Annotated in this window: 49 protein-coding genes, 2 tRNA genes and 5 pseudogenes; 18 read left to right on the top strand and 38 right to left on the bottom strand. The window is 61.1% G+C overall.

The genetic code is table 11. From position 1 onward, the window contains the following. Window positions 1–239: 239 nt before the first annotated feature. The 9 genes and pseudogenes from tatC to AC0L3L_RS14765 form a co-directional block, all read right to left on the bottom strand. Window positions 240–1,049, bottom strand: a complete 810-nt coding sequence (gene tatC, locus AC0L3L_RS14805) for a twin-arginine translocase subunit TatC (RefSeq protein ID WP_473638157.1) — start codon at window positions 1,047–1,049, stop codon at window positions 240–242. A 44-nt stretch (window positions 1,050–1,093) separates the two neighbouring features. Further along, on the bottom strand, window positions 1,094–1,774 hold the full coding sequence (tatB, locus tag AC0L3L_RS14800; RefSeq protein WP_473638120.1) for a Sec-independent protein translocase protein TatB: 681 nt from the start codon (window positions 1,772–1,774) through the stop codon (window positions 1,094–1,096). A 29-nt stretch (window positions 1,775–1,803) separates the two neighbouring features. Then, the gene (locus tag AC0L3L_RS14795) at window positions 1,804–2,025 is read right to left on the bottom strand and encodes a twin-arginine translocase TatA/TatE family subunit (RefSeq protein WP_095493766.1); all 222 of its coding nucleotides are present in this window, start codon (window positions 2,023–2,025) and stop codon (window positions 1,804–1,806) included. A 178-nt stretch (window positions 2,026–2,203) separates the two neighbouring features. After that, window positions 2,204–2,983, bottom strand: coding sequence for an SMC-Scp complex subunit ScpB (gene scpB, locus AC0L3L_RS14790; protein WP_292185833.1), 780 nt, complete (start codon window positions 2,981–2,983; stop codon window positions 2,204–2,206). Further along, entirely contained in the window at window positions 2,980–3,780 is an 801-nt protein-coding gene (locus AC0L3L_RS14785; RefSeq protein ID WP_473638156.1) for a segregation and condensation protein A, read from the bottom strand. Before AC0L3L_RS14785 ends, scpB begins: the two co-directional genes overlap by 4 nt. Window positions 3,781–3,910: 130 nt before the next feature. Continuing rightward, window positions 3,911–4,927, bottom strand: a pseudogene (nagZ, locus tag AC0L3L_RS14780) (beta-N-acetylhexosaminidase); the annotation flags it as partial. A 160-nt stretch (window positions 4,928–5,087) separates the two neighbouring features. Beyond that, on the bottom strand, window positions 5,088–9,047 hold the full coding sequence (locus AC0L3L_RS14775) for an SPOR domain-containing protein (protein ID WP_473638119.1): 3,960 nt from the start codon (window positions 9,045–9,047) through the stop codon (window positions 5,088–5,090). Window positions 9,048–9,150: 103 nt separating this feature from the next. Continuing rightward, window positions 9,151–10,908 carry an arginine--tRNA ligase gene (gene argS, locus AC0L3L_RS14770; protein ID WP_473489515.1) on the bottom strand — a complete coding sequence of 586 codons (1,758 nt, stop codon included), beginning with the start codon at window positions 10,906–10,908 and terminating at the stop codon, window positions 9,151–9,153. Window positions 10,909–10,982: 74 nt separating this feature from the next. Beyond that, window positions 10,983–12,197 (bottom strand): deoxyguanosinetriphosphate triphosphohydrolase, encoded by a 1,215-nt coding sequence (locus AC0L3L_RS14765; protein ID WP_473638118.1) that lies wholly within the window; start codon window positions 12,195–12,197, stop codon window positions 10,983–10,985. 73 nt (window positions 12,198–12,270) lie between these two features. On the opposite strand from AC0L3L_RS14765, the gene erpA reads away from it, so the two are divergent. From erpA to AC0L3L_RS14745, 4 genes are all read left to right on the top strand, one after another. Beyond that, a complete protein-coding gene (gene erpA / locus AC0L3L_RS14760) occupies window positions 12,271–12,618 on the top strand; it encodes an iron-sulfur cluster insertion protein ErpA (RefSeq protein WP_095493771.1) in 348 nt (115 codons plus the stop codon). A gap of 3 nt (window positions 12,619–12,621) precedes the next feature. Continuing rightward, window positions 12,622–13,014, top strand: a complete 393-nt coding sequence (locus AC0L3L_RS14755) for a VOC family protein (protein ID WP_473638117.1) — start codon at window positions 12,622–12,624, stop codon at window positions 13,012–13,014. 7 nt (window positions 13,015–13,021) lie between these two features. After that, on the top strand, window positions 13,022–13,816 hold the full coding sequence (gene xth, locus AC0L3L_RS14750) for an exodeoxyribonuclease III (protein WP_123150642.1): 795 nt from the start codon (window positions 13,022–13,024) through the stop codon (window positions 13,814–13,816). A 98-nt stretch (window positions 13,817–13,914) separates the two neighbouring features. Then, the gene (locus AC0L3L_RS14745) at window positions 13,915–14,205 is read left to right on the top strand and encodes a hypothetical protein (RefSeq protein ID WP_473527567.1); all 291 of its coding nucleotides are present in this window, start codon (window positions 13,915–13,917) and stop codon (window positions 14,203–14,205) included. Window positions 14,206–14,270: 65 nt separating this feature from the next. Here the strand turns inward: AC0L3L_RS14745 and AC0L3L_RS14740 are convergent, their stop codons facing one another. The 9 genes from AC0L3L_RS14740 to AC0L3L_RS14700 all read right to left on the bottom strand — a co-directional run bounded on the left by AC0L3L_RS14740 (window position 14,271) and on the right by AC0L3L_RS14700 (window position 25,889). Next, window positions 14,271–15,107 (bottom strand): tetratricopeptide repeat protein, encoded by an 837-nt coding sequence (locus AC0L3L_RS14740; RefSeq protein ID WP_123150641.1) that lies wholly within the window; start codon window positions 15,105–15,107, stop codon window positions 14,271–14,273. After that, window positions 15,094–16,818 (bottom strand): dihydroxy-acid dehydratase, encoded by a 1,725-nt coding sequence (gene ilvD / locus AC0L3L_RS14735; RefSeq protein ID WP_473638116.1) that lies wholly within the window; start codon window positions 16,816–16,818, stop codon window positions 15,094–15,096. The genes AC0L3L_RS14740 and ilvD overlap by 14 nt, the downstream gene beginning before the upstream one ends. 281 nt (window positions 16,819–17,099) lie before the next feature. Beyond that, complete coding sequence (locus AC0L3L_RS14730; RefSeq protein ID WP_473489508.1) at window positions 17,100–18,308, bottom strand: OmpP1/FadL family transporter; 1,209 nt, start codon at window positions 18,306–18,308, stop codon at window positions 17,100–17,102. A 433-nt stretch (window positions 18,309–18,741) separates the two neighbouring features. After that, on the bottom strand, window positions 18,742–21,525 hold the full coding sequence (locus AC0L3L_RS14725) for a valine--tRNA ligase (RefSeq protein ID WP_473638115.1): 2,784 nt from the start codon (window positions 21,523–21,525) through the stop codon (window positions 18,742–18,744). Window positions 21,526–21,746: 221 nt separating this feature from the next. Next, the gene (locus AC0L3L_RS14720) at window positions 21,747–22,640 is read right to left on the bottom strand and encodes a PopZ family protein (RefSeq protein WP_473638114.1); all 894 of its coding nucleotides are present in this window, start codon (window positions 22,638–22,640) and stop codon (window positions 21,747–21,749) included. Between the two features lie 213 nt (window positions 22,641–22,853). Beyond that, complete coding sequence (locus AC0L3L_RS14715; protein ID WP_473638113.1) at window positions 22,854–24,266, bottom strand: TolC family outer membrane protein; 1,413 nt, start codon at window positions 24,264–24,266, stop codon at window positions 22,854–22,856. A 187-nt stretch (window positions 24,267–24,453) separates the two neighbouring features. Continuing rightward, window positions 24,454–25,122, bottom strand: a complete 669-nt coding sequence (locus AC0L3L_RS14710) for a protein-L-isoaspartate O-methyltransferase family protein (protein WP_473638112.1) — start codon at window positions 25,120–25,122, stop codon at window positions 24,454–24,456. 101 nt (window positions 25,123–25,223) lie between these two features. Then, window positions 25,224–25,297: transfer RNA gene (locus AC0L3L_RS14705), tRNA-Cys, on the bottom strand. 331 nt (window positions 25,298–25,628) lie between these two features. Further along, window positions 25,629–25,889 carry a hypothetical protein gene (locus AC0L3L_RS14700; protein ID WP_287240641.1) on the bottom strand — a complete coding sequence of 87 codons (261 nt, stop codon included), beginning with the start codon at window positions 25,887–25,889 and terminating at the stop codon, window positions 25,629–25,631. Between the two features lie 221 nt (window positions 25,890–26,110). Between AC0L3L_RS14700 and AC0L3L_RS14695 the strand changes: the two genes are divergently transcribed. Together AC0L3L_RS14695 and AC0L3L_RS14690 are read left to right on the top strand one after the other, a co-directional pair. After that, window positions 26,111–26,185: transfer RNA gene (locus tag AC0L3L_RS14695), tRNA-Asn, on the top strand. Between the two features lie 421 nt (window positions 26,186–26,606). Further along, on the top strand, window positions 26,607–28,592 hold the full coding sequence (locus AC0L3L_RS14690; RefSeq protein ID WP_473638111.1) for an MASE1 domain-containing protein: 1,986 nt from the start codon (window positions 26,607–26,609) through the stop codon (window positions 28,590–28,592). Here the strand turns inward: AC0L3L_RS14690 and AC0L3L_RS14685 are convergent. The 4 genes from AC0L3L_RS14685 to AC0L3L_RS14670 all read right to left on the bottom strand — a co-directional run bounded on the left by AC0L3L_RS14685 (window position 28,558) and on the right by AC0L3L_RS14670 (window position 31,698). Beyond that, complete coding sequence (locus tag AC0L3L_RS14685) at window positions 28,558–28,857, bottom strand: hypothetical protein (protein ID WP_473625173.1); 300 nt, start codon at window positions 28,855–28,857, stop codon at window positions 28,558–28,560. The genes AC0L3L_RS14690 and AC0L3L_RS14685 overlap by 35 nt on opposite strands. Window positions 28,858–29,265: 408 nt before the next feature. Continuing rightward, the gene (locus AC0L3L_RS14680; RefSeq protein WP_473638110.1) at window positions 29,266–29,475 is read right to left on the bottom strand and encodes a hypothetical protein; all 210 of its coding nucleotides are present in this window, start codon (window positions 29,473–29,475) and stop codon (window positions 29,266–29,268) included. Window positions 29,476–29,686: 211 nt separating this feature from the next. Next, the gene (locus tag AC0L3L_RS14675; RefSeq protein ID WP_473638109.1) at window positions 29,687–30,766 is read right to left on the bottom strand and encodes an AI-2E family transporter; all 1,080 of its coding nucleotides are present in this window, start codon (window positions 30,764–30,766) and stop codon (window positions 29,687–29,689) included. A gap of 107 nt (window positions 30,767–30,873) precedes the next feature. After that, window positions 30,874–31,698, bottom strand: coding sequence for an LssY C-terminal domain-containing protein (locus AC0L3L_RS14670; protein WP_473638108.1), 825 nt, complete (start codon window positions 31,696–31,698; stop codon window positions 30,874–30,876). An 840-nt stretch (window positions 31,699–32,538) separates the two neighbouring features. Here AC0L3L_RS14670 and AC0L3L_RS14665 point away from each other — a divergent pair. Continuing rightward, window positions 32,539–33,739, top strand: a pseudogene (locus tag AC0L3L_RS14665) (IS256 family transposase). A 196-nt stretch (window positions 33,740–33,935) separates the two neighbouring features. Here the strand turns inward: AC0L3L_RS14665 and AC0L3L_RS14660 are convergent. After that, window positions 33,936–34,187, bottom strand: coding sequence for a type IV toxin-antitoxin system AbiEi family antitoxin domain-containing protein (locus AC0L3L_RS14660; RefSeq protein ID WP_473638107.1), 252 nt, complete (start codon window positions 34,185–34,187; stop codon window positions 33,936–33,938). 151 nt (window positions 34,188–34,338) lie between these two features. Between AC0L3L_RS14660 and AC0L3L_RS14655 the strand changes: the two genes are divergently transcribed. Beyond that, window positions 34,339–34,593, top strand: a complete 255-nt coding sequence (locus tag AC0L3L_RS14655; protein WP_473638106.1) for a hypothetical protein — start codon at window positions 34,339–34,341, stop codon at window positions 34,591–34,593. Window positions 34,594–34,679: 86 nt separating this feature from the next. Here the strand turns inward: AC0L3L_RS14655 and AC0L3L_RS14650 are convergent, their stop codons facing one another. After that, on the bottom strand, window positions 34,680–35,030 hold the full coding sequence (locus tag AC0L3L_RS14650) for a hypothetical protein (protein WP_473638105.1): 351 nt from the start codon (window positions 35,028–35,030) through the stop codon (window positions 34,680–34,682). 65 nt (window positions 35,031–35,095) lie between these two features. Next, window positions 35,096–35,419, bottom strand: a pseudogene (locus AC0L3L_RS14645) (VOC family protein); the annotation flags it as partial. Between the two features lie 234 nt (window positions 35,420–35,653). Between AC0L3L_RS14645 and AC0L3L_RS14640 the strand changes: the two are divergent. From AC0L3L_RS14640 to AC0L3L_RS14630, 3 genes and pseudogenes are all read left to right on the top strand, one after another. Further along, window positions 35,654–35,957: pseudogene (locus AC0L3L_RS14640) on the top strand (ribbon-helix-helix domain-containing protein). 185 nt (window positions 35,958–36,142) lie between these two features. Further along, entirely contained in the window at window positions 36,143–36,616 is a 474-nt protein-coding gene (locus AC0L3L_RS14635; protein ID WP_473489256.1) for a hypothetical protein, read from the top strand. 103 nt (window positions 36,617–36,719) lie between these two features. Further along, window positions 36,720–38,801 carry a sigma-54-dependent Fis family transcriptional regulator gene (locus tag AC0L3L_RS14630; protein WP_473638104.1) on the top strand — a complete coding sequence of 694 codons (2,082 nt, stop codon included), beginning with the start codon at window positions 36,720–36,722 and terminating at the stop codon, window positions 38,799–38,801. Window positions 38,802–38,996: 195 nt separating this feature from the next. Here AC0L3L_RS14630 and AC0L3L_RS14625 read toward each other — a convergent pair whose 3' ends face one another. The 8 genes from AC0L3L_RS14625 to AC0L3L_RS14590 form a co-directional block, all read right to left on the bottom strand. Continuing rightward, window positions 38,997–40,040 (bottom strand): NAD(P)-dependent alcohol dehydrogenase, encoded by a 1,044-nt coding sequence (locus AC0L3L_RS14625; RefSeq protein WP_473638103.1) that lies wholly within the window; start codon window positions 40,038–40,040, stop codon window positions 38,997–38,999. Between the two features lie 49 nt (window positions 40,041–40,089). Further along, entirely contained in the window at window positions 40,090–41,721 is a 1,632-nt protein-coding gene (gene groEL / locus AC0L3L_RS14620; RefSeq protein ID WP_473638102.1) for a chaperonin GroEL, read from the bottom strand. A 76-nt stretch (window positions 41,722–41,797) separates the two neighbouring features. Continuing rightward, window positions 41,798–42,595, bottom strand: a complete 798-nt coding sequence (locus AC0L3L_RS14615) for an iron-sulfur cluster assembly protein (RefSeq protein ID WP_473638101.1) — start codon at window positions 42,593–42,595, stop codon at window positions 41,798–41,800. Window positions 42,596–42,600: 5 nt separating this feature from the next. Continuing rightward, window positions 42,601–43,623, bottom strand: coding sequence for an amidohydrolase family protein (locus AC0L3L_RS14610; RefSeq protein ID WP_473638100.1), 1,023 nt, complete (start codon window positions 43,621–43,623; stop codon window positions 42,601–42,603). A 76-nt stretch (window positions 43,624–43,699) separates the two neighbouring features. Then, window positions 43,700–44,071: an MmoB/DmpM family protein gene (locus AC0L3L_RS14605; RefSeq protein WP_006206781.1), complete on the bottom strand. Its 372-nt coding sequence runs from the start codon at window positions 44,069–44,071 to the stop codon at window positions 43,700–43,702. Between the two features lie 16 nt (window positions 44,072–44,087). Continuing rightward, window positions 44,088–45,146, bottom strand: coding sequence for an aromatic/alkene monooxygenase hydroxylase subunit beta (locus tag AC0L3L_RS14600; protein WP_473638099.1), 1,059 nt, complete (start codon window positions 45,144–45,146; stop codon window positions 44,088–44,090). Between the two features lie 50 nt (window positions 45,147–45,196). After that, entirely contained in the window at window positions 45,197–46,258 is a 1,062-nt protein-coding gene (locus tag AC0L3L_RS14595) for a 2Fe-2S iron-sulfur cluster-binding protein (protein WP_473638098.1), read from the bottom strand. Window positions 46,259–46,310: 52 nt separating this feature from the next. Beyond that, window positions 46,311–47,984 carry an aromatic/alkene/methane monooxygenase hydroxylase/oxygenase subunit alpha gene (locus tag AC0L3L_RS14590; RefSeq protein WP_376703428.1) on the bottom strand — a complete coding sequence of 558 codons (1,674 nt, stop codon included), beginning with the start codon at window positions 47,982–47,984 and terminating at the stop codon, window positions 46,311–46,313. A 572-nt stretch (window positions 47,985–48,556) separates the two neighbouring features. On the opposite strand from AC0L3L_RS14590, the gene AC0L3L_RS14585 reads away from it, so the two are divergent. The 4 genes from AC0L3L_RS14585 to AC0L3L_RS14570 are packed head-to-tail and all read left to right on the top strand — an operon-like array spanning window position 48,557 to window position 50,696. Further along, window positions 48,557–49,033 (top strand): hypothetical protein, encoded by a 477-nt coding sequence (locus AC0L3L_RS14585; RefSeq protein ID WP_473638097.1) that lies wholly within the window; start codon window positions 48,557–48,559, stop codon window positions 49,031–49,033. Next, window positions 49,030–49,356, top strand: coding sequence for a hypothetical protein (locus tag AC0L3L_RS14580; RefSeq protein ID WP_473638096.1), 327 nt, complete (start codon window positions 49,030–49,032; stop codon window positions 49,354–49,356). The genes AC0L3L_RS14585 and AC0L3L_RS14580 overlap by 4 nt, the downstream gene beginning before the upstream one ends. A gap of 13 nt (window positions 49,357–49,369) precedes the next feature. After that, window positions 49,370–50,497 (top strand): WD40 repeat domain-containing protein, encoded by a 1,128-nt coding sequence (locus AC0L3L_RS14575; RefSeq protein WP_473638095.1) that lies wholly within the window; start codon window positions 49,370–49,372, stop codon window positions 50,495–50,497. Window positions 50,498–50,522: 25 nt separating this feature from the next. Beyond that, on the top strand, window positions 50,523–50,696 hold the full coding sequence (locus AC0L3L_RS14570; RefSeq protein WP_473638094.1) for a hypothetical protein: 174 nt from the start codon (window positions 50,523–50,525) through the stop codon (window positions 50,694–50,696). Between the two features lie 479 nt (window positions 50,697–51,175). Here the strand turns inward: AC0L3L_RS14570 and AC0L3L_RS14565 are convergent, their stop codons facing one another. Then, a complete protein-coding gene (locus tag AC0L3L_RS14565) occupies window positions 51,176–51,418 on the bottom strand; it encodes a hypothetical protein (protein ID WP_258116479.1) in 243 nt (80 codons plus the stop codon). Window positions 51,419–51,871: 453 nt separating this feature from the next. Here AC0L3L_RS14565 and AC0L3L_RS14560 point away from each other — a divergent pair, with 453 nt between their 5' ends. Beyond that, window positions 51,872–52,219, top strand: coding sequence for a low affinity iron permease family protein (locus AC0L3L_RS14560; protein ID WP_473638093.1), 348 nt, complete (start codon window positions 51,872–51,874; stop codon window positions 52,217–52,219). 15 nt (window positions 52,220–52,234) lie between these two features. Here AC0L3L_RS14560 and AC0L3L_RS14555 read toward each other — a convergent pair whose 3' ends face one another. Next, window positions 52,235–52,393, bottom strand: a complete 159-nt coding sequence (locus AC0L3L_RS14555; protein WP_473527610.1) for a hypothetical protein — start codon at window positions 52,391–52,393, stop codon at window positions 52,235–52,237. A gap of 616 nt (window positions 52,394–53,009) precedes the next feature. Next, window positions 53,010–53,315 (bottom strand): hypothetical protein, encoded by a 306-nt coding sequence (locus AC0L3L_RS14550; protein ID WP_473638092.1) that lies wholly within the window; start codon window positions 53,313–53,315, stop codon window positions 53,010–53,012. A 254-nt stretch (window positions 53,316–53,569) separates the two neighbouring features. Between AC0L3L_RS14550 and AC0L3L_RS14545 the strand changes: the two genes are divergently transcribed. Next, entirely contained in the window at window positions 53,570–53,806 is a 237-nt protein-coding gene (locus tag AC0L3L_RS14545) for a hypothetical protein (protein WP_192357035.1), read from the top strand. Window positions 53,807–54,336: 530 nt separating this feature from the next. Here AC0L3L_RS14545 and AC0L3L_RS14540 read toward each other — a convergent pair. Both AC0L3L_RS14540 and AC0L3L_RS14535 read right to left on the bottom strand, forming a co-directional pair. Continuing rightward, window positions 54,337–54,639 carry a DUF982 domain-containing protein gene (locus tag AC0L3L_RS14540; RefSeq protein ID WP_473638091.1) on the bottom strand — a complete coding sequence of 101 codons (303 nt, stop codon included), beginning with the start codon at window positions 54,637–54,639 and terminating at the stop codon, window positions 54,337–54,339. A gap of 441 nt (window positions 54,640–55,080) precedes the next feature. Further along, on the bottom strand, window positions 55,081–55,377 hold the full coding sequence (locus tag AC0L3L_RS14535; protein ID WP_473638090.1) for a hypothetical protein: 297 nt from the start codon (window positions 55,375–55,377) through the stop codon (window positions 55,081–55,083). An 810-nt stretch (window positions 55,378–56,187) separates the two neighbouring features. Between AC0L3L_RS14535 and AC0L3L_RS14530 the strand changes: the two are divergent. After that, window positions 56,188–56,445 (top strand): annotated as a pseudogene (locus AC0L3L_RS14530) (DUF1236 domain-containing protein); the annotation flags it as partial.

Here is a 56,445-nt window from a genome sequence, read left to right as displayed (position 1 = left end):
ATGTCAAGATCGAGTTCCTTCGCGCCCCCACTGTCCTGCCGGACATCTCCCCCACGGGTGGGGAGATTGGCTGTCATCACGGGCTTTCGCCAATTTTCCGGCGTTGAAGAAGCGGGCCGTCGACGAAGCTGCCAATCTTCCTCCTTGTGGGGGAGATGCCAAGTTTTGGCAAAGAGGGCAGGACAGAGGGGGTCGCTGTCCCGCAGATTTCGAAGATAGTGCTACCCGCCTGATGCAGCCTACGTCGACGACGCGTCCGCTGCCTTTTCGGCCGCCGCTTCCGCAGCTTCCCGCTTCTCGCGCGCCAGACGTTCCCGTTCTTTGCTGCGCTCGATCAGCCGGGCCGACCAGATCGAGACCTCGTAGAGAAGGATCGTGGGAACGGCCAGGCCGATCTGGCTTATCGGGTCGGGCGGTGTCAGCACAGCCGCCACGACGAAGGCGATGACGATAGCCCATTTGCGCTTTTCGACCAGCGCTTCGGACGACAGCATGCCCACCCGCGTCATCAGGCTGGTCACCACCGGCAACTGGAACACCAGGCCGAAGGAGAAGATCAGCGTCATGATCAGACTGAGATATTCCGACACTTTCGGCAGCAGCGAAATCTGCACCTGGTCGTCATTGCCGGCCTGCTGCATGGCGAGGAAGAACCACATCACCATCGGCGTGAAGAAGAAATAGACCAGCGACGCGCCCATCAGGAACAGGATCGGCGAAGCGATCAGGAACGGCAGGAAAGCGTTGCGTTCGTTCTTGTATAGGCCGGGCGCGATGAATTTATAGATCTGCGTGGCGATCAGCGGAAAGGCAATCACCATGCCGCCGAACATCGCCAGCTTGACCTGGGTGAAGAAGAATTCCTGCGGCGCCGTGTAGATAAGCTCGACCTTGTGCGGGTCGAGCCCTGCCCATTGAGTCGCCCATTTGAACGGGACCACCAATAGGTTGAACAGTTGCTTGGCGAAGAAGAAGCAGAACAGGAAGGCAACGAAGAACCCGCCGATCGACCACATCAGCCGTCGGCGCAATTCGATCAGATGCTCCATCAGCGGAGCCGCCGATTTATCGATCTCATCCTTTTCCGAAATGCTCACTTGGCGGCTCCCGCCGTCTTTTTGGCGGCTGCAGTCGGCTTCTTCACCGCTGCCGGTGCAGGCTTCGGCTCGGCCTTTTTAGCCGAGGTCTTCGTCGCAGCAGGTTTTGCCGCTGGCTTCGCTGCGGCCTTGGAGGCCGGGATCGCTTTCGCTGGCGCACCCTTCGTCTTCGCCGCCGAGGCCTTTTGCGGTGCAGCCGGCGTCGCCGCCGCGACAGGCGGTGTCACCACCGACTCATCGGTCATCGCCGGAAAGGTCGGCGCCGCCGGCGCCGCTTCCGGGCCATTGACGCCCGGCAGCACTGTCGCGCCATTCTTCAGCTCGGTATCCTGCGGCGTCGAAGCTGGCGTGACCGGGTCGACGGCCGGCTTCGGCTTCATCACCGCGTCGACGCCTGAACGGACGTCGGCTGCCGCCTGCTCGAACGGGTTGAGCTGTTTCCTGATCTCGGCGGCCGGGTTGAGGCTTCTGAGTGAATCGACCGACTTCTTGACGTCGTCAAGCTCGGCCTCCTTCAGCGCGTCGTTGAACTGTTTCTGGAAGTCGGCTGCCATGCCGCGCATCTTCGCCGTCGTGCGGCCGAAAGTGCGCAGCATCTTGGGCAAATCCTTAGGTCCGACGACCACGATCATGACAATCGCGATCACCAGCATCTCGGTCCAGCCGATGTCGAACATGGCGATACGTTCCGACTAAAGTTTTGGGCTCAGCTCTTGCTGGCCTTTTCCTTCACTGCCGAAACGGTTTCGTCGGCACGGTGTTCAACGGTGCGCTTGTCCTCGGCGACCTCGTCGTCGGCTATGCCCTTCTTGAAGCTCTTGATACCCTTGGCCATGTCACCCATCAGCTCGGGAATCTTGCCGCGGCCGAACACCAGCAACACAATCACCAGAACGATCAGCCAGTGCCAAATCGAAAATGAACCCATAACAATCTCTCTCGAAAGTTTTCTCTGACGATGATCTATGCGCTTTCACGTCGGGATTCAAACACAACCGCGACAGAGTTTATAAATGAGTGGCCGAAGTCACGCACTTTCGGCGCCATAGCCCGCTACCAATCGGCGCAGCCGCGAAATACCAACGGCTTTCGGCATGTCGTTTGGGTCAATCTTCCTCGACGCGCGGCGTCAACAGGCCGAGTTCCTCGAGGTCGATGTCGGTCAGCGGATCCTCGTCGTCGGTCAGCGCATCCGGATCCGCCGGCGGCAGCGGAATGGAAAAATTCGACGGCATGCGGCCTGAAAGCAGCCCGGCGCCCTTCAATTCGTCCATGCCGGGAAGATCGCGGATCTCCTCCAGCGCGAAATGGTCGAGGAAGATGTCGGTGGTGCCGTAGGTGACGGGACGGCCGGGCGTGCGGCGCCGGCCGCGCATCTTCACCCATTCGGTCTCCATCAGCGTGTCCAGCGTGCCCTTCGAGGTCTCGACGCCGCGAATATCCTCGATCTCGGCGCGCGTCACCGGCTGGTGGTAAGCGATGATCGCCAGCACTTCGAGCGCCGCGCGGGAAAGCTTCCTCTGCTGTACCGTGTCGCGGCTCATCAGGAAAGCGAGATCGCCGGCGGTGCGGAACGCCCAGGCGTCGCCGACGCGCACCAGATTGACGCCGCGCCGCGCATAAATCTGCTGCAGTTCGGCCATCGCCGCGGCAATGCTGATGCCGTCAGGCAGGCGTGCGGCAAGCTGCTTTTCGCTGACCGGTTCGGCGCTGGCGAAAACAATCGCCTCGGCCATTCGCACGGCTTCCGCCATATGCAGCCGCTCGCCAGGATTCTGGGACAAGTTCTGGGCTTGATTTTCTGCCGGTACCCCGGCGAGCACGCCCTCTTCGGTCTCGTCGTCGACGTTGAACGGAATGACCGAAGCGTTGGCGCGTTCACTCATGATGCCACCTCGACTGCCCTGATGCCTTGCGCACGGCCGCGCAGATAGAGCGGCGCGAACACCTCGTCCTGCCGCATTTCCATTTTGCCTTCGCGCACCAGTTCCAGCGTGGCCGCGAACGAACTGGCAATCGCGGTACGCCGCTCGTCCGGGCCGGTCAGATATTCGACCAGGAAACTGTCCAGCGCCGTCCAGTCGGCAAGCGTGCCGATCAGCCTGTTGAGGATGTCGCGTGCATCCTTGAGCGACCACACACCGCGCCTGGCGATCGTCACATTGGTGATCGCCTGCTTCTGGCGTTGCGCCGCATAGGCGGTCAGCAGATCGTAGAGCGAGGCCGAATAGGCGTTGCGTTTCTCGACCATGACCATTTCCGGCATGCCGCGGGCGAACACGTCTCGTCCGAGCCGGTTACGGTTGACCAGGCGTGCCGCCGCGTCGCGCATCGCTTCCAGCCGCTTCAACCGGAATTGCAGCACCGCGGCCAACTCCTCGCCGCTTTCGCCGTCGTCACCGGGTTGCTTGGGGATCAAAAGCTTCGACTTGAGAAACGCCAGCCACGCTGCCATCACCAGATAGTCGGCGGCAACCTCCAGCCTGAGCGCCCTCACCTTCTCGACGAAGGCCAGATATTGCTCGGCCAGCGCCAGGATCGAGATGCGCGACAGATCGACCTTCTGGTTGCGGGCAAGATGCAGCAGAAGATCGAGCGGGCCCTCGAAACCGTCGACATCGACGACCAGCGCGGGATCGCCAGTCAGCCGCGAATCGTCGTTCTCGGCCCACAGACGGTCCATCGGTGCGGCCTTGCCGGCCTTGCTGTCCAATGTTTCCGCCACTTCCTGTCGCTTTCCTTTGCTTCTAGCTTCTTGTTTGACCATGATCTGTTCCGAAAAACCGGCTCCCATTTTTCGGGATCATGGTCCAGGCCACCGCATCGAAATAGGTGGCGAATTCGGCGCGTATCTCGGCTTCATCAGCCCGATCGCGCTTCTTGATATAGGTCAGCGCCCGTTGCGCGCGTTGCAGCGACGTGCCTTCAAGCCCTGTTGTGCGCGACGCAATGCCGGCCATCTCCTCGAAAACGCCGTTGCAGTGAAGGACCAGATCGCAGCCCGCCGCAAGGATCGCGGCCGCCTTTGTCGGGAAATCCCCAGAAAGTGCCTTCATCGAGGTGTCGTCGCTCATCAACAGCCCGTCGAAGCCGATTTCGCCGCGGATGATCTCGTCGATGACCTTGCCGGAGGTGGTGGCCGGGTTCTTCGGGTCGATCGCGCTGTAGACGACATGCGCCGTCATCGCCATCGGCAAATGATTGAGCTCCCTGAACGGGGCGAAATCATGCCGCTGCAAGTCGCTCATTGAGGCATCGACCGTCGGCAGTTCGAAATGCGTGTCGGCAAAGGCCCGTCCATGCCCGGGGATATGCTTCATCACCGGCAGCACGCCGCCCGACATCAGGCCCTCCGCCGCGGCGCGACCCAGTTCGATGACGGCACGAGGCTCCTTGCCATAGGCGCGCGCGCCGATGACGTCGCTGGCGCCCTCGATCGGAACGTCGAGCACCGGCAGGCAATCCGCCGTGATGCCGTAGCGCAGCAGGTCGAAGGCGTGCAACCGCGCCATCAGCCAGGCGGCGCGGTTGCCGGCATCGTGATCGTTGCGCCACAAGGCCCCGAGCGCACCACCGGCCGGATAATTCGGCGCCAACGGCGGCCGCAGGCGCTGCACCCGGCCGCCTTCCTGGTCGATGAACACCGGGGCGTCCGGGCGCTCGATACAGTCGCGCATCGCCGCGACCAGATCGCGGATCTGCTCGGTCTCGCCGATGTTGCGCGCAAACAGGATGAAGCCCCACGGGCATTCATTGCGATAGAAATTGATTTCGTCGCGTGTGAGCGATTTCCCGGCGCAGCCGAGGATCATGGATTTTGATTCGGTCATGAGCAGGAGTTTAGAGCTTCACGCGGACAAAGGGAATCGCATCGAACCACATGCGGTTGAGCCACAACCCCTTCCACACAAAGAACTCCCTTCCACCAAAAAACGGCGCGGTTCGTGACCGCGCCGGTTCTTTCCGCCCAAGGGCGGGTATTCGAAATGGCTAGCGCGACACGAAGCAGTTGCCGCCGGCAGCCTTGTAGTTGGTGCACAGGTTGATCGCATCGTTGCGTGACTTCGCCGGGACGCGGACGCGATAGAACGTTCCCTTGCCGGCGATCTCGGCCTTGACGATGTTGGCGGTGTGGCCGGAAAGCACGCTGCCGTAGCGGCGCTGCAGATCCTGATAGGTCGACTGGGCGCTTTCGACAGTCGGTTGCGAAGCGATCTGCATCGACCACGAGCCACCGCCGGTCGAGGCGGCCGCCGGACTGATGGACGCAACCTGGTCGGGCTTGACCTCGCCGACGACGTCGACCGGCTGGTCGGACGGACGCTGCGGCGCCACCGGAACCATGGCCGGCGTATTGGCAGGCTGGGCGGTTTGGGCCTCAGCCTCAGGCGCGGCTGCCGGCGCGGTTATCGGATCGACTGTTTCCGGCTTGGCTGTTTCCGGCTTGGCGATTTCGGTCTGATCGCCGCCCACCGGGTCGCCACCCAACAGATCGCCACTTGCCTGGTCGGCAACAGGCGGTACCGTACCGGTCTGTTCTGCTGCGTCGTCGGCCTGTCCCGCTGGGGCCACATGCTGCGGCGCCGGATCGACAGGTTCGACGGCAGCCATCTGCGGTGCAGGCGCCGGATCGACAGGTTCAACGGCAGCCGTCTGCGGTGCCGCAGGCGCCGGATCCTCCCGCGCAACCAGCGAGCCATCTGATTTGACGACCATGGTTCTCACCTTGCGCGGTGCAACGGCGACGACGTCGGGCTCGATGCCCTGGTCGGCCTCTTGCAGAACCTGGGCGATACGATCCTCGGACTTGGGTGCCGGCGCGGCGGCGACGTCGGCATTTCCGGCCGCTTGCGTGCCGCGGATCGCATTGGCGCCTTCAGCGGCGGCGGATTCGGCATTGCGGATTGCATCGGGGGCTTCAGCCGTGTCGATATCGTCGGGCGAAAGATCGACCACACGGCTCTGCGGCGGCTCCTTGGCCGCCACGTCCACCGGCTCTTCGGTGTTGGTGACCAGTTTTTCCTGGACCGGTTCGGCAGGCTTTGCGCCACCCTTGGCCACTGCGTCATAGACCTTATTGTCCTGGTTCGGCACGACGGTGCCGCCCGGATTTTCAGGCCTGACCTTGATCGGTGCGTTGTCCGCCTTGACGATGACCGGCGCATCGGTGCCGCCGGCGCCGCCGAAAGACAGCGCGAAGGCGCCGAGACCGCCGGCGAGCGCCACGGCGCCGACGACTGCGGCGACCAGCAGGCCGCGGCTCCGCGGCCTCGCGGCATCGTGCCCAGCCAAGCCGGGAACCGACATGGCCTCATCCAGTTCGGGGTCGTAGTCGAGTTCGTCAAATCCAAAGTCGTCGGCCTGCGAGGCCGGCCGGCCGTTGGGCAAGTCGCCCCAATCGAAGCCGCTGGCGGCATCGGCATAAGACGCACTGACAGACGCTTGTGCGGGTCTCGCCGCATAGGTCCGCGTTTCAACGCGTTCGGGCTCATAGCCTGACTGGAACCCGGCCGCTGACTGGATTCCGGCCCCTGACGGGAAACCTGCATTGTAGGATTCGTCGTCATACGACGCGCTGCGCGCCGGGGTGGCAGCGACGTCTACGGTGTTCATTTCGGTGAGAAGGCTAGCGAACTCGGTGTCGAGATCGTCATAGGCAGGCGCCGCCGGTTCGTCGTCATTGAAGTCGAGTTCCGGAATATCGAGGTCGTCCGCCAGCGCCACGACGCGCTCGGGCACATCGACCGTCTCGACATCAGGCATCTCGTCATACGCCGAAGACTGTTCGCTTTGCGCCGGCGCAGATGCAGCATTGGCGGCATCGTCTTGCGCCGGCTCATCCTGATAGGATGGTACCGCAGCCATCGGCGGCGGCGCTTCCGTGGTCCTCGCCGAAGCCGTCGGCTGGGCTGCAAAGGCAGGTTGCGACTGCGCGACCGGCGTTACGCGGCTCCACGAATGGGCCGGCGCCGGCGGGGCGGAGCGTGCGGCCATCCAGTTGAGCGCGTCGTCCTGGGAAGCGGCGGCCGCAACGTTCTCGCCGTCGCCATGGTCCAGACCGATGTCCTTGGCGAAGGCGGTATGCAATGCATCATCGTCGAAATCGACATCGGCCGGCCCGGCGGCATCTTCAGCGCCGAAATCCTGACCCTCGAGGTCATCGAGGAGAACGGAGTCGAGATCGGCCTCGGCCGCCTGAACCGCGCCATCCGATGGCTCCGAAAGGTCTTGCTCGTCGAGGCTCCAGTCCAGTTCGTCGATGGTATCCACTGGTTTGTCGGCGGCTTTTCCAGCCGCGGCCACAGGCTGCTGAACCAAGGCGGGTTCATTGGCCGCGGACGCAACCACCGGAGCGGCCCGTGTGCGCATGATGCCCAACAGCGCGTTCAATTCGTCTTCGAGGCTCCGCTCGTCAGCGACGGGGGCAAGCGCCGCCGGCTGGACTACGGCGGCCGGCGCCGTCGGTTGGGCTGCAACGCCGGGGGCCGGCGCAACCGGCTCTTCGGCTTCCTCGGCAAGCGCGTCGTCGAAGCTCAAGTCAAAATCGTCGTCGAACGCATCTTCCGGGGTCGCGGCGGAAGGGCCATCCTTGGCCGCGATAGCCTCCGGTTCGTCAATTTCTGGCTCGTCAATTTCGACCGGTTCAGCCGTGCGAACCTCGAAATCCATGTCGACATCGGCCATGGCGTCGTAATGGCCGGCAAAATCCTCACCGGACTCTTCCGAAACGGCCCGATCAGGCGCAGCAGGAGCTTCAACAGCGGGCTGCTCCATCGGCACGTGTTCGTCGAGTATCAACTCGTCTTCGAGCGAGCTTGCGACGGCATTGTCGAATTCGTCGTCGAAGACGGGTTCGGCGGCCGGCGCGGCGATTTCAGCGGGTTCGGCAGCGACGGCGTGCGCCATCGGCACGTGTTCGCCGAGCATCAGCTCGTCTTCGAGCGAGCCTGCGACCGCGTTGTCGAAGGCGGGTTCGGCGGCCGGTGCGGAGATTTCGGCTTCGGCAGCCTGCGCCATCGGCACGTGTTCGTCGAGCATCAAATCGTCTTCGAGCGAGCTTGCGACTGCGTTGTCGAATTCATCGTCGAAGGCGGGTTCGGCGGCCAGAGCGGACACGGCGGCGGCAGTATTCTGTTCGGCCTCGTCCGTCGCATCGTCGTCGAGCAGTAAATCCTGTTCGAGCGAAGCGGCAAGCTCGTCGTTCCCAAGCTTGTCGTTCACCGGTAAATCGTCTTCGAATGGCGACACGTCTTCGAGCGAACTGGCGAGCCCATCGTTGAAATCGTCATCGAAGGCAGCTTCAGCAGCCGATGCGGATGCTTCGGCAACGTCAGAACGAACGTCATCGGCAGCAACGGCATAGGCGGTCTCGTCCGTCGCATCGTCGTCCAGCAGGAAATCCTGTTCGAGCGACGCGGCAAGCTCGTCGTTCCCAAGCTTATCAGTCACTGGCAAATCGTCTTCGAAAGGCGACACGTCTTCGAGCGAACTGGCAAGCGCATCGTCGAAATCGTCATCGAACGCAGCTTCAACAGCCGGCGCGGATCTTTCGGCAACACCAGCGCGCGCGTCGTCGGCAGCAACGGCATGGCCAGCTTCGTCCGCCGCATCGGCGTCGAGCAGGAAATCCCGTTCGAGCGACGCGGCAAGCTCGCCGTCCCCAAGCCCGTCGTCAATTGGGTCAATGGCAGCCGCTTCGAAAGCCGGCTCGCGAACCTCGGTTGCGCGGTCATTGTCGTCGGCGCCGAATTCGCCCATCAACTCCTTCTCGAGGTCGATGTCGAAGTCGCCGTCGTCCACCGGCTGGCTGGCGGGAGCCGCCTTCGGCTGGGCCTGCGGCTTGACCGGCTGGCGCGGGTCGAACCCCATGATCCTGGTCAGTTCCGCGAACGGATCATCGTCGGCGATATCGTTTTGGGCGGCTGCTCTCAGCTGGGTTCTGTCTGCCATTATTGTTCCCGAACTCGCACTCATTCGGACGCCATGGACGTCGCGTAGGGTTGGCCCTTACCAGCGCAATGTGGGCAAAAGGTGACAGGTTTTTTAGTCAAACCTAACGCATTTCGGTGGGCGCATCGGCTCCGATCAGCGTCAGGCCGGACGTCAAAACGTCCGAAACAGCCTGCACCAGCCCTAGTCTGGCATGCGTCAATTGTCGGTCGTTAACCTTAACAAAACGTAAGTCCGGATTCTCGGTGCCGCGGTTCCAATGTCCGTGGAAGCTGGAGGCGAGATCGTAGAGGTAGAATGCCAGCCGATGCGGCTCGAGCGCAAGGGCCGCGGATTCAATCAGCCGCGGATATTCGGCAAGCTTCCTGATCAGGCCGATCTCGCCTTCGTCGGTCAGCGAAGCGGTGGCGGCGGCCAGCCGACTGCGGTCAAAATTGGCCTCGCCCAACTGTTCGCTCGCCTGCCGGAACACCGAATGGCAGCGCGCCGAGGCGTACTGCACGTAGAACACCGGATTGTCCTTCGACTGCTCCGTCACCTTGGCGAAGTCGAAATCGAGCGGCGCATCGTTCTTGCGGTACAGCATCATGAAGCGGATCGGATCGCGGCCGACCTCCTCCACCACTTCGCGCAGCGTCACGAAATCGCCCGACCGCTTCGACATGCGCACCGGTTCGCCCTCGCGAAAAAGCCTCACCAACTGGCAAAGCAGCACGGTAAGCTTCACCTCGTCGCCGGAAATCGCCCGGGCAAGCGCTTCCAGGCGCTTCACATAGCCGCCATGATCGGCGCCAAGCACATAGATCAGCTCGACGAAACCGCGATCGACCTTGTCCTTCAAATAGGCGACGTCCGCGGCGAAATAGGTGAAGGTGCCGTCCGACTTGACCAGCGCCCGGTCCATGTCGTCGCCGACCGCCGTCGAGCGGAACAGCGTCTGCTCGCGATCCTCCCAGTCGTCCGGCTTCTCGCCCTTGGGCGGCGGCAGCTTGCCCTTGTAAATGTGGCCCTTGAGCGTCAGGTCGTTGATCGCCGAGCGGATTTTCCGGGCGTTGTCGGCGTGCAGGGTACGCTCCGAGAAAAAGACGTCGTGATGCACATTGAGCAGCGCCAGATCCTCGCGGATCATCGCCATCATCGCATCGATCGTCCTGTCCTTGACGATGGCAAGCGCTTCCTCGTCGGCCATCTGCAGCAAGGAGCGGCCGAATTCGCTGGCCAACCCCTGGCCGACCGGGATCAGATAATCGCCAGGATAAAGCCCGGCAGGAATCTCGCCGATATCATCGCCGAGCGCCTCGCGGTAACGCAGCATGGCAGAGCGGCCGAGCACGTCGATCTGCGAACCAGCGTCGTTGATGACATATTCCTTGGTCACGTCATAACCGGCGAAGGCCATCAGATTGGCGAGCGCATCACCCACCACGGCGCCACGGCAATGGCCGACATGCATCGGCCCGGTCGGGTTGGCCGAGACATATTCGACGTTTGCCTTCTTGCCGCCGCCGACGGCCGAGCGGCCGTAATTGCGGCCTTCGCCGAGCAGCGCAGTCAGGTGCACCTGCCAGAATGCGTCCCTGAGCCTGAGATTGACGAAGCCCGGACCGGCGACGTCTGCGGCGGCGATGTCGATGTCGGCACGGAGCGCCTGCGCCAGCTTTTCAGCCAGTGCGCGTGGGGACTGGCCGGTCGGCTTGGCCAGCACCATCGCGGCATTGGTCGCCAGGTCGCCATGGCTGGGGTCGCGCGGCGGCTCGACGGCGATGCGCGACAGGTCCAGCGAACCGCCGTCCTTGTCTTTCAAATCAAGCGCTTCGACAGCTCTGGTGATTCGCGCGTTGAAATCGGCGAAGATGTTCATTGGTGTGGCTCTGGGGTGTGGCTCTGGCGGCTTTGCAGGGATCCGGCTCATTGGCCGGCAAAATCGAGCTCGGCCTAGCTTAATTCCGGCGTATGGTCAAACAAACGGCGGTGTTCTTTCAATGCGTAGGTATCCGTCATGCCCGCCAGGAAATCGGCGACGCTGCGCGCCTTGATGCGATCGTCGGCCCGGTCGAGCCCTTCGCGCCAGCCATCGGGCATGGCGCGCGGATCGGCGAAATAGACCTCGAACAGGTCGTTGACGATCTGCTCGGCCTCGTTGCGCACGCGCATGACCTCGCTGTGCCGGTAGAGATGCTTGTAGAGAAAGGCCTTCAATTCCTTTTCGAACGCGGCCATTTCGGCTGAAAAGGTCACCATCGTCTCGCCTGCCGCCCTTACCGCGTCGGCGCTGTCCGGCTTGATGCGGGCCAGATTGGCGGTGGTGGAAACGATGACATCCTCGACCATCATCGTGATCTGCCGGCGCATCAGTTCGTGCCCTGTCCTCACATCGTCGAGCGCCGGATGGCGCCGGCGCACGCCTTCAAGGATCGAGCCGGGCAGCGAGATCTTTTCCAGCATGTCCAGCTTCAGGATGCCTGACCTCAGGCCGTCGTCGATGTCATGGGTGTTGTAGGCGATGTCATCGGCGATTGCCGCGCACTGCGCCTCGATGCCGGCGAAGCGGTCGAGCTCGAGATCGTACAGCCCCGAATAGTCTCGGATCGCTTGCGGCACCGGCCCCTTCAGGCCGTTTCCCCTGGCGTCGGTCAGCGGGCCGTTGTGCTTGACCAGCCCCTCCAGCGTTTCCCAGGTGAGGTTCAGCCCGTCGAATTCGGCATAGCGGCTCTCCAGCCGCGTCACCACGCGCAGCGATTGCGCGTTGTGGTCGAAACCGCCCCAGACAGCCATCTTGTTGTTCAGCGCATCCTCGCCGGTATGGCCGAAGGGCGTGTGACCGAAATCGTGCACCAGCGCCACCGCCTCGGCCAGATCCTCGTCGCCGCGCAGCGCCCGCGCCAGGGCGCGCGCTATCTGCGCCACCTCGATCGAATGCGTCAGCCGGGTGCGGTAATGGTCGCCCTCGTGCGCGACGAACACCTGCGTCTTGTGCTTCAGCCGGCGGAATGCCGTCGAATGGATGATGCGGTCGCGGTCGCGCTGGAACGGCGTGCGGGTCGGGCTCTCCACCTCGTCGAACAGGCGCCCGCGCGACTTTGCCGGATCGCAAGCATAGGCTGCGCGCGGCCGATAGCCGAATCCGATGTCGCCCAACTCATTTGTCATCGCCGCTGCCGCAGTTGACTTGCCCTCTCGCGCTTCATACCTATCATGTGAAACCGAAAGCAAGGTGACGCCCATGGGCGCTGATGCCAAGACTGCCATGAAAGTCGAGATGACCGACGCCGCCGCTAGGCGGATCGCCAAGATTATATCTGGCGAAGCCGGCAAGAAGGCGCTGCGCGTTTCGGTCGAGGGCGGCGGCTGCTCCGGTTTTTCCTACAAGTTCGACCTTGTCGACACCCGCAACGATGACGACGTCGCCATCGAGAAGGACGGCGCCACCGTGCTGATCGACGACCTCTCGCTGGTCTATATGGGTGGCTCGGTGATCGATTTTGTCGACGACTTGATGGGCCAGTCGTTCCAGATCAGGAACCCGAATGCGGTCGCCTCGTGCGGCTGCGGCACCAGCTTCAGTATTTAGAAAATGCCTGCCATTAGCGCGGTCCGTCAGGTCGCGCTTTCAGCCGGGCGCGATCTCGATGCAACGCTGGTGTTTTGGCATGACGTGCTCGGCATGACGGTGCACGCACGCTTTGATCCGCCCGGCATCGCCTTCATCATGGCCGGCGACGTGCGGCTGCTGTTCACCGATGGCCTGCCGGCCGGCACCGTCTATCTCGACATATCGGGCCTCGACGATTTCCACGCCTCGGCAAAAGCCGCCGGTGTCCCCTTCACTGCGCCGCCGATGCTCGTCCATCGCGATACCGAAGGCCTGTTCGGGCCGGCGGGGGAAAGCGAATGGATGGCCTTCCTAAAGGACCCGGCAGGCAATACGATCGGCCTCGTCGAACGTCTTCCGCCGGAACAGCAATGAGGCCATCATGAAAATCGTCACTTGGAACATCAACGGCGTTCGGGCCCGCATTGGCAATTTGACCCATTGGCTGACGGAAAGCGCGCCTGATATCGCCTGCCTGCAGGAGATCAAGACAGTCGACGAGCAGTTTCCGCGCGCCGAGATCGAGGCGCTTGGCTACAACGTCGAAATCTATGGCCAAAAGGGTTTTAATGGCGTCGCCATCCTGTCGAAACTGCGCTTCGACGAGGTTATCAGAGGCCTGCCGGGCGACGATGCCGACGATCAGGCGCGTTTCATCGAGGGCGTGTTCTCGACCGACAAGGGCGCGTTGCGCGTTGCCTCGCTCTACTTGCCGAACGGCAACCCGATCGATGACGAGAAGAAGTTCTCCTACAAGCTGTCCTGGATGGCGCGGCTGGAGCGCTGGGCCGAGGAAAGGCTCTCGCTCGAAGAGGCCCTGGTGTTGGCCGGCGACTACAATGTCATCCCCGAATACATCGATGCGAAATTCCCGGAGAACTGGCTCAGCGATGCGCTGTTCCAGCCGCAGACCAGGCAGGCGTTTCGCCGGCTGAAGAACCTCGGCTTCACCGAAGCCGTGCGCGCGGTCACCGACTCGCCGGACATTTTTACTTTCTGGGACTACCAGGCCGGCGCCTGGCAGAAGAACAACGGCATCCGCATCGATCACTTGCTGCTCTCGCCCGAGGCCGCCAACCGCTTTTCCTCGGTCTCGATCGAAAAGCACGTGCGCGCCTGGGAAAAACCCTCCGACCATGTGCCGGTGGCCGTCGAACTGGCTTTTGCGCCGATCTGATCATTTCGAGGTCCGGACCGCCGGATTCCCGGTTGATGGACCGTCATATCGCCACAATCGGGGGCTCCGCTGCAGTCCGGGTTCGGCCGGGGTTCAGAATGACGATCAGGTTTGCGATTTGCCTATGTGCCGCCGCGCTCGCCCTCGCGGCGACGCCGGCTTTTGCCGATCCTGAATGCCTGGCCAACGGAAAGTCATTCCAGATCGGCCAGGTCGCCTGCCTGACGCTTTCCGGCCGGAGCCACCTCGCCCGCTGCGACATGGTGCTCAACAACACGTCATGGACAAAGATTCGGGACGATTGTCCGGGAACCACGCTGGCGCCGTCGGCCACGCCGATTTCAACGCCGGAGTCCGGCCTCGTTCCGACGAAACCGACCGAGAATTGATCTCGGCTGTCCGACTTCGAGATACCCATTCTTCCTGACTATTGGCTTTGTGACTGGCTTCGCGACTACCGGTCGCCGCCGCCCTTTGTGAGGATGTCGTCGGCCAGCGAAATCGCGGTGCGGCGGTCGGCCTCGCCCGCGGCGGCAAACGCCTCTTCCTGCATGCCGCGTATCCATGGCTGGTCGGAAGGCGAGGCCCGCTCGAGTGCCGCGGTCATCATCGCCAGCCCCCGAACGATCTTGCCGCTCTGGAAAAGCAGGTGGCCGAGCGTCGCCTGCGCGCCGGCATGCCCTTTTTCCGCAGCGAGTTGGAACCACCGCCCGGCCTGCTTGAGGCTAGCCTTGACGCCGCCCTTGCCATTCAGAAAGATCTGGCCCATCTCGAACTGGGCATTCGGGTTGCGGTAATTGGCGGCGGCGCGCATGTAATATTCCTGGGCCGCCACCTCGTTCTCTGTGATGGGGCTGCCGGGGATGCCCTTCCTCAGATAATCGCCGAGCGCCACGAGCGCGTCCGACACATAGCTCTCTTCCGGCGAACCGGGCTCGACGTCCTGGTCGACGATCTCGCTGAAGAACTTGAACGCCGCATAATCGTCGCGCTCCACGCCGTCACCCTCGGCATACATACGCGCAAGCTTCCAGGTGGCGCCGATCTGGCCGTTTTCGGCCGCGTACTTATAAGCCTCCGCGGCCTGCTCCTTGCGGCCGTTCTTATAGGCGGAGAAGCCGAACTGAAACACCGCCCACGGGCTGGACTGCGGCTTCACGCCGGTCTTGTCGTCGAACACCTTGTCGTCGAAGGCCATGGCCTGGCCCGCGGCGCCCAAGGTCGCGCCAAAAGTGGCGATCGCGACCAGTGCCGAAAAGACAGACAACCTCAGCAACTCAGATATCCGCATAACAATGTGTTTCTTTCGCACCACCGGGATGGGTGACCGCGCCGTCGCGGGCAGGCCCTACCGTTTGCGCATACTTCCAGATCGCGCCCGACTGATAGTCGGTCGCGCGCGCCTTCCATGCCTTCGCCCTGGCCGCCAGTTCGGCGTCGGACAGCGCCACCTCGATCGTGCCGCTCACCGCATCGATCGAGATCAAATCGCCATCCCTGAGCAGCCCGATCGGACCACCCACGGCGGCTTCCGGCCCGACATGGCCGATGCAGAAGCCGCGTGTCGCGCCCGAAAAACGTCCGTCGGTGATGAGAGCCACCTTGCCGCCCATGCCCTGGCCGTAGAGAGCAGCCGTCGTTGACAGCATTTCGCGCATGCCCGGACCGCCGCGCGGTCCCTCGTAGCGGATGACGAGGACCTCGCCTTCGCTGTAGCTGCGATCCGTAACCGCCTGGAAACATTCCTCTTCCGAATCGAAGCAGCGTGCCGGACCAGAGAATTTCAGCTCCGACATGCCCGCGACCTTCACGATCGCGCCTTCGGGGGCAAGGTTTCCCTTCAAGCCCACGACGCCACCCGTTTGGGTGATTGGTCGGTTGGCGGGACGGACCACATCCTGGCTATCATTCCACGCAACGTGCTCCATATTTTCGGCTAAAGTGCGGCCGGTCACCGTCAGGCAGTCGCCATGCAGATAGCCGTGGTCGAGCAACGTCTTCATCAAGAGCGGAATGCCGCCGGCTTCGAACATGTCCTTGGCGACATATTTGCCGCCCGGCTTCAGGTCGGCGATGTAGGGCGTCTTCTCGAAGATTCTGGCGACGTCGAAGAGGTCGAACTTTATCCCCGCCTCATGCGCGATCGCCGGCAAATGCAGCGCTGCGTTGGTCGAGCCGCCGGTGGCCGAAACCACGGTCGCCGCATTCTCCAGCGCCTTCAGCGTGACGATGTCGCGCGGGCGGATATTGTTTGCGATCAGCTCCATGATCTTTTCGCCGGAGGCGAAATTGAAGCGGTCGCGCATTTCATAGGGCGCCGGCGCCCCGCAGGAATAGGGCAGCGCCAGACCGATGGCCTCGGCGACGGTGGCCATGGTGTTGGCGGTGAACTGGGCGCCGCAAGAGCCGGCCGACGGACAAGCCGCTTGTTCGATTTCGAGGAGTTCGGCGTCGCCGATCGTGCCGACCGAGTGCTGGCCGACGGCCTCGAACACATCCTGCACGGTGATCTGGCGGCCCTTGTAGGAACCGGGCAGGATCGAGCCGCCATAGATGAAGATCGACGGCACGTTGAGCCGCACCATGGCCATCATCATGCCGGGCAGCGACTTGTCGCAACCGGCAAGGCCGACCAGCGCATCGTAGCAATGGCCGCGCATGGTGAGTTCGACCGAATCGGCGATGACCTCGCGCGACACCAGTGACGATTTCATGCCCTGGTGGCCCATGGCGATGCCGTCCGTGACGGTGATGGTGCAGAATTCGCGTGGCGTGCCGTTAGCCGCCGCGACCCCCTTCTTGACCACCTGCGCCTGGCGCATCAGCGAGATGTTGCACGGGGCCGCCTCGTTCCAGCAACTCGCGACACCGACCAGCGGCTGCGCGATCTCGGCCGCCGACAATCCCATCGCATAGAGATAGGAGCGGTGCGGCGCGCGCGCCGGACCGACGGTCACGTACCGGCTGGGCAGCTTGGTCTTGGAGATGACTCTGGCGTTCATACTCTTCCCTTGCCGCGGGCGGTGCGACCTGCCCCATTGCCGAGCCTTTTGGCACATGCCCTGAGACGAATTCGAGGTGCGCCGGGTTTATGGCGGGAAGTAGGCAATGTCGGCGGGCGCCCTTGTGGCGCGAGGGTTGTTCAGAAACTGTTGCCAAAACATCACGATCGCGTGAGGCAGAGGGAAGCGGCGTCGTTGCAACGCCGCTTGGTTGCCGGGAAGCCCCCCCTCAAGCAAAAAAGTCGGGCATGACCCGGCTTTTTACTATTGAAAACATGTATTTAGAACTTGACCTTAACCGAAGCTGAGCCGGCAAGGAGCAGATCGTCGTCGTACGTGTAGGTGATGGCATTTGCCGTGTCGCCAACACCGGTGAAGGTCGACGACCCACTGGTCAGAACACCGATCGAACCACCAAGTCTGACCTCGATCTTGTCGTTCGGCGAATAAGAAATGCCGCTGGCCACGGACCAGGTGTCCGACTGATAGCCGGAGGTCGTCGAGGTTCCACGGTCCCAGGTCAGCGAAACCGCGCCAGACAATTGGTCGGTGAACTTGTGAGCTATGCCGCCCGAAACCGTCCAGCCATCGCGATAAAGCAGATCGAAAGAAACGGGCGAGGGTGTACCGAAAACCGGGTTAATCACGCCGTTAATTGGAATAATGCCAAGCTTGCTCCACTCCTGCCAGCGAACCGAGCCAAAGGCCAACCAGCCAGGCGCTATACCGCTCTGCAGCTTGAATTCCACGGCCTGGGGTATCTCGGCCGAGGCGGAGACAGGGAACACTCCGGTAACATTTCCTAGCGGCCCACCTGCAAATCCGGTCGTGTCGACGGTTCCCGACAGTCCGTCATATTTGTAGCTCGAAGAGTACATCAAGCTTGCGCGCAAGGCGATTTCGGGAATTTCATAAGCGGCGCCCACGCGCCAACCCCATGCCTCGTCGGAAAGCTTGAATTTTCCGAGGCCGGTATTGCCGAAGGCCAGCAAGGTCTGGCGCGACAGAAACGCATCGACCTCCTGGTAGGAGACGCCGCCGATGAACCGCAGGGAGCCCTTGCCGACGTTTATCTTGTAGGAGCAGGTAAGGCCGAAATCATTTGTTTTGACGTAGTATTCGACCGCGGTTGGCGAATAGGCGTTGTTCATTCCGAAGTCTGCCTCCGCACCATACGGTTCCGTATAGCTCGCAAGGCAATCCACTGGTTCAAAAATGTTGGCCTTGATACCGATGCGCGGCACCGCATAGTCGCCGTCGACATCCACTGACGAAGACGACATTCCCGAGCCATCCAGGCGCTGCACATTCTTCAGTGTGCGCTGTGGCGAAACATAGGTGACGCCGGCATCGAACGAATATGGCGCGGCATCAAACAACTGATCGATGTTGACACCGCCCCGGTCGAAACCGCCTGCGTTCGCAACGCCCGAAATCAACAGCGAAAAGCACCCCGCCCCCAGCAGCGCTTTCAGACGCAAATTGTTCATGACTCTCCTCCCCGAATACGAATGGACGAAGCTAGAACCAATTCAGGTTAACGTCGCAACAACGAATTCTCGACGCGTACATGTACGCCTTCGCCGACCGCATTTTAGACAAAGTGGCAGCTTCACCGCAGAGCAGGAAAACGGCTCATTTGGCTGCAAATTGAGAAAAAAACTCGGAAAACTCGCATGGAACGGCGCAAAAACGGCCCGTTTTGCGAGAACGAACCCCATTGTTACATTATGGCAACAATGGGGCTAAAACATTCCGTTTACGTCAAGATTTACGCTGCGGAATGCCTATTTTCGTGGCAGGCACCCCGTCCGAAAAGCAGGTTCGGAGACTCGCGAACCTAGAGCATCGGACCCAAAGCGGCGCCCGGTTTTGGGACAATCCGATGCTCAGAAAATCTGATTCTCAAACACCAGAGATAGGTCAACCGGCTTCACGCACCCGCGTCAGCGCCACCGAAAGCTTTTCTTGCGCCTTGCGATATTCGGCGAGTTTTTCGCGCTCGGCTTCCACGACATCTTCCGGCGCGTTGGCGACGAATTTCTCGTTGGACAGCTTCTTGTGCAGGCGGGCGATCTCTTCGGTCACCTTGACCAGTTCCTTCTGCAGCCGCGCCGCCTCGGCGGTAAGGTCGATCAGGCTGCCGAGCGGCAAGCAGATGGTCGCCTCGTTGAGCACGATCTGGGCGGAGCCTTTGGGCGCCGCATCGACCAGCGAGATGTCGCCGACCCGCGCCAGCCGCTTGATGGCCGACGCCTGGCGCTCAAGCCTTTCGTGGGTTGCGGTATTGGCGCCGATCACCATCAGCGGCGCAATCGCAGCCGGCGGCACGTTCATTTCCGAGCGTACGGAGCGGATGCCGGAGACGAGATCGACCAGCCAGTTGATGTCGGCGGCCGCTGCCTCATCCTCGAAGTCTGGCGACGGCCACGCGGCATGGCAAAGCAGCGACGGCCGTTCCTTGCCCTCGCCTGATGTCTCGGCCCACAGCTCTTCGGTCATGAATGGCATCATCGGATGCAGCAGCTTATAGATCTCGTCGAGCACGAAGGCGACACAAGCCCGGCTTTCGGCCTTGGCAGCCTCGTCCGTGCCTGTGAACACCGGCTTCAGCAGTTCCAGGTACCAGTCGCAGAACAGGTTCCAGACGAAGCGGTAGGCCGCACCTGCCGCCTCGTTGAACCGGTATGAGGTGATGCCATCGGTGATTTCGCGCGCGGCGCGCGTCAGTTCGGTCAGGATCCAGCGGTTGACCGCCAGCTTGGCGTCGTTCAGCCAGAACTCATCGTTCCTCGCGACGTCGTTCATCTCGGCAAAACGCGTCGCGTTCCACAGCTTGGTGCCGAAGTTGCGGTAACCGGCGATGCGGGCCGGATCGAGCTTCACGTCGCGCCCTTGCGCGGCCATCACCGTCAGCGTGAAGCGCAGCGCATCGGCGCCGTATTCGTCGATGAGTTCGAGCGGGTCGATGACGTTGCCTTTCGACTTCGACATCTTTTGCCCGTTCTTGTCGCGCACCAGCGCATGGACATAGACGGTGTGGAACGGCTCCTCGTCCATGAAATGCAGGCCCATCATCATCATGCGGGCGACCCAGAAGAAGATGATGTCGAAACCGGTCACCAGCACGTCGGTCTGGTAGTAGGTCTTCAGCTCCGGCGTCTGGTCCGGCCAGCCAAGCGTCGAGAACGGCCACAGCGCCGACGAGAACCATGTGTCGAGCACATCCTCGTCGCGGGTCAGGATCTCGCCCGGCTTGAAGTTTTCGAGCTTGTCCTCGACCCAGGCCTTCCATGGCCCTTCCAGCGCCAGATAATATTCGACGGCGGCTGCGAGCGCCTCCTCCTCGGTCTTCTCGACGAAGACACGTCCGTCCGGCCCGTACCAGGCCGGGATCTGGTGACCCCACCAGAGCTGGCGCGAAATGCACCAGGGCTGGATGTTCTCCATCCAGTCGAAATAGGTCTTTTCCCAGTTTTTCGGCACGAAATTGGTACGGCCCTCGCGCACCGAGGCAATCGCCGGCTTGGCGAGCTCCGCCGCGTTCGCATACCATTGTTCGGTCAGGAACGGTTCGATCGGCACGCCGCCGCGATCGCCATGCGGCACGGCATGGCGATGCGGCTCGACCTTTTCGAGGAAACCGCCCGCTTCCATCAGCTCGACGATCTTCTTGCGCGCGACGAAACGATCGAGGCCGTCGAGTTCATCCCAGACGGCCTGGCGCTCGGGCGTCACCTCCAGCCCGGCGAGAAAGTCGTCATTGTCCGTGAGGGCGACCGCCGCCTCGACGGTGAGGATATTGATCGCCGGCAGGTTGTGGCGCCTGCCGACCTCGAAGTCGTTGAAGTCATGCGCCGGCGTGATCTTGACCGCGCCGCTGCCCTTTTCCGGATCGGAATATTGGTCCGCCACCACGGGGATCTTGCGGCCGACGATCGGCAGGACGAGGTTCTTGCCGACCAGATGCCGGTAACGCTCGTCGTCGGGATGCACCGCCACCGCCGTATCGCCCAGCATCGTTTCGGGACGCGTCGTCGCTACGGTGATGAAGGTTTTTGGATTTTCCGGATCGAAGACCTCGCTCTCGACGGGATAGCGGAAATGCCAGAGATTGCCGTTGACCTCCTGCTGTTCGACCTCGAGGTCGGAAATCGCTGTCAAGAGCTTCGGGTCCCAATTCACAAGGCGCTTGTCCTTGTAGATCAGGCCTTCCTTGTAGAGCGTGACGAACACTTCGAGCACCGCCTTGGACAGGCCCTCGTCCATGGTGAAACGCTCCCGGCTCCAGTCGGCGGAGGCTCCCAGCCGCTTCAACTGGTTGAGGATCGCGCCGCCGGATTCGGCTTTCCACTCCCAGACTTTCTCGATGAACTCATCGCGCGTCAGGTCGCGGCGGTGGATCTGCTTCTCCATGAGCTGACGCTCGACCACCATCTGCGTGGCTATGCCGGCATGGTCCATGCCGGGCTGCCACAGCACGTTCTTGCCGCGCATGCGCTCGAAGCGCACCAGAATGTCCTGCAGCGTGTTGTTGAGCGCATGGCCCATATGCAGCGAACCGGTGACGTTCGGCGGCGGGATAACGATGGTGAAGGCTTCCGCCCCCTCCTCGGCGCCTGCGCCGGCACGAAACGCGTCGGCTTCCTCCCAGATTTTGGCGATCTTCGGCTCGACGATTTTGGCGTCGTAGGTTTTTTCGAGCATAGGGAAATGGTCCGAGCTGTCGGGTTTTTGCTGGTCCGGTGTAAATCGGAAGGTTTTGGCCAAGTCAACCGCGAGGCGGCAGGCGAGCGGGCTCGCCTGCCATACAGATAGATCGGGCAAGATCACAGGCAGTGCCACTGCCGAGGCCGTAGGCATTGCATCGCGCATCAACGAAGACGCCGCCCGCAGCGGCGGGGTTCATCCGTCGACCGTCGGAATTATTACTGCGCGCCGCGCGCCACGCGTTCGATTTCCTCGCGCACCAGCCGCTCGACCAGCGTCGGCAGATTGTTGTCCAGCCAGTCCTGCAGCATCGGCCTCAGCATCTCCTCGGCAATCTCGTCGAAGGTTTTCTTGCTGCGGCTGGCGAACGCATCGGAAAGCTCGCCGAAGGCGGCGGCGACCTGCCGGCCCGTATGTTCGGAAAGGATCGCCGGACGAGCCGATGGCGCCTCGCTTGCTGGGCGAGCCAACCCGCTTCGCGGCGGAGCCGGCTCGAAAGCAGGTTCGGCCGCGTCCTCGAAAACCTCGGGCTTCGGTTCCGCGTCCGGCGTCCGTCGCCCCTCGGCCCTGTCCGGCTTGGCTACGGTCGTCGCTTCGCCGACTGCGGCGATTTCCCGCCGCCAGTCGGCAACGATGCTGTCAGTCGTCTCCGCAACCCTTGCCGTCGCAGGCGCATCCGGCTCCGGCTTGGCGGCCGGGGCCGGCTCGGCAGCGACCCTGGCACCAGCAAGCGTCACGGGCGCTTTGACCGAAGCCGGATCGGAACGCACCGGCGGCTCCATGCGTGCGATGACGGGCTCGACGGCCGACGGTGACGCCTGCACCTCGGTCAGCGTGACCGGCCCCTTGGCGTCCAATCCCGGACGCAACTCGGCGCGAAACGCGCTCACCTCCGGCGGCGCTCCGCCTGCCTCCGGCGGCGCTCCGCCCGCCGCCGCTGGCGCCCCGACTGCCGCCGGTGCCGGCACTGCAACCGACGTCAAATCCTGCAGCAGGTCGTCCGCCTCATCCGGCTGCTTGCGGCCGGTATCGTTGTCCTCGATGATCCTCCTGATGGAAGCCAGTATCTCCTCCATGGAAGGTTCGCGCTGTACGCTGCTTGCCGTCGCCATCGTCACATCCGCCGCCCTTGTGACTCGTTGCAGATTTCCTGTCCGGCCAAAGCCGGATTCGAATCATGGCGACAGGGTAACCGACGGATCGCGTTACGAGAATCCCCAATCTGAGGGCATGTTGGATTTCAACAGATTAGAGCCCGCGCATTCCTTCGAACGCGCGGGCTCTAATGCCTTGAAACTGGACGGGATTTGAAACTGCTGGCGCGATCAGCGGCCGTCTGGCGTGCGCAGGCCGATCCACTTGTCCTTGACCGCATTGTAATGCTCTTCGGGTCTGTATTTCGTCACCTGAAGGGCGAGACGATCGACCGAAAGGCGACCGATAGCAGACAGGATGGCATAGCTCGCCACCACCAAATCGCGTTCGGAACTGGCCTGGTTGATCTTGGCGTTGATGAGGGTGGCCTGCGCGTTGAGAACGTCGAGCGTGGTGCGCTGGCCGACATTGCGCTCCTCGATGACCCCGCTCAAGGCAAGCTGCGCGGCGGCGATCACCTGCCTGTTGGCCACCACGGTTTGCTGGGCGGCGATATATTGCGTCCACGCCGAGGTCACGGCTTGCCGCACGGTGTCGCGGCTGACATCGACCTCGATCCGGGCCTGGCTGAGCGATTCCTTGTTCTGACGCACTATCGCCGACGTCCGCCCGCCCGAATAGATCGGTATAGTCAACGTCGCACCAATGCTGGCCGAATTCGTTGTGCCATCCCGCCCCTCCCCGGGATCGAAGCGCGGCACGGTGTTTTGATAGGCGCTGGAAACGCCGGCGGAAGCCGAAAGCTGCGGCAGCAGCGCGCCTTCGGCCGATTTCACCGAAAACGCCGCCGCGTCGACCAGATGCTGGGTGGAGAGGATGGCCGGGTGCTCGCTGGATGCAATCGCGATCGCCGCATCGAGGTTCGACGGCAACAGCTTCGACACCGGCGAAGCGGCTCTGAGCCTGCCTGGCTCATCGCCGACGATCTGGCGATAGGTCGCAGCGCTTGCCAGCACCTGGGCGCGGGCGGCGGCCAGTTCCGCCACAGCGGAGGAGCGCTCGGCATCGGCCTGTGCGACGTCGGTGCGGGTGCCTTCGCCGACTTCGAAGCGCGAACGCGCCGCACGCGCCTGCTCGGTCAGGAACTGCAGGTTCTGCTCCGTCAGCACCGCTATTTGGCGGTCGCGAATCACGTCCATGTAGGCGCTTGCCGCGTTGAACAGAGTGTTCTCTTCGGTGTTGCGCAGGCTCTCGACCGAGGCGCGGACCTGCGATTCGGCTGCAGCGACGTTGTTCCTGGTCTGAAAGCCGTCGAACAGGGTCTGATTGATCTGGACGCCGAAGTTGCCGGTGGTCAAACGCGTGCTTTGGTTCGCGCCGGGTACATTGCCGCGGGCATTGAAATGGCTGTTGGAGTAGTCGATGTTCGCGGAGCCGGTGATGGTCGGGCGCCAGCCGGACTTGGCGATGGCAACGCTCTCATCGGTGACGCGGACGCCGGCACGAGCCGAATTGAGCTGGGAATTGTTCTGGTAGGCTTTGGAAAGTGCGCCGAAAATGGTTTCCGCCGAGGCGCCTAGCGGAGAAAGCGCGGTCGCCGAGAAGAGGACGGCGGCAAAAAGACTCTTTCGTAAAGACGGCACGTTATTCCCTCATTCGTTTTGCATGGGAACCACACCGCGCCGGCTTCTCCCATTCGAGCAGCCGGCGCGATGTGTTTCAGGTCCCCTGCTGTCAGCCCCCAAAAAGAACACCCCGGTTGTGCGGATCAGCAACAATTGTTCAAGCGCAAGCGAACACGACAACGGCTTTGCTGCAAGCCAAAATCATTCAGAACTCGAACGCCCGGATACGTTCGAATCCCGGTAGTGGCTTAATTGCCGCATTAAATGCGCCTCTTCCGGTTACACCCCCCCCTGTTTTCAGAAACAATCGGGCCACACCCGAATTCCCCTGCCCTTCGACGGCGACAAGCCGACCGCCTTCCGCAAGCTGGTCGAGCAGCGACTTCGGCACTTTCTCCACACTGCCGCCGATGAAAATGACGTCGTAGGGTGCTCCTGCGGCATGCCCTTCCGGCAACGGTCCCTTGACCACGCTGACATTGTCGCAGCCCAGCGCCGAAAGCGTCGACATCGCGGTCTCGGCCAATGCCGGATCGCTTTCCAGGGCGACGACCGTCTTTGCCAGCCGCGACAGGATCGCCGCCGCATAGCCGGTGCCGCAGCCGACATCGAGCGCCGAATCGCCAGGGCCGATCTCGGCCAGTTGTATCAGCTTGGCCAGCGGCGAAGGCTCCATGAGATAGCGTGGACCGTCCGCTGCATTGGCAATCCGGATGTCCTCGTCGATATAGGCCAGATCGCGCTGGCCGGGGGCGACAAAGGCCTCGCGCGGCACGACAAGCATCGCCTCGAGCAGCGGCGCGCTGGTCACGTCGGTGGTGCGGATCTGGCCATCGACCATTTTCACCCGACGTTCGGCAAAATCAGCGCTCATGTTCCAACCAATCCGCCCAAAACCAACCTGTTTGCCGCGCCAAGACCGCGGATCATTTCGACCGGAACCCCCTGGCGCTGGTGCGCGGGAGCTTGGGCATTTGGAGGCCTCGCCCGGAATCGAACCGGGGTGCAAGGATTTGCAGTCCTCTGCGTAACCACTCCGCCACGAGGCCTCATTGCTCCCGGCGTTCCACCCGGTTCCAATAGGTTGCGGCGAAAATGCCGTCAAGCGGCCATGGTGCATTCCGGACGGTTTCCCCTCGGCCATGATGCCACGCATCGAATCGTCGATACGCATCCTGCAATTAAGATATTAGTCAATTGTTAAGTACGGAGTATGGCAAAGGGAAGCCCGGGACCGGGACCTTACGCGGGGTAAGCAGAAGGTCCACCATTCTGAAGGAGAGCTGCGAGGGCCGGAAAAAGCGCTCCGGGCATTGGCCAGATTTAGTCGAGCCGGAAAGGCGCCCCTTCACAGAAGCTTGCCCCTGCGGTGCAAACCCGTCAGTTCGGCCGCCGCCGCCGCTCCCACCACACGACAAGCCGGCGCCGGTGGCGGCGCACCAAGGCAAACTCGTAGGAGAGCACCAGCAATCCGATCGGCACCATCCAGAAGCCCAGGATCGGCAGAAAGCCGAGAATGCCGCCGAAGATCAGCACAACGCCGATTGCAATCCTGAGGCCGCGCGAGCGCGGCATGGTGAACTGACGGCCGAAGACCGATATTTTCCGTGCCGGTGGGTGGTTGTGGCTTGCTGCGCTCATGTCTGGTTAGTGGTCCGTTCGGGCAAAGTAAAAGCATCAACTGACGAAAGTCGCAACCGCCCTTTCGGTTCCGCACACCCCGCCAGACGGCTCATATGAGGACGCGCGCACATGATTGCCAGAAATCGTGGCGCGAAAAAGCGCCGAAAAATACGAAATGCTGCTTTGCAAAGCCGAAACGGGTTTGCTATAGGCTGCGCCACTCACATGAGAGCCTCTGTTCCCCGGTAGCTCAGTGGTAGAGCAACCGGCTGTTAACCGGTTGGTCGCTGGTTCGAATCCGGCCCGGGGAGCCACCGCCTTTTCTACGATACGGCCCGATCCTGCGCGCAGTGTGCGATGTTCCTTACGCTTCAATTTGGTTCGCTTCTGCTAAAATGGTTGCAAACAGCAGAGTCGCCTATCGAAGTCAGGGTAAGTTAGCGTGGCGCCTTGCCTTCGCCTAGGCCTGCAAAGCGCTCATCGTAGAGTCGGCGGCGACATCGTAAAAAGACATAGACTCGGCGCGATTGCGCCGAAACGAGCCGTCTCAGAGATTCGGCCGGCGAAACCTTCCAACACGAGAACCGGAAGAATCGACCGATCCGGACATTCCGGTCCTAAAGCTAAACAGCTGCAATCAAGCCCGCCTCCAGACTGCACAATGACCATGAGACTGGAGATCGACTCGCATCACACATCCTGTGCTATTTGTGATAATGTGACTGAGGCGGTGACATGCTGCAGCATCTACGAGTCCAAGCTCAAGGTTCCGATGCCGCCGACCAGACGCGGCAGTGGACGAGTTCAATTTGGCTCGCTGTTGTCGTCGGTATCGCGTATTTCCTGGCGGCACAGTTAAGCCTTTCCCTACTCACTCCTGATGGCGTTGCCGTGTTCTGGCCCGCCGCTGGTATCGCCGCGGGCACGTTGATCGCCCTTGGGCCAAGAGCGCGATTGGGGGTTGTGGTTGGGACGATGATCGCCACCGTCGCGGCCAATCTCTTGGGTGACCGAGACCTCGGGAGCGCAACCGTCTTCGCCGTATGCAATGGGGTGGAAGCCCTGCTTACAGCTAGTCTGATCGAGCGCTACTTCGGTTCCGGAGTGAGTCTCAACCGCCTGCGCAACGTGCTGGGACTGTTAGGGGCGGCGATCGTCGGTGCCGCTGCATCCGGGATCGGCGGGAGCTTGGGGTTCACTCTATTCTATGGCGCGACGACATCGATTTTTGCCATTTGGCAAAACTGGTTCTTATCCGACGCGCTTGGCATCGTCACGACTGCGCCGCTGGTGATCGGCCTCGCCTCAGCAGCACGCGAGCCGCCGCCGCAAAGCGAGGCAATCGAAGGTCTCTTGGCTCTGGCGGCGGTAGCCGCGATGAGCCTCTTCGTCATTTCCCTGCCAGCGGAGCCTTGGAAAACAGTAGTGCCGATCGCGCTACTATTCCCGTTACTCTTGTGGATAGCGGCCCGTTGCCGGCCGATCTTCGCTTCGGCAGCGGCGTTCATTGTTGCCGTTGCAATAGTGTGGACGACGACGTTTGGAATTGGCCATTTCGGCGACCCGGATCTTCCGGTTGCGGACCGCATCCTTGCCGCTCAAGCCGGCATACTGATGGTTGCGCTCTGCGCAACCGTCCTTGCTGCGCTGTTCGCCGAGCGGCGTCAGCACGAGGACGCGCTCATTGAGAGCGAAGCCCGCTTGCAAGAGGCGCTGTCGGCAGGGGCGGCCACGGCGTTCGTTTGGGATGTCCGGACGGGCTCGTCGCTGCGCAGCGCAAACGCCGCGCAGATCCTGGGTTATGAGCCGCGGCAAACGCTGACCGCCGGTAACTTTCTCTCGAGAGTCCATCCGGACGACCGCGGGCGCTTCAAAGCGCTCGTCCGCGGTGTCCGCCCCGAAAGCCCCACATATACCGTAACATTCCGCTTCAAGCGCTGCGACGGTTGGGAAGTCTGGCTAGAGGAAGTGGCCAAGGCCGAGTTCGATGCAATGGGGCGCTTTGTATGCCTCAAGGGCCTCACTGTTGACGTCACCGAACGCAAGCGGTCTGAGGAGCACCAACGCCTGTTGGTCGCCGAACTGGATCATCGCGTCAAGAACTTGCTGGCACGCGTTTCCGTCGTCATCACGGATACGAGCCCGGGCAGTGGTTCGCTGGACGAATACATTCAAGCACTCGATAGGCGCATTCAATCCATGGCCGCCGCCCACTCGCTACTCAGCCAGAATCGTTGGCACGGCGTTGACCTCATGGACCTTGTCCGCCATCAGCTTGCGCCCTACGCGACGGACGCAAACACAACGATCCGTGGCTCCAACTTCACACTCACGGTCGCGGAGACACAGGGGTTGGCGATGGTGCTCAACGAGCTGGCAACGAACGCTGCGAAGTACGGCGCACTGTCGACCAGAAATGGGCGGGTGGAGGTGGTCTGTAACCGCGGGCCTAGCGAGAATGCGACAAACCTGTCGATCGTATGGCGTGAGATTGGCGGCCCCGCAATTGCGGCTTCGCCGCAATGCGGATACGGCGTCAGCCTCATTCGTGATCTTATCCCTCACGAGCTCGGCGGTTCGGTCGACCTCGTATTTGCATCCGACGGCGTTTGCTGCAGAATTGAGTTTCCTGTCAAGGCCGTGACCGTGACAGACATAAAGGGAGCCACTTCCGGCCATCCAGCAGCTAGCGCGACGTCACTTGACGCACCGTTGCAATAAGATGTGCCGCGCTGACGGGTTTATGCAAGATAGCTTCAACCTTGCCCGGTGCTAGCGGAACGACCTCGTAGCCGGTAATGACGATGACACTGATCCCTTGATCTTGCAGACGGTCGATCAGGTCATGAGCGGGCTCGCCGTCTCGGAGGCTAAAGTCGACGAGCGCTACATCAGGGCGGCGTTCGGAGATGAGGCGCTCGGCGTCGGCTGCGGTTGCAACGGGCCCGGCCAAGTCAGCCCCCAACGCGTTAAGCAGCCTCGTCATAGCTCTTGCGAGGTGCCAGGAATCCTCAACCAAGAGGATACGCACGCCCGTCAACGACCCGGCTGTGGGCGGGTCGCGGTGGCTGGGTGAAGTCACCGGCTCCTCAACACATTACATTGGGCCCACCTCTATCCTGAACGTTACTGACCTGCCACAGGTAATTTCCTCCAAACTGGAGTTTCGGCTCTCAAGGAATACGTCGGCTCGACCGGCTTGACTTCAGCTTTGCGAGAACCGCGCTCACGTATCGACACGCCCAATCTTGCCGTGGAATACCACGTAGAAGCCGATCGTATAGGCAACGATGACAGGCAGGACGATAATTCCACCAGCGAATTTTCCTGGGCAGCAGCGTCGGCTACGGTGATCGCGTAGGGGATAGGTAAGGCCAGAACATCACGCCAAGTGTCAGAAATGCTGTACAAAAAACGCCGCCGTCATCGCAAAGGGGACAGTGTTGTGCCGCGCCCGCCCGCTGACGAGTACGCCCAGCAGGGCGGCAACGCTTGGCAGCGGAAATATAAGCCCCCAGTGGCGGAGTTGCAGATTGCTCTGTGCAATTGCCCCGGCATCGAACGTCAGCGATGTTATGAAGGCCACAGCAAGTGCCGCGAACACTCCTGCGACCAGCCATGGGATACGCGAATAGGCCCAGTCCTGCCGATGACCCTCGTTGGGAAGTCGGCGAGATTTCTGTGTGGCGCGTTCACCTTCGCTACTGGCGGCGCTCTGGTAGCAAGGCCGTAGGGTGATTTCTTGAAGGCTAAACGCGCCTGCAGAGTTCGGTGCATAATCTGCACCCAAACAGCTGGCACCAGTTTCGGTCTTTTCACTGTTCCGTGCTAGAATCGGCTGAAACGTCGTGACCCGCGCTTACTAGAGATTTCCGCCTCGCGAAGCGCAGGATAACACCTAGCGAAGCCGCGATTGGTATCGCTAGCAAGACACCGATGAAGCCAAACAGCCACCCAAAGGCGAACAGCGCAAACATCATCCAGACTGGATTGAGGTTGACGCGACGACCGATGAGGCGCGGCGACAGCACATAGTCGGCAAGCATTTCACCAACGATGAAGATGCCCCCCACAACAGCGACAGGTGCCCAATCGGGCCAGAACTGGTCCACCGCAACGCATACGGACACCAAGATACCGGTAGCTGCCCCGAGATAGGGAACGAAACTGATGAGGCCTGCAGTGATGCCGATCAAAATGGCATGATTGAGTCCGGTCAGCTTCAAAGCAGCGGCATAAATGACGGCAAGAACGAGGCAGATGACGACCTGACCGCGCACGAAGCCGGCAACAGTATCGTGGATTTCGCGCCCCAGCGCCCGAACATCGTCGCGGTACTCCGGAGCAAACCAGCCATCGACCGTTGCAATCATTCGATGCCAGTCAATCGCGAGATAGATGGCGATGATTGGCGTGACAACGAGCAGGGAAAGAAGGGAAATCAAGGCTCTTCCACTCGACCATAGCGAGGTAACGACGCCGTCGAGCCATTTGCTGCCCACCGTCCTCACGACATCGACAGACGATTGCTCGATGTGAAGATTCTCACCCATGACACTACGCATCCAGGGGCCACTTGCATTGGTCGCAAGGGACTGCAGACGCGTGATGTAGCGGGGAAACTCCTCAACAAAAAATCTGAGTTCGCCAATAATTACCGGGAGCATGACCAACATTACCCCGATAATGCCCACGATCAGCGGCAAGAAGACGGCTAGTGCTGCAAGGGTTCGATTGATCCCGAACCGCTCCAACCTGTCGACCGCCGGAACGAGGAGATAGGCGAGCAATGTGCCTACGACAAATGGCAGCAGGATTTCGCGCAACAGCACCAGCGCAACCAAGGCGACTGCGGAAACCCCAATCCAGAACGTAGCTGGTTGCGCAATTCTCATCGACCTTCTCCCCACATCCCGTTTCGAGCTCAACTGTCGGCCACTTGTTGATCTCGGCGCACGTGTCCTCGGATCCAATGGAGGGGCGACGGTTAGATTTTCCTTTGTCAATTCTCTATCAAGCTGGCGAAGGCGATCTCACCATCGGTAATGTAATGGTTGACCTTTCCGGTCTGCAGACGTGAACCGGACTGGTGCAATACGACCTCCCCGATCACCCGCTTCGTCTTCAGCTGGGTGACTATGTAGTCTCGTTCAGCATTCGTGTCTGAATCGGTAGCGTGTGTCACTTGGAGCGTCAGCCTGGTTAGCGATAATCCGGTATCTCTGGTGCCCGCCCCGACCCACAGGACACGCTGATCGGTCGGCGGTCTATCCGTATTCAGCCAGAAGCTTGCTGCCGTGATATCGTCGCTCGAGTGGGAGAGGCTCAGCGCCCAGAAGCGGATATGATGGCGCTTGCGCGGACTGTCGTTGATGGGCTGTTGAAAACCTATGTCCTGCCTTCGTCCAAAGAGATAGAGCGTGCTGAATGGGGCAGTGGGATACGAAGAGTTGAGCAGGAACGCTCGTACCATCCACCACGAGCTTGCAACCCCCAAACGATCAGCCGTTGACCAGCCCGCTGCTGCAAATGCATCGCAGAGTTGTTGACGGGTCCCGATCAGGACTAGATTTACTGGATCGCCGGGCAAGCCGTCTCCGGTGATTGAGTATCTAGGAATGAGTCTCCGGTGCAGAACCTTAAGGCCCATTCGGACTACGTTTGGCAAAATGACATAGGCAGCAAGCCCGTAGGTAAGACCTACGGCTAGGACCCATGGAAGTCTGTGGTCCGCAGTATCGAAAACGATAAAGACTATGAGCCAAACGCTGACTACTCCCAGACAGATGATGAGAAATCTCTGGAATAACCGCGTAAGTGTCCTCAAAATTCATTGTCCCGTATGGCGCCAACAACCTCGGCGTCGACTTCGCGGTTCCCGGATTCTGCCGATTGAGCATAGCCGCCGTCAGGCCATTTCTACCTCACGTTTCGTCGTCACGATATTGCTCTTTGGGGAAGTGCTATCGGCAAAGGTCTTGTTGGTCCCGAACCGCGCGGCCGGTCCATTCGTATGCAAACGTCGGTGGAAGGCATTTTTTGGGCGCGAAACAGACGTTGGCGAATGACCGCTTCGACCGAGACCGTGTGAAAACGCGGCTGCGCGCACATCGTTCGGGACGACGGGTTCGCAGGCAGGTTTTGGATGCGGGCCGGTGGCTGGTTCTGATTAGGCGGCAATGATCTGCATGAGTCGTTTGACGCCGAAGATGTTGATCATCCGCTTCATGTTGGAGGCGAGCCTGGCCGACCTCGATCGCGAGCAAGTCATCAGGTTTGGCAGGAACATAATCGAAGAACAGCGTTTGGCCACTGCGGACGAAGGTCCATCCTTCCCTATAATGGCAAATCATCTGGAACCGCATTCCGACGCGCCTTCCGGGAATGAATATCGATGATTTGTATTTCCACGATCTGCGCCACGAAGGCACCAGTCGCCTGGTTGGGGGCAATGGCAACCCGCGTAAAGGAACTCGGCGAGGCCTCTCGACACATACGCTGCACCCTGTTGGGTCGCGTCCTTACAGGTGGTGTAGCTCGGCGATAGCGAAGCCGCTCGCGAGCGCGCCCTCAACAGCGCTGTAGCGAGCGAGCGGCGTAGCGGCGGTCATCGATGTTCTTCGGTAGGGTTGGGTTGCTGACACAACCTGATTCGAAGGAACCACCGATGACCAACGACATGATGAACCTGCGCACGCTCGTAGAGAAGACCCCCGACGCCGATATCCTGCGCGAGATGATCGGCTTTGCCGCCGAGCGGCTGATGGAGCTGGAGGTTGGCGCCGCCACCGGCGCGCCCCATGGCGAGAAGAACCCGCTGCGGGTTGTCCAGCGCAACGGCTACCGCGAGCGCGACTGGGAGACGCGGGCCGGCACCGTCGAACTGCGCATCCCCAAGCTCAGGAAGGGCTCTTACTTCCCGAGCTTCCTGGAGCCGCGGCGCATGGCCGAGAAGGCGCTGACCGCCGTCATCCAGGAGGCCTACGTCCAGGGTATCTCGACGCGCTCGGTCGACGACCTGGTCAAGGCGATGGGCATGAGCGGCATCTCCAAGAGCCAGGTCAGCCGGTTGTGCGAGGAGATCGACGGCAAGGTGAAGGCCTTCCTCGACCGGCCGATCGAGGGCGACTGGCCATACCTGTGGATCGACGCCACCTACCTGAAGGTGCGTCGCGGCGGCCGCATCGTCTCGGTCGCCGTCATCATCGCGGTCGGCGTCAACGCGGACGGCCGGCGCGAGGTGCTGGGCATGGAGGTCGGCACGTCTGAGGCCGAGCCGATCTGGACGGAGTTCTTGCGCAAGCTGACCCGGCGCGGCCTGCGCGGCGTCAAGCTCGTCGTCTCCGATGCCCATGAAGGCATCAAGGCGGCCATCACCAAGGTGCTGTGCGCGACATGGCAGCGCTGCCGGGTCCATTTCATGAGGAACGTGCTGGCGCATGCCGGCAAGAGCGGGCGCCGCGTCGTCTCGGCTTTCATCGCCACCGCCTTCGCCCAGGAGACGGCCGAGGCCGCAAGCACGCAATGGCGCGCCGTCGCCGACCAGATCCGGCCGAAGGTGCCCAAGCTCGCCACCATCATGGACGACGCCGAGCCCGACGTGCTCGCCTACATGACCTTCCCGAAGGAACATCGTGCCAAGCTGCACTCGACCAACCCGATCGAGCGCCTCAACGGGCGAGATCAAGCGGCGCACCGAGGTCATCGGCATCTTCCCAAATGATGACGCCATCGTCCGCCTGGTTGGCGCGATCTTGCTCGAACAGAACGACGAATGGGCCGTGCAGCGCGCCAGATACATGACGCTGGAAACCATCAGCCAAATGAGCGATGATCCGCTCATCAGCCTGCCAGCCGTGGCACGCTGATCAGCCCGGCCCCATGCCGGAGAGCGCGGCGACCAAGCCGTCAGCTACACCACTCCCTGGGACGCGATCCCCTGTTGGGTGTGTGGGTCGTGAAATAACACTCCGGTGCTGGATGAAACGGATGCCCAGAACCCGCCGCATCATTTTATTCAACATGGATTTTCAGCGCCGTGTCGCCGATTTCCCGCAATAGCCTCTATTCGCGCGATCGAACCGCTGCAGACATTGCCATTCTCCGGGGATTGGCCAAGATCGGATCATACCGCCGCTTGTTCGGTGGCTCGATAAATGCCGTAGCCGACCTTATAAGCAGACCCTCGTCGCACATGCGGGCCAGATAACAGCGGGGAATTCCAATGTCATTTAGGTCGCACGTTCGTACTGCGCCATTTTCGCGGGCGAGTGCGACAGCGCGTTCTCTGAGGGATGGCTTCGGCCCGCCGGCCAATCGGGTGCGCTCAGCGCGCTCGCGGTCGCGCTTCCGAATCTTGATAGTGGGCTGTGGCGTAGTTTCGAGGGATCGGCAGTTCGTAGTTCGCAGTTTCGTTCAGCCCGGGGAGCCAACATTTCCAAGCACTTAGTTATCGATGCATCGATGCATGGTACGCCAATTGGCGGATGCTCACCGCTGGGCTACATACCGGGCTGCAGATGCTGAGTCAGGAGAAGTCGCAGATGTCGACGACAAGATCGCCGCGTCCCCACCGCCCCTGGGAAAACTCTTGCGATTCACGCGCAAGGAAGCGGCTTTAAACCAAATCAATCTCGCGTCAGACTTTTTCATGATGGGGAATTCGCTGGCGGGCGACGATCCTATTCATGGCCAGCTCAATCGTGCCGCTGTCGGTCTCTAGCAGTTCGATCAACGGCACGGCCGATAGCAGTGTGGTGTCGGCGTAAGGCTGCGGAAGATTAGCGTCTAGCGCCGTTGTTGCTCCGGCTACCAGCCCAAAGTGATTATCTGGGAAAGCTCGGCGATGTCGCCATAGATCATCGAACCCTTGACGAGAAAACACTTGTCACCGAGGACTTCCAAGAGTGAGCTTGACGCGCTGCAAACCGGCAGGTTCTTCGAATTGGCGTACGTCCCGAGGGGCGCGGTTTCGACCTTACGGTCCGCGGCTTCGGCATAGCCGACGCTGATCGCGAGGATAGCGATAGCAATGAGAGTCGTCTTGCTCATATTTAGCCCGTAGAGCCAGCGGGCTTCTTGCCCTTGGCCTTGCCATAGGTGGCGCAGGGGTAAGTCGCGCCATGCATCAAAGTAGCACCGGCCCTTGATGGGCTTCATCCATCGATTGGATGAAGCGGGCTCATCTATATTAGCCAACGCTTGACGATGCCGCTTGCCGCTAAACGCGCAAGCAACGCGCCTTGATGATTGAACTCGACAATTTCCGCGGATTGAAACCTGCTACCGCCAAGCGCTCGTGTTCTGCCTCGAGATCATCAACGCAAAGAGCCATGTGGCCATAGCCGTCGCCAAGCGCGTAGGGCTCACCCCTGCCCTTGTTGATCGTCAATTCAAGCTCGAAATCGGCTTCCGCATTGCAGATAGTCCAATGTGAACGTGTCGAAATCCAACCGGTCCGCAACATCGAGTCCGAATGCGCTTTTGTAGAAACTCACCGACTGGTTCTCTTCTACCACCTGGATCATCGAATGAATTGCTTTCGCCAAAGGAGCCTCCAGTTTGCGGTCGTCTCCGAAATACCGGCGACCGTGGCCCATTGGCTGCAAAAAGGGGTGGCAGCCGGTTACCACGTCGAGAAATTGGCGTAAGGCTGGTTACGCACCAAAGCCCGATTGCAGTCATTGCAAATGGTTCGGAAAATGCGCTTTAGATGGTATCATCCCGTCGAATGGGCGCAGAAGCCGCTTTCGCCGAGAGCATATCAAACGGGAGGACTTCGCATATGTAAGGTCTTTGCCGGGCAGGTCCGGAGGGGTATCGGCTAGTCAATCGCTCAGTTCGAATAGGTGGCCATTCGACGAGCATCCAGCTCGAGGCCACTTTTGGACGCTGTTGGACGAGATCGCCCATGGACAGGGGATGACGGCGCCAAAGTTCCTATCGACGCTTTACGACGAAGCGCTGGAGATCAACGGCCATATCCCGAACTTTGCCTCCATGCCGCGCACTACATGCGCGCTCTACCTGCGCGACAGGCGACCACTCGATTGCGAAGCCGCGGAATTGAAGAGCAAGGCAGCCTGACCCGCGGGCATTGCTCAAACGCGCCCAGTACCGGAAAATCCCGTGTAGCAGCCACCTGCTACCAGCGACCTGAATTTTAGCGCTATGTGATATCAATGGCGAACTTTGCCGAGGCGGTGTAGGGTTCGCTTCAAGAGAAGAATGAGCCGTATCGACGGCGACGCGGATCGAATCTGGGAGGATTCATGGTCGAGATTATCTCCAAGCGGGATGGCCCGCGGCGCGAGGACGCACAAGTCAAAAGACTGATCGAGCAGAACCGCTCGACCATCGTCCGCCTTGCCGACCAGATCAGCGGCGGCGGCTATTCAGCTTCGCGAAAGCCACGCCAGCAACCCAAGGCGGAAGGCCTGATCATCCATGTCGGTGGCGGCGCGGCATCGGTGGCCGAGGCCAAGCCGTCCATCCAGGTCACCATGAACGGCCGCGTAATTTCGAAGGATCGGAACACCGGCCGTCAACTTCATCACATCGGCGATATCCGCTACCGCGGCGGCGACCAGGTCTTCGTGCTGGCAACAAAGCAGAATGGCTTCTTCTCGCCGGTTGACGAAATCGTTGCCGAGGCGCTTGCCGACATGGACGGATCCCGCCTCGCTGCCACCTATACCGAAGAACAGCTTGCCTTCGACATCGGCGCGAAACTCGGCATCAACTGATCAGGCACACGCCCGGACATCCTTCTTCGCGCCCAACTCGCGGCAGTATACGAACGCGACAGCATACAGAAATGGCATACCTCAAAGGTTCTGTGATGACTGAATGAAACGCGAGATAGCCCCCAATCAGATGAAGATCGATGCCCTTCCGGCGCGTACCTCGCTGGCCACCGGCCAAATGGCTCTGAGCAACATCGACTATGACGAGCGTGCCACCATGCGCGCCTGGGAAAATTTTCTAGCTGACGAACCCAAAAGTGCCCGCGATCCGGTCCACCCAAGCCACGTCCGCTCCCTCATTCACGATTCCTGGTATCGCAGCGCCACCGGCGGCATCAACGCTCAAGGCATTGAAGCGCCACTGAGCAGTGATCGCGACGCAATCGAATATCTGACCCGGGCCAATGCAGAACTGCTTTCGGCGGCGCGGCGGTCGTTCGCCTCGCTTGGCCAGTTGCTGGACGGGACCGGCGCGATGCTGGTTCTGGCCGACAGCGACGGCGTGCTGATCGACGCCATCGGCGACAAGAAGACGCTGCATGACGGCATGGATATCCACCTCGCCATCGGCGGCAAATGGAACGAGGATGCCGTCGGAACGAACGGCATTGGTACGGCGCTGTGGACCGGTGAGCCGACTTTCGTGCATGCGGCCGAGCATTTCTGCGCCGGCATCAAATCCTGGACCTGCGCCGGCGCGCCGATTCGCGACCCGCTGGACGGCAAGATCATCGGTGTCGTCGACCTGTCAGGCTATTCGCCGATCTTCAGACCGCACAACACCGCGCTCGTCGCCGCCACAGCCCGGCAGATCGAAAAGGCATTGGCCGAACAGCAGCAGGAACAGCGCACGCGCCTGCTCGAAGCCTTCATTTCATCGGCTCCCAGCTACCGCCGAAAAGACGGGCTGGTAATCGTCGACCATCGCGGCCGCGCCATCTTCTGCAACAATGTGCCTGACGGCGAGACCACCGAGATGATGGACGGCCCGATGGAGCCAGGCCGTGGCCGCTGGCTGATGAACCTTCCGTCCTCCGGCTCCGAAGCCGATCTTGCCAGAGCGCTGCCGGCCCATCTGCGATCCTGCCACATCACGCCGCTCAAGCTCGACGGCGACCTCCGCGGCGCGGCGCTGGTGTTCCCCTCCGTGCCGGCAGTCTCCAGCGCGGCGGTGCTCCACCGGGAAGTGAACAAGCATCTTCAGGATGCTGTCGCCATGATCGTCGGCGAAAGCGAAGCGCTGCAGGCCGCAATCGACGTCGCCTGCCGCGTCGCCCGGTCGGGCAGCGTACCATCGCTGTTGGTCGAAGGTGAGACAGGGGTCGGGAAGGAGCTGTTTGCGCGGCTTGTCCATGCCGGCAGCCGGCGCACGGCAAACGATCCGTTCATTGCGATGAATTGCGGGGCGATCACCAGAGACCTGTTCGGCAGCGAATTGTTCGGCCATGTCGCCGGCGCCTTTACCGGCGCCTCGCGGGAAGGCAAACCGGGCGTTTTCGAGCTCGCCAATGGTGGCGTCCTCAGTCTCGACGAGATCGGCGAATTGCCCCTTGAGATCCAGCCGTTCCTGCTGCGTGTGCTGGAAGAGCGTGTGGTCCACCGCATTGGCGACAGCCGGGGTCGCCCGGTGGATGTACGCCTGGTCGCCTCAACCAATCGCGATCTCAAGCAGGAAATTGCCGCAGGCCGCTTCCGCCGCGATCTCTACTATCGAATTGGCGCGGTCTCGATCACCGTTCCACCGCTGCGCGAGCGCGGCGAAGATGTGCTGCTGCTGGCCGAACATTTCAACCGGCAGATCGCCACCGCAGCGGGCGAGGAGCCGCTGGAATTCTCGCACGAAGCACTCGAGGCCCTGCTCGCCTATGGTTGGCCGGGCAATGTACGCGAACTGAAGAACCTCATCGGGCGGCTGCATGTCCTAACGCGCGGCGGCGATGTCAGGCTTCACGACCTTCCAGAGGAGATCACCGCGTCCGGCTCTGGATCGGAAGCCGGATCGAACAGCAGTGCAGCGACCCCGCAGGACGGAGGCACGCTCGTCGAAGCCGAACGCCAGGCGATGAAGAAGGCCTTGGCCGCGGAAGGCGGCAACCTCAGCCGGGTCGCGCGACGGCTCGGCATCTCCCGGCCAACGCTCTACCGCAAGCTAGAGCAATACGACATCCGCCGCGGTTTCCTCTAGGATCAGAACCCTTCACCGGCACAAATGAGCCCCGCGGCATTCGGCGCCACAGGGTCGGGAAAGTCATGCCAATTGTCAGTGAAATCACCACAGCTGCCGCGATCTTGGTGATGCCGCTTGGACCCTTTCTCTCCCTCTGGATGATGGTGCTGACCGGACGCCGCATCCGTCCGCGCGAAGTCCGGTCCATATGTTTCAGGGCACGATGACGCCGCGGCCGGCGAACCGCCGGTTCTTGAAATCGTCGAGCGCGGTGTTGATGCTGGCGAGGTTGTATTCGGTGTAGTGCATCTTCACCTTGCCGTCGGCGTTGAGCTCCATCAGTTCGACAAGCTCGGTAAAATTGCCGACCAGGCTACCGCCGATGTTGATCTCCTCGATGACGAGATGGGCAGTCGGCACATTGATATTGCCGCCATAGCCGACGACGAACAGTTGCCCGCCCTTGCGCACCATCTTCCAGCAGATGTTCTCGACCCCGAGTTCACCGACGAAATCGATGACCACATGGGCGCCGCCGCCGGTGATTTGGCTGACCTCCTCGACGATGTTCGGCCCACCATCGAGGACGAAGTCCGCGCCGAGATCCTTGGCCAGCACCCGTGCTGCCGGCTCGCGATCAACGGCGATGATGCGGCAACCCGAAATCGCATGCAGCGACTGCAGCGCGATGTGGCCGAGCCCGCCTATGCCGAGCAGGACGCAGTAACTCCCTGGCCTTAGCAGCTTGGCCGCCCGCTTGGCGGCGCGGTAGGCGGTGATGCCGGCGTCAGCCAAGGGCGCCACTTCGATCGGCGTGACATTGGCGTTCAGCTTGATCAGCGAGCGCTCGCTGGTGATGAAATATTCGGCGAAGCCGCCATTCATGCCAAGGCCGGGAAACTGGCCGTTGTCGCAGTACATGTCCTCGCCATGCCGGCAGTTGAGGCAGATCCCGCACGAGCGGAAGGGATGGCAGATCACGGCGTCGCCGCGCGTGACCGACTTGACGCCGCTGCCAACTTCCTCGACCCAGCCAGCATTCTCGTGACCCATGATGTAGGGCAACAGCGTGCCTTCGGGATCCATGGTCGGCTTCCACACACCCTCGATGATATGCAGGTCGGTGCGGCAAAGGCCGGCAGCACCGACCCGCACGATCACTTCGTCGGGGGCGGTGATTGTCGGCGCCTTGACCTCTTCGATCCTGAGCTGGACATTCATTTGCGGATCGTATTCGTACAGTCTGGCAGCTTTCATCGTCGTATCCTTTCAACGTCGAGATTTGTTCGGATCGCTTTCGGATTGCTTAGGCGCGGCCGAGCTTTTCGGAGCCGCCGCCGCGAGCCGGTCCGGCCGTCGGATCCTCGTCCTCGGCGAGATGGCCAATCAGCGTTTCCGTGGTAAGGATCAGCGTGGCCACCGAAGCCGCATTGGCGAGTGCTGTGTAGGTGACACGAACCGGATCGATGATCCCTGCCTCGAACATGTTTTGATAGCTGCCGGCAGACGCGTTGTAGCCGTAGCCGCCGTTGATGCGCGTAACTTCCGCCACAACTGCTTCGGGATCGGCGCCGGCATTGGCGGCGATGCGCCAGAGCGGCCGCGACAGCACCGACCGCACCAGGCGCACGCCTTCGGCGACATCGCCGTCGACGCCGGCCGACACCTTGTCGAGCAGCGGCGCGATCTGGGCAAGCGCCGAGCCGCCGCCGGCGACCACGCCCTCTTCGGATGCGGCGCGTACCGCATTCAGCGAATCCTCGATGAGCTGAATGGTTCGCTTCTGCTCGACGGGTGTGACACCGCCGGCATAAAGGATCGCGGTACCGCCAGAAAGCTTGGCCAGGCGTTCGCGCAGCTTGTCCTGATCGATGTTCGGCGGCGAAGCTTCATACTGCCGCTGTACCTGGGCGCGCCGCGATGCGATTGCCGCATGGTCGCCACCACCGCAAATGATCGAGGTGTAGGACGAACTGGTCTTCACCCGGTCAGCCTGTCCGAGATCGTCGGCGGTGATGTTCTCCAGCCGGCCGCCAAGATCGCGCGCGATTACCTTGCCGCCGGTGATGATCGCCAGATCCTCCATCATCGCCTTGCGCCAATGGCCATATTCCGGCGGGTGGACCACGAGGTATTTTCCCGGTCCTTGCTTGCCGAGTAGCGTCACCACAACTTCCGGCGACATTTCCTCGGACACGATCAGCAGCGGTCGACCATCCTCGTCGGCAATGCGGCGAGCCGCATCCAGCGCCTCAGGCTCCTTGATCTTGAGATCGGTCATCAGAATGTAAGGCCGTTCGAGAACCGCCTCCATCTTCTCCTGGTCAGTCACCATGTGATGCGAGAGATAGCCGCGATCGAAGGACATGCCCTCGACCACATCGAGCGTGGTCTCGGTGGTGACGCTGAAGTCCGTGGTGATGACACCTTCGGCTCCCACGCGCTGATGGGCTTCCGCCACCAGCGCGCCAAGCTTGGTATCGGTCGCCGCAATGTTGGCGACCGAAGCCAGGATGCTGTTGCCCTTTGCCGGCTTGGCCGAGGCCTTGAGCGCGGCCACCACCGCCGCCACCGCAAGGTCTATGCCCTTGCACAGATCGACGGATTTCACACCGCGTTCATTCGCCTCCACACCGCCCTGGATGAGAGCGTTGGCGAGCACGATGGCAGTCGTGGTACCGTCGCCAGCGACCTCATTAGTCTGCATCGAGACCTCGCGGACCACTTGCGCGCCCATGTTTTCGAAACGGTCGTGCAATTCGATCTCGGAGGCGATGCTGACACCGTCACGGGTCACCATCGGCGTGCCGATCGGCCGGTCGATCATGGCGTTCATGCCTTTGGGGCCGAGCGTCGGCTCGACGGCAGCGGCCAGCCGAAAGACGCCACGGGCCAGAGCACGGCGGGCCTCGGAATTGTGAAGCATTATTTTGGGCATGATTCCTCCTTCCGCCTTACGGGCGGGTTGTTGGTTAGGGGCCTCGTGCGAGGGAGGCCGTTGTTTCAGCTCTGCTTCAGGCGGTCGGCGCGGCTCGTGCCGGCACGCGGTCCATGATGAAATCGACCAGCGTCGGTTCGCCGTCGACCACATCCAGTTCCTTGTATCTCGTCTGCTTGAGTCCACGGCACAGCGCGCCGTTGAACTCCATGTTGACGCGCACACCGCGCAGATCGGCGAGATGGGCCCCGAGTGCGGCGGGCGGAATGCGTTGCCCTTCCCATGTCACGAAGACAGGGTCATCCGCGCGGCGGTCGGGGTAGCGCTCGAGCAAAGCCGCCCTGTACCTCGGCTTCTGGTTGGCCGCCTCGCCCGGGTCGAACCGGGCGACGTCGTATGCCGGCAGGTCCATGGCGAGGATTTCCCGATCTGTCAGACCGTGCTGCCTGAGGCCGCGCAAGACTGCCTCTTGGCGGCGCTTGAATGCCTTCATCCTGAAGGTTTCGCGCAAAGCGCCGAGATCCTGATCCTCGGCAAGCTCGGCGAATATGTCGCCGAATGTCTTGCCGGCTTCCATGCCACGATTGACCTCTTCCGCGAACATGTGATCGTGCAGCTTGACACGATAGGCTGGTGACCACGATAGCTGGTCGAGCGCCTTGCGGACGCCGTCCAGCATGAGGAACGCGAAGTTGGGCGAGCACCAGTAGGTCGGCAGGCGGAAGTCTATTTCCACGCTGCCGTCGCTCGTCATCGCGGCCCGCTCAACGAAGCCCATCTCGGTAATCGGTTCGTCGAGTTCGGGGTCGTTAACCTCACCAAGGCACCGCCAGAGTTCGTTCTCGCGGTTGCCGGAAACGCTGGCGGTTGCCATGGCCCCTACTCCGCCGCGATGCTGAAGGGCGAGCCGGCGAGCGCCTTCTTCTTGGCTTCGACGTCGATGTTGTAGAGGCGCGCGGCATTGAGGCCGAGGATCTTCTCCTTGATCTCGTCGGTCAGTTGCACACCGCGTTCAGCGGCGATGTCCTCGGGGATCTGGTAGGCCCAGAATTTCTCGACCAGCCAGCGCGGCGTCCAGATCGCATAGTCGGAACCGAACAGGATTTTCTCCGGCCCGATCCAGAACAGCAGTTCGGCGATAACCTCACCAAAGTAGCGCGGGCGGGAATGGACGAAAGGCAGCGCTACGGCCAGGCCGCCATAGACGTTGGTTTCCTGCGTCGCAATCCAGCAGAAATCGTCCAGACGCGGCAGGCCGCAATGCTCGATGATCCAGTTGAGGCCCTGGAAATCCGTCGCCGCGTAGTCGACGTCATGCACGTCGAAGGCGTCCTTGCTGAGCGGGATGATCGTCGGGCCCTTGTGGACGTGGATGTTCTTGATGCCGAGCTTGTCGCAAAGTTCGAAACATTTGTAGGCATCGGGATCGGTGAGCTTCCAGCCCTTGGAGGCGCCGTTCCATTCGGCCGTGTACATCTTCACGCCCTTGACGTCATAAGTCTCCTTGAGGAAGTGGATGTACTCGAGCGCCTTCTCGCCGTCGCGCGGGTCGAAGGCGCCGTTGACGATGAAACGCTCCGGATAGCGCTTGGCCACCTCGGCATTGCGCTCGATCGTGTTGAAGCCGTTCTTGTAGAAGTCCTTGAGATAGGTCGACTGGACGATCGCCACATCATCAGGACCATCGATGAACAGGTCGCGATAGAGATCGTCGGCGCTGTACTTCTCGAACTTGCTCTTCTCCCACAGCTGATCCTTGGGGCTCAGCCCGGTGTGATAGGCGTAGAAGCAGTCGATGAACTGCTTGCCGTGAATATTCTTCTGGTTCTCCGGGCTGCCGTCCCAGAAATGGGTGTGGCCATCGACCACGAAAATATCCTTGCCTTCCGGTGTCCTAAACATTCTTCCCTCCGCGAGATGGGGTGTTGATCGGTTCGGCGTGCCGCAACCAGGGCGGCGCGCCCGATTTTTTTGGCGGCTATTCGATGTATTCGAACATCTCGTCCATGTTGCCGAACAGGATCACGGTGTTGTCGTCGACGCGAACCATGCGGCCGTAGTGGGTGGAGGTGTTGACCTCGAAGGTCTCGGCTGAAATCTCGCGGCCGAGATATTCTCCGATCGCGTCCATCTTGAAGATCAGCTTGCCATCGCCGTCGATGCGGATCAGCGCCGGCTGGTAGGTGATGGTCACCCCCGGCTTCTGGCCCATGAATTCGGCGATGGCCCTGGCCTCGACCGAGTCATTCATGGTGACGCCGCACTGATGCGAAATCGTCTGTTCGAAGGTGATGTCCTTCATCTCCTTGAAGATGTTGGAATGCGTTGCGTCGCGTGCTGCTAGTGACATGACATCTCTCCCTGTGTCAGCGCTTGAGGCCGAGTTCGCCGAGGATCTGGCCAATCCGTTCCTCGGATTTGGCGCGGACATCCGCGAACGCGACCGGCTTGGAATGCGGCATCGACCAGATCGGCTGCAGGGCGGTGGCTGCCTTGTCGGCGAGCGCGCCGTGTTTCTTGACCCAGCCCTGGAAGAGCTTCTTGTTCGCCACGCCGTGTTTCTCGTCGTTGGCGAGCATGTGCATGAGGTCGATCGTGTTGGCGAGGTTTCGCTCGTAGTCGGCCTCGGCTGCCGAGATCACTGCAGGCGTGATGAAGTCATGGTTGGCGGCGGCGATCTGCATCAAGAAGCCGGAGCGGAATGCTTCCCCGACCAGCGGCTCGAAGACGATGTTGATGGCGAAATACTGTTCGAGGTAGTCGGTCGCGCCCATGATGGTTTCGATCGCTTCGCGGGTGCCTTGCCAGTTGTTGTCTTGGAGCCAGGTCTTCTTGCCGAGCTCGTCGTCCCAGCCGGGAAGGTCCATGCCGATCTCGGCAAGGTAGAGAGTGATGTCCTGCGCAAGCCGCAGCTTGTAGGACGAGTTGGTCAGCGTCGCGTTGTTGATCATCTGGGTGTAGCCATAGCGCTGCGCCTGCATCAGCGAGGTGCCGAGCCCGAATTCGGCATGCTTCCACGCGCCGAGCTGCGCCTGCAGGATCTTGACCCAAGCCTTGTCAAAGGTCTTGGGCGCGCCGGACTTGCGGGCATTGTTGATGACGCTCTGCACCATCGTCTCGATCTTCGACTGGCGCTGGTAGTGCGTGCGCTCCCATTCCTGATCGGGGGCGCGGAAGGCATGCCAGTTGGAGCTCTGAGCGGCGGTGTTCTGCTTGACGTAGGCGCCCTTGCCGTCGGCGAAGGAGATGATCCAGTCCTGGATCAGGTAACGCTCCGGGTCAGGCTGCACGTCGACCGTCATGTCCTCGTAGTGGGTGGCACGCTGGCCCTTCGGGTTGAAATACCGGTACTTCCGGCTGTCGGAGTCGGCAAAGATCGCCGCGCCGGCGGCTCCGGATCCGACTGAACTCGAGGTAGCTGGCATAGTCTTCACTCCCTTGTTGCAGTTGTGGTTACAGTTGCGTGGCCGCCCTCTCAGTGGGCCGGCGTTGCACCTGCCGATGTGGTGAACTTGTCGAAGAAGATCCGCTCCGTCTCGAACCCATTCATGAACAGAACCGGCTGAAGCGCATCGATCATCGGCGGCGGGCCACAGGCATGGACATCGCCCTGCCCGTCGACCGCCAGTTGCTTGAGCTTGGCGTCGACACTCTGATGCACGAAACCGCGCTCGCCTTGCCATTCGGCATCATCAGTCGCGTGCGACAGCACGGGAATGAAGGTGACGTCGGAATGGTTACCGATCAGCTCGGCGATCCTGTCGAGATAGAACAGGTCGTTGCGGGTGCGGGCGCCGTAGAAGAAATAGACCGGACGTTTCTCGCCGCTCTTCAGATGGTCGTTGAGGATCGACCAGATCGGCGACATGCCCGATCCGGCCCCGACCAGGATCAGGGGTCCTTGCCGTTCGTCCCGGCGGAAACAGGTTCCATAAGGTCCGACGACGGTGACCTCGGCTCCGACCTTGATGCCTCCGGAATCGAGTTCTCCGGAGAACTTTCCCTCAGGGTATTTTTTGATGATGAAGCAGAGTTTTTGGGTTTGGTCCGGCGTATTTGCCATGGAGAACGAGCGCGTAATCGTCTCCCCTTTTTGCGTGGTAACCGTGATGTCGACATATTGCCCCGCCCAGAACTTTATCGGCGAGCCGAGTCCGATCTCGATGCCGCGAATGTCGTGGGTCAGGTGCTCGATCCGGGCAATCCGGCCCTTGAACGTCTTCACGGCGATCGCTTTCGCCAAAATCTCCTCGTCGTAGTTGAGAAGCTCGACTTCCAGATCGGAGTAGGCGATACAGCGGCACAAAAGGACGTGGCCGCTCTCCTTCTCCATGTCGTTCAGCGCGAAGGTCGAGTATTTGAGCATGTCGACTTCGCCTTCGAGCAATACGCTTTTGCAGGCGGAGCATTGCCCTTCCTTGCAACCGTGCGGCAGCGCGATGCCCTGGCGGAACGCGGCGTTGAGCACCGTTTCGCCATGCTCGACGTCGAATTCGACGCCGACCGGGCTGAGCCTGACCGTGTGGGTTTCCGACATACGGACCTCCAGTAAGACAAGGGGCGGGACGAACCCGCCCCCTTTGGCCTGATCAGTTGCAGGGATTGATGGTGAAGCCGGCCCGGTATTCCGCCAGGTGCTTCTCACGATCCGCGGGCGACATGGCACGCAGCGCGTTGAGCGGCGACCCGAGCTTGTTGCCGCGCACGTCGTCCAGCGTCCACATCTCCTTGTCGTCGAAGCGCATATGCGGCTGCGGGACGAGCGTCTTGCCGTCGGAGCGGACGAAGTTCAGGTCCTTGATCGCATCGGCCAGATCCCAGCCGTCATAGAGCGTCTCCCACTCGCGCTTGCCGCTGAAGCGGCCCATCGCGGGCGTCGGCCGGCCCTGATACTCGTCGGCGAACGCCACGGTGGCAGTCCACTTGTCGAGTTCGTGGGCGAAGGTGTGCAGCTGGCCGTCGATCTCGCCGACAACCATATCCTCACGGATCAGGCAGGGAACGAGGCAGGACCAGCAGCGGTGCGGATAGACGTAACCGACGTCGCTGTTGAACAGCAGCACCTTCTCGCCCTTGTGGCTGAGCTTGGCGTACCATTTCCAGAAGTCGCCGAATTCGGCGTACCAGCCCGGATACTTGTGCTCGAACCACTCGAAGTCCTTGTCGGTCTGGGCTTCGATGCGCCAGAAGTTGACCGGCCAGCCGACCGCGAAGAACTGTCCGACCTTGTGGACGTAATTCTTCTTGGTAATGCGTTCCCAGGCCGCTTGGACGTCGTCGTGATGGACCTTGATGCCGTATTTCTCGAGCGGCAGCATGTAGGTGCGGTAGTAGTCCTCGTAGATCCAGCGGTGCCACATTTCCGCGTAGGACTCCTTGTTCTTGTCGCGGTTGGTAGTGCCGTATTCGATGAAGGTGCCGATGGCCGCGTCGACGATCGCGTGGTTCTGCCAGAAGGCGTAGCGAAGGTCGCGCTCGAGCAAGAGGTGATTTTCCGGCTCCTTGAGCGCCGCCATCAGCAGCGAATGGCCATTGCCGATATGCCGGCTCTCATCGGACTGCACCGACAGGAAGACGGTGGGCAGCGCATAGTCACCATTGCGGGCGGCTTCCGATGGCATGGCGACGAACAGCGTGTTGGTGAAGGCGGTCTCGGCGACCACGGTCAGGTACATGCAGGCGGCGGTCATCGTGTCGCCGGTGATGAAGCCTTCCGCGAACTGCCGGCCGATGGTCGTGGCATAGCATTTTCCGAAGGCTTCCTCCGTAATGTCGAAGCCGGCCGGATCGATGTAGTTCTCCATGTACCATTTCTTCAGGTTCATCTGGATCGTCGAGTGACGGAACTCGTCGATCATCTGCATGGTAAAGCCGGTCCGGAGTTCCTCGCCGGGCGCGATGCGGGCGACCATCGCCATCGAGCGAGCGGCGGAGATTTCCGGGAAGGGAATGATGGCCAGGAAGAGCTTCATCCATTCGACCCACCGCGGCTCGACGTTGCGGAACATGTCACCGCGCAACGCCGCATCGAGCGCGCCATATACGCGGTTGTCCTTCTCTTCCTGCATGGGGAAATAGGACCGCAGGACCTGCTTCATCGGGTCTCGCGGCGTCTTGTTGATCTTATAGTCTGTCGGAAACGTCATCGCTTCCTGGACGTAGGAAGGATTCCAGCCGAGATCGGCAATCTTCTTGGTTGCCTCGCCCACGGAGATTCCGCGTTGCGAGGTAATCTTGTTGAGCGTCAGAGACGTCATGGTCATAAGCCTCCACCAGGTTTGAGCCGCAGGTTCCTTGACCCCCGGCATGAAGCGGCGCACAGCGCCGCAAGTGAGAGTGCGAACGGCACGACAAAGGGCTGCGCATACAGGCGCGACTCATGGTTCGGCCGTTCAAGTGGATCGCGGCAAAGGTTCTAGAGGCGTCTGGCAGGGATCCCCGGCGCCAATCGCATTTGCGATGGGGCGTATCGAAGCGGACGCGACTGGTCCCTGCTTCCTCCGTTCCTTCGTTCTTTTGGCACCGCGTCAAAAAGCGCGATGGGCTTCTTATGGAAGTGTACAAAGCAAGCGCCGTGCCAATTTGAAAACAGCACCCATGGCTGGCGCTCAAAACAAAATCGCCGCTCTTTCGGCATATGAGCTGATAGCCAACTGTAACGTTCTTTTACAGTTGTAACGTACGCCTGTAATATTTAGCATCTATTCGCAATTGCAACATATTTAGTTAGCAAGTGCAGCAAATCCGACAACAAATATTATCTATTCAATTGTTACCCTTTCTCTACTATTTGACGGCGATGGCCCATGGACGGGCGACGCGCCGGAGAGAGAACATGCCGAACAACAAAGACAGCCGAGGGCCGCACGAGCCGATGTCCAGCCAGGCCGATGGCGTCACCGGCGATCTTGTCAGGCTGATGTCCCGCGATCTGGTCTTTGTCATGCGCTTCATGGGCGAGAGCCAACATCGCCTCCAGAGCCACTTCCAGGATTTCATCCGGGCCGAGCTTGCCGCCGGCGGCGTCACCACGGAAACCCATCCGATGATCCATCTGTTCATCGAGAACCATGCGATCCTCTTGCGCGACTTCGTGTTTTCCGGCGTTTCGCTGTCGCGCCAGTTCCGCGTCGACGAGATCGAACGCCTCACCGGCGATACGACATCGATGATCCGCGTCGACATCTGGGACCAGCTCAAAAGCCACATTGAAACGGCTGAAAAACAATTCCATTCGCAGGCCGGTACATTGCCCAAATTGCTGTCGGCTTTCGAAAAACCACCCGGACCGATGGCTGGGAGCGAAAAATGACGGGAAGATCCGATGGGCAAACTGCCAAGCGTGACGCGCTACTCGCCCGCCGGCTCGATCTTGTTGCCAACGTCTCCGCGCTGACTGCCGAGGCGCTACGGCTCAATCAGAAACGCGCCGGTGTCGAGATGGATATGCTGCGCCTGGAACTCGAAATCGGCAGGAGCGGCGGCAGCGCGCAACTGGTGCAGGACTTGCATGAAGCGGAGGAGAGAGCCGCGGCAATCATGCTCGCATGTGCGGCGTGCGAGGAGCGCATCGTCGCCGCGGAAGCCGACGTCGAGGACGTCGACCGCAGCCTCGCGGCGACGGTGGGTAACTGACGAAGGAATGGTCATGAACCAGCACGCGATAGAGAACCTGACCTTGTTCGACCTGCTTGCGCGAAGCTGGCGTCGCCCGTCGGCGATCGCCGACCTGCGCTTCAGCGCCGATGGCTCGACCGTCGCCTTCACGTGCGTGGATGGAACGGTCGCAATAGCCACGGTCGCGGACCAGGAGCCGCCGGAGTCGCGGATCAGAGTGAGCGGCGATCTCGGCCAGACGACGATCCGCCCAAGGGAAAAGTTACCAGCGCCATTGATTGCCACTGCTGCATTAGGAGATGGCGATATCCCGCTCGCCAGCTACCTTCGGTCCAGCTTCCTCGTCGGAACAGCGGCCGGCGAGGCGGTGCATCTGACCGCGGACGGCAGCGTGATGGAGACGCTGGTCAAGATCGACGGACCGATCGTCGCTATCGACCACAGCCCCCAGACGGCAATGACCGCCGTCAGCAACGGGCAGGATGTCTTCCTGTCACGCGGCCACGGCGACGCGTTGAGACTGCGACATGGTGCGGCACCGTCCACGGACGCGCTTGCCTTTTCGCCGGGTGGACGGCGCCTCGCTTATGGTCTGGAGGACGGATTATCGATTTGGATTGTCGAAGGCGACGCGACCTTGATAAGCGATATCAGTTTTTCAGCGCGCCCCGTGTCGATCCGCTGGAGTGGCGACGGCACCTGGCTGGCCTGCGGGCTCGAAACCGGAGGCTTTGCTTTGGTCAGCATGACCGATGGCCGAGCTGACATCGTCGAGGGATTTCCATCGCCGGTCCGGACAGTATGCTGGAGCCTGCCGGAAAATGCGCTGTTCACATCGGGCGCATTCCGGATCGCCGGCTGGTCAATGACCGCCCCGCCGCTTCACGGCGATGCCTCCGGCGCGTTGGAGACTGGCCGCGCCGGGCTGGTGCCGGTCGAAACGGTGGCTGCGCACCCGGAAAAGAAACTGATTGCAGCCGGCTATACCAATGGCCGGATCACCATAGCCCAGATCGGCGCGCGGGACGAACTGCTGGTCAGACCCTTGGGCGGTGAGATCGCGGCGCTTGCCTGGTCGGGCGACGGACGGCACCTGGCGGTAGGTTCGGTAGACGGCACCGCCGCGATCGTCACTTTTCCCGCGCAGATGTTCAAATAGTGGTTGCGTGCAACAGGAGGAAAAGATGCAAACGGAACCCACACCCGAGGACGAGAGCAAGGACGAATTTTTCGAACGGCTCGCCAACCTGTCGGAAGAAATGGTGGCCAAGCACGGCAAGGATTTCAGTATGGGCGCATTGGTGCTCGCCGCCCGCTGGATCGCCGAAAACCGCGTCGGCCATTTGAAAACGAACTAGGGTTCGGATCGCAGGCAGGTGCTTCATAGAACGGCAAGGCGTTCGAAGGAACTAACACTGCGACACGCTCTTGAATCGCCAGGCGCTTCCGCCGCCTGGGTCCGGATGTCGATTGCTAGGGCGTCACCCGCTTTGCTGCGCATGAAAGATCAGTAGCGCGGCATACAGCGGATCGTGGATACACCGACGAAGATCGGTTGGGGTGGCCAGTCGACAGATGTCGACGACAAGATCGCCACGTCCCTCACCGCCCCTGGGAAAGCTCTTGCGATTCACGCGCAAAGAAGCGGCTTTAAATCAAATCAATCTCGCGATCAGACTTTTCATGAGGGGAATTCGCTGGCGGGCGACGATCCTATTCATGGCCAGCTCAATCGTGCCGCTGTCGGTCTCCAGCAGTTCGATCAACGGCACGGCCGATAGCAGTGGTGTCGGCGTAAGGCTGCGGAGATTGGCGTCTAGCGCCGTTGTTGCTCCGGCTACCAGCCCAAAGTGATTATCTGGGACAGCTCGGCGATGTCGCCATAGATCATCGAACCCTTGACGAGAAAACACTTGTCACCGAGGACTTCGAAGAGCGAGCTTGACGCGGTGCAAACCGGCAGGTTCTTCGAATTGGCGTACGTCCCGAGGGGCGCGGTTTCGACCTTACGGTCCGCGGCTTCGGCATAGCCGACGCTGATCGCGAGGATAGCGATAGCAATGAGAGTCGTCTTGCTCATATTTAGCCCCTAGAGCCAGCGGGCTTCTTGGGCAGCAAAACCGGGCTGCCGTCCCTGGCCTTGCCATGGTCGCGCTATGCATCAAAGTAGCACCGGCCCATATGGGCTTCATCCATCGATTGGATGAAGCGGGCTCATCTATATTAGCCAACGCTTGACGATGCCGCTTGCCGCTCCAAAATCTTCTGCATGGCGCGGGGAATTGGCATTGGTGACGGGGTGGTGATAACGGGCACGGCGCGAAGGCGGGGTCACCGAGGATCGCGTCCGCGTCGCCATTCCGGGCGAAGCCACTGGATGCCCGGGCAGAGGTCCGATCGGCCGATCAAGCCCGACGCAGAGCAATTTTTAGGGTGCCCCATATGCGGCCAGGACTTCGACATGCGCGATCTTGGCCACTACTCCCCGGACCACCAGCCGCTATCCTATGGAGATACATAGGAGGCCTTGCACATGGCAAACCACCAGGTCCGAAGCACTATCACACACATTGGGACGCTGACGTCGCGCCCGCAGGCATTTCTGATCTTTTTTACCTATGCCGGCCTCTGGCTAATTTTCGATCGGGATAGCCTCGATTGGCACGCCGTTGCGACACTGGCGACGTGGGCGATGACGCTGTTCATCCAGCGCGCCGAGCATCGCGATACGCAGGCGCTGCACGCCAAACTGGACGAACTGCTTCGCGCGGCCAGTGAGGCCGACAGCGAGACCGCGACGGTCGACAAGAAAGAACCAGAGGAAATCGAGGTCCAACGCGAGTGGGAACAGCAAGGCGATTCACCAAAGCGAACACGATGAATACCGATCGGCAGGTCACGCAGCATCGTTATCGGTCGCAACCAAATAATACCGGAAGTGATTGCGGATGTGCTCGTTGAAATTTTGGCCCTTGGCAAACGCGGCTTTGAACTCGGCGAAGGTCTTCGCCGGCACATCCTCAACTCGTGCCGTTTGTTGCTGGCGACGATCCATACCGAGATCTCGATAGCTGGAGGCAACCGAGGGCGCACTCAACTCCATTGCTGGTGAAATAAAATCGGCCGATCGGACCTCATTCAGATCGTGCTGCGCGAGTGGCTTGACACCAATGCTTATTTGCCGGTGCGGTCGATCGACGAGGAAAGCGAGACGGACAGCAGCGCGTAGGCTGGGATGCGACCGGTACGTAGAAGACCCGCCGCTATATTAGCGAAGCGACGGGCTTCCACCGCATTCCCCCACACCTGACCATGCAATTGCGGTGCCAGATGTATTGACCCATTGCGGGGCCCCTTATGGCTTCTACACAGCGGAATTATCGCCACGTACTTCGTTCGCATGTTTCAATTCCATTAGCTTGAGCGCATCTATTCGCCAGCCAGGCGAGCACCCCAAAGGCTCGCTGGTCAGGCCCAGCGGCCTCCAGCTGCCAGTCCCCCTCGCAACCAAGCCGCTGGGCCGTCCCCGCTGACCCCATCGCCGCCGGCCGGCGCTCTACAGGCAATTTACCCCGACGCCCCCCAAGTGGCGCCGGCCGCAAGCGACTGACAATCGCTCACCAAATCAAAGCGGGGCTGTAGGTTGCGGACCTTTCCCCTGAACGCGTCCTTCAGCCGCCGTTAGCAGGTGCTGCCGGAGCGGGCGCGGCTGGGGCAGGTGCGGCTGGGGCAGGTGCGGCCGGCTCTGCCGGAGCGGGCGCGGCTGGCGCTTCGACCTTGGGCGCTTCGACCGTGGGTGCATCAACCTTGGGCGCTTCAATCTTTACATCGAGGTCCTTTCCGTCGCCCCCGCCCGGGATGTTGATAACGCCGGTGAACAACAGCAGGATCACGATTGCGATAATTGCGAGAACGACGGCGACAGCAGTGCCGCCGCCATTTCCGCCTGAGTTAACAACCGTTGGACCGTCAGCCATGGCCACCTCTCCTATCTCTGAATTATCACTGGTCGGCAAATGGGACCGGCGGTACTTAGTTCCGCCGCAGGGCTATGGTCCCACATGCGGTAAGACTGAAGTCGTTGCGTCATAGACAGAGGGCTGAGAGCCGGCAACCAAGACCTTACCAATGCATTTGGATTGAGCCGCCGAGCAAAGTCCCTTCATCGGTGGCTCACCGGGTGCTCGCTGTTTGTCCCCCATCGGCGGGCACCCTAACAGGGGAAAGAACTGTGACCCTTATCCAGAGCAGACAGAATGTCGATGAGGTCGCAAGCCGACCCGCAAATGACAATCAAACTCCTAACCCAACAGATTTCTCGGTGGTTGATCTCATTTCGTCGAGCGACGATGAGGTCGCTGCCATTGTCAGGCGAGCAGAGAACCTGGCCCTTGCCGTTATTATAGTAATGGCGATCTTCCTGATCCTTGCACCGGTGGTCTTCATTGCCATGAGGTATGGGATCTGAGATGTCCCGCTTTAGCCCTCGTCCCAGAAATCCTGCAGCGAAGCGTGCCGAAGTTCGTCCTCGCCCCTGAGATACTTCACACGGACTTTGATTCCTGGTTTGACCCACTGCGTCGCCGGCCGCTTTGGCATGTCCTTGGGCCGTGGCCCAGCATGTTCCTGGGCGCGCTTCCAAAGCCGCTCCCGACGCCAAGGGGGGAGCGTGCTGAAGGTAAAGCCCATCGAAGCAAATAACGTCGGAAGAGAAAGCCTCGGAGGCATAGAGGAGCGCCGCTATCGGCAGGCCCGGCCAACTTCCGCGATCACGCCATAATCAATCTGGCGAACTTCTTCCTTCGTTGCGAACCCCAACGCCGCTTGGCCGGCGCCAATCTAGGCAACCCCACCTCCCCCGCTCCCAGCGGCGCTGGCCATCTTTTCGCTAATGCATATCGCGCAAAAGTGCGCAGCGGTTTTGCGATAACGACATGCATAAAAACAAGAACCTAAAGCGCGTCGCAAACGCCACGCGCTTTAGGGTAACTACATCGGTTACGCCATCACGCCACCACGACCGGTTTTCGGTGCCGTCATCCAGGGTATAGCTGCAGAGACGTCCTCGAGGATCTTGGCCGATCTGGCGAAGCCGGCGAAAGCCTCGCGTGCAACTGAAATGGGGACTTGGCCATCATAGGCGCGCTGGCAAGCTCGGAGCGCCGTGTCAAAGATTGGCCCTCTGCGATTCTTCGGCCATTCCTGCAGGAACTCGAAAGCATCAGCCAAGCATTCGATTTCCTCCACCGTGAACTCCCGTTTCCTGACGAAAACAGGCCGGGCGAAAGTCCTGTCGTTCATTACAACCTCCATTCAACTGAACGATTGTTTGAGCTTCCACGAGAGCCGTGAGCGACGGCTGCGGGAAAATATGTGAAGAGCACTTTTTGCTGTCAAGGAAGGACCAATTCTTAACTGAAGCAAAACTCATCGCAGGACCGAGACCGCATGCGGAATGTCGCTGTGTACCGCTGCAACCTGCAGCCGAGGGCGCTTTGAACTCCATTGCTCCCGATGAAAACCGAACACTCGCAAAGACCGCCCGGCGGCACCATAGGCGGCCCGGAAAGACCGTGACAACAGCAGAAAGCCCGCGCCCTCGGGGAGAGGACGCGGGCTAATCGGGGCCACCGATCTCGCAGCATTTGTATGGGGGACAATACTACGCTGCTGGCACTAAACTTTCGTCGCAGGACAGTGTTCCATCCTCAACGGAAAAAAACCGCAGGTTTGTGTTCGCCGCTATAGAAACTCCTCCCAACGAAGGACCGCGTACACTGCCCCGCCCACCATCGAGAGTACAGAAAGAACCAGGAGCAAGGCGACCGGGTATGGCTCGCTGACGACGGCGTCAGCTTCGTCCTGTTTCTCGTTCAAATTCTCGTTTCGATCGCCCTTCCTGATGACGCTGCGACCAAGCCCAGTTTTGCCCTGGGTCTCTGTCGAAATCTTGGTGGCGATATCCCATGCGATCACCGGATCATCGGGCAGATGCCTGTGAAGCCATTCAGGGAGACTGCGACCAGTGTTCTTGTCCATTTCGCGAACAAGTCTTCTGCTTTGAACTATGTCCAACTTGCTAATGTAATTTTAGCTTTCGGCAGTTTTTAAGGCAAGATGGCCCGGTCCGACCATTTTCGGCTGCTTTCGGTTTCAAGGCTCAGTAGCAACGCCCTGGTCCTTTGACCGCTTCAGCAGCGCACGCGACGCCTGCACCAAGCGTTGTGACAGGGCCAGTGTGTAGCGAAGGTCCTCAACCAGCGCCCTTCCGTGTTCGACGGTCCGCCGAACGCGCGTCGCACGGATCTTGTTGGTTTCCCAAATAGATTCTTCCACGTTTTCTGACTTTCCAAGGCTGCGTCTGCGACGGAGCGTTGGCCTTCGATTTTACATTATCTGCGTAAGAACATGCTGTGCTGATTACAACAAGTTCTAGCACAGACAAAAAAAGCCCGCCGTACCTGCAGGTGCGACGGGGCGATCAAGCGGTCACCAAGCACGGGTTGCTGGGATGTGCCCGGTGCGCGCGGACCGGGAAAAACCTACGCGCGCCGGCTGCCCGGCGTCTACCAACCGGCGGTTGGAAGAGATTTGTCAGCAGCGAGGCGCGGATCTTTCAATCTCCACCCCCTACCAGGACGTCGCGTGGGCCGAACAAAGGAACCCGCACCTCTGCTGGAACAAAGACACGAGCCCTATTCGGCGCGCCCCATGGCTCAGTACGGCGCGCCTGGGTGCGGACTGTTCCAACAGGCTCCGATAGCTTCCGCCCGGTCAATTCGCCTGGAACAAAACTTTTTAGAGGTGGTTTTCCCCGTGAAGGGACGGACTTTTCGAAGGAGATGTCTCGTGAAAAAAGTTCTGATCACCAGTATGCTGGCCATCGGCGTTGGCTGTGGTGCAGCATTCGCTCAGGAACAGCAGCCGGCCCAAAGCCAGTCGGGCGCCGATTGCCCGGCCGGCACGGCCGGTTGCCCGGAAGGTACGATGGGCGAACAGTCCCAAGGTAAGGCCGGCGTCACCACCGAGGAGCAGGCTCAAGGCAAGGCGAAGATGCAGATCGATGAGCAAGCCCAGGGCAAAGCCGGCGTAACCACCGAGCAGCAG

This window comes from Mesorhizobium sp. WSM4849, assembly GCF_055811385.1.
The sequence above is the reverse complement of the archived record's forward strand: the minus strand, read 5'-3'. Positions and strand labels throughout refer to the sequence as shown.

What these genes read in the sequence shown, in the direction of transcription:
- AC0L3L_RS14785 (WP_473638156.1), bottom strand. Translation starts at nt 3,780, where the DNA reads ATGGACCGTCTGTGGGCCGAGAACGACGATTCGCGGCTGACTGGCGAT.
- AC0L3L_RS14590 (WP_376703428.1), bottom strand. Translation starts at nt 47,984, where the DNA reads ATGACCATGACGTCTCTGACGCTCAACAAGATTACCTCGCAACGCGGA.
- AC0L3L_RS14650 (WP_473638105.1), bottom strand. Translation starts at nt 35,030, where the DNA reads ATGAAGCCCATCAAGGGCCGGTGCTACTTTGATGCATGGCGCGACTTA.
- AC0L3L_RS14560 (WP_473638093.1), top strand. Translation starts at nt 51,872, where the DNA reads ATGGCAAACCACCAGGTCCGAAGCACTATCACACACATTGGGACGCTG.
- AC0L3L_RS14625 (WP_473638103.1), bottom strand. Translation starts at nt 40,040, where the DNA reads ATGAAAGCTGCCAGACTGTACGAATACGATCCGCAAATGAATGTCCAG.
- argS (WP_473489515.1), bottom strand. Translation starts at nt 10,908, where the DNA reads ATGAACATCTTCGCCGATTTCAACGCGCGAATCACCAGAGCTGTCGAA.
- AC0L3L_RS14710 (WP_473638112.1), bottom strand. Translation starts at nt 25,122, where the DNA reads ATGAGCGCTGATTTTGCCGAACGTCGGGTGAAAATGGTCGATGGCCAG.
- scpB (WP_292185833.1), bottom strand. Translation starts at nt 2,983, where the DNA reads ATGAGTGAACGCGCCAACGCTTCGGTCATTCCGTTCAACGTCGACGAC.
- tatC (WP_473638157.1), bottom strand. Translation starts at nt 1,049, where the DNA reads ATGGAGCATCTGATCGAATTGCGCCGACGGCTGATGTGGTCGATCGGC.
- AC0L3L_RS14685 (WP_473625173.1), bottom strand. Translation starts at nt 28,857, where the DNA reads ATGACGAGGCTGCTTAACGCGTTGGGGGCTGACTTGGCCGGGCCCGTT.
- AC0L3L_RS14745 (WP_473527567.1), top strand. Translation starts at nt 13,915, where the DNA reads ATGACGATCAGGTTTGCGATTTGCCTATGTGCCGCCGCGCTCGCCCTC.
- AC0L3L_RS14610 (WP_473638100.1), bottom strand. Translation starts at nt 43,623, where the DNA reads ATGTTTAGGACACCGGAAGGCAAGGATATTTTCGTGGTCGATGGCCAC.
- AC0L3L_RS14775 (WP_473638119.1), bottom strand. Translation starts at nt 9,047, where the DNA reads ATGGCAGACAGAACCCAGCTGAGAGCAGCCGCCCAAAACGATATCGCC.
- ilvD (WP_473638116.1), bottom strand. Translation starts at nt 16,818, where the DNA reads ATGAACGCCAGAGTCATCTCCAAGACCAAGCTGCCCAGCCGGTACGTG.
- AC0L3L_RS14600 (WP_473638099.1), bottom strand. Translation starts at nt 45,146, where the DNA reads ATGCCAGCTACCTCGAGTTCAGTCGGATCCGGAGCCGCCGGCGCGGCG.
- AC0L3L_RS14615 (WP_473638101.1), bottom strand. Translation starts at nt 42,595, where the DNA reads ATGGCAACCGCCAGCGTTTCCGGCAACCGCGAGAACGAACTCTGGCGG.
- AC0L3L_RS14585 (WP_473638097.1), top strand. Translation starts at nt 48,557, where the DNA reads ATGCCGAACAACAAAGACAGCCGAGGGCCGCACGAGCCGATGTCCAGC.
- AC0L3L_RS14755 (WP_473638117.1), top strand. Translation starts at nt 12,622, where the DNA reads ATGCCTGCCATTAGCGCGGTCCGTCAGGTCGCGCTTTCAGCCGGGCGC.
- AC0L3L_RS14765 (WP_473638118.1), bottom strand. Translation starts at nt 12,197, where the DNA reads ATGACAAATGAGTTGGGCGACATCGGATTCGGCTATCGGCCGCGCGCA.
- xth (WP_123150642.1), top strand. Translation starts at nt 13,022, where the DNA reads ATGAAAATCGTCACTTGGAACATCAACGGCGTTCGGGCCCGCATTGGC.
- AC0L3L_RS14605 (WP_006206781.1), bottom strand. Translation starts at nt 44,071, where the DNA reads ATGTCACTAGCAGCACGCGACGCAACGCATTCCAACATCTTCAAGGAG.
- AC0L3L_RS14575 (WP_473638095.1), top strand. Translation starts at nt 49,370, where the DNA reads ATGAACCAGCACGCGATAGAGAACCTGACCTTGTTCGACCTGCTTGCG.
- AC0L3L_RS14555 (WP_473527610.1), bottom strand. Translation starts at nt 52,393, where the DNA reads ATGGATCGTCGCCAGCAACAAACGGCACGAGTTGAGGATGTGCCGGCG.
- groEL (WP_473638102.1), bottom strand. Translation starts at nt 41,721, where the DNA reads ATGCCCAAAATAATGCTTCACAATTCCGAGGCCCGCCGTGCTCTGGCC.
- AC0L3L_RS14655 (WP_473638106.1), top strand. Translation starts at nt 34,339, where the DNA reads ATGGTACGCCAATTGGCGGATGCTCACCGCTGGGCTACATACCGGGCT.
- AC0L3L_RS14700 (WP_287240641.1), bottom strand. Translation starts at nt 25,889, where the DNA reads ATGAGCGCAGCAAGCCACAACCACCCACCGGCACGGAAAATATCGGTC.
- AC0L3L_RS14675 (WP_473638109.1), bottom strand. Translation starts at nt 30,766, where the DNA reads ATGAGAATTGCGCAACCAGCTACGTTCTGGATTGGGGTTTCCGCAGTC.
- AC0L3L_RS14730 (WP_473489508.1), bottom strand. Translation starts at nt 18,308, where the DNA reads ATGAACAATTTGCGTCTGAAAGCGCTGCTGGGGGCGGGGTGCTTTTCG.
- AC0L3L_RS14690 (WP_473638111.1), top strand. Translation starts at nt 26,607, where the DNA reads ATGCTGCAGCATCTACGAGTCCAAGCTCAAGGTTCCGATGCCGCCGAC.
- AC0L3L_RS14635 (WP_473489256.1), top strand. Translation starts at nt 36,143, where the DNA reads ATGGTCGAGATTATCTCCAAGCGGGATGGCCCGCGGCGCGAGGACGCA.
- AC0L3L_RS14720 (WP_473638114.1), bottom strand. Translation starts at nt 22,640, where the DNA reads ATGGCGACGGCAAGCAGCGTACAGCGCGAACCTTCCATGGAGGAGATA.
- AC0L3L_RS14565 (WP_258116479.1), bottom strand. Translation starts at nt 51,418, where the DNA reads ATGAGCAAGACGACTCTCATTGCTATCGCTATCCTCGCGATCAGCGTC.
- AC0L3L_RS14595 (WP_473638098.1), bottom strand. Translation starts at nt 46,258, where the DNA reads ATGTCGGAAACCCACACGGTCAGGCTCAGCCCGGTCGGCGTCGAATTC.
- AC0L3L_RS14725 (WP_473638115.1), bottom strand. Translation starts at nt 21,525, where the DNA reads ATGCTCGAAAAAACCTACGACGCCAAAATCGTCGAGCCGAAGATCGCC.
- AC0L3L_RS14570 (WP_473638094.1), top strand. Translation starts at nt 50,523, where the DNA reads ATGCAAACGGAACCCACACCCGAGGACGAGAGCAAGGACGAATTTTTC.
- tatB (WP_473638120.1), bottom strand. Translation starts at nt 1,774, where the DNA reads ATGTTCGACATCGGCTGGACCGAGATGCTGGTGATCGCGATTGTCATG.
- AC0L3L_RS14740 (WP_123150641.1), bottom strand. Translation starts at nt 15,107, where the DNA reads ATGCGGATATCTGAGTTGCTGAGGTTGTCTGTCTTTTCGGCACTGGTC.
- AC0L3L_RS14580 (WP_473638096.1), top strand. Translation starts at nt 49,030, where the DNA reads ATGACGGGAAGATCCGATGGGCAAACTGCCAAGCGTGACGCGCTACTC.
- AC0L3L_RS14550 (WP_473638092.1), bottom strand. Translation starts at nt 53,315, where the DNA reads ATGGCTGACGGTCCAACGGTTGTTAACTCAGGCGGAAATGGCGGCGGC.
- AC0L3L_RS14795 (WP_095493766.1), bottom strand. Translation starts at nt 2,025, where the DNA reads ATGGGTTCATTTTCGATTTGGCACTGGCTGATCGTTCTGGTGATTGTG.
- AC0L3L_RS14540 (WP_473638091.1), bottom strand. Translation starts at nt 54,639, where the DNA reads ATGAACGACAGGACTTTCGCCCGGCCTGTTTTCGTCAGGAAACGGGAG.
- erpA (WP_095493771.1), top strand. Translation starts at nt 12,271, where the DNA reads ATGGGCGCTGATGCCAAGACTGCCATGAAAGTCGAGATGACCGACGCC.
- AC0L3L_RS14630 (WP_473638104.1), top strand. Translation starts at nt 36,720, where the DNA reads ATGAAACGCGAGATAGCCCCCAATCAGATGAAGATCGATGCCCTTCCG.
- AC0L3L_RS14535 (WP_473638090.1), bottom strand. Translation starts at nt 55,377, where the DNA reads ATGGACAAGAACACTGGTCGCAGTCTCCCTGAATGGCTTCACAGGCAT.